The following is a 56243-nucleotide window of genomic DNA, read 5'->3' as shown; positions in this document are numbered from 1 at the left end:
TGTCGGACAGTGGACGCGACGACCTCGCCACGCTGAAGACCATCTTCCGGGGCGCCAATGCGCCGCAGGACGGCACCATCGCGCCGATGCGCGGGATCATCGCCGACATCGGATTGAAGCGCCTGCGGCTGCTGCAGGCGGACGCGCTCTGCGATCTCGACAGCGAGGGCCGCTTCGGCGAACGGACGCTCGATGCCAGCGGACAGTTCGGAGCGGTCGTGGCAGGCGGCTGCGGCCCGCTCGATACGCAGATCGATTGGGCGCTCAGCAACGGCCTCTCGCTCCACATCGCCGCCGCGAGCTTCATGCCGGTCAGCTTCGTGCCAGGCGGGCCGGCGGAGACCTGGTCGGCGGCGGAGCTCGATCGCTATCGCTCCTATGTCGATCAGCTCGTGCGCCATGTCGTCCAGCGCGCCTTCGATCCGGCGACGGCCAATGGCGGCGCACAGGCCATCGTGTTCGAATGCAGCAACGAGCTCGACATCGCCGATCCCGAGCCGGTCAATTTCCACGCCGTGACCCCGCCCGATCCCGCGCGCTTCGCGCTGCTGCCGCTCGGCCCCTGGGCGCGCTTCCTGTGGTGGATGGACCCGGCGACCTACAAGCTGCAGGAATGGCCTGTTGTCGACGACCAGGCCTATCCCTACAGCACCGATCCGCGGCGGCTGGCGCGCGGCCTGCTTCCGATCCAGAAGATCTTCGCCGACCGCATCGAAGCGATCCGAGGCGAGGCCAGCTTCGGCAGCGACTATCCCGGGCGCATCCTCGACATGGCCGGGCCCGCTTTCTCCAGTGTCTCATTCGACCGCTATCCCCCGAGCGGACTTCCGACACTGGAGGAACGCTTTCTCGAACAGACCCTGGACCCCGCCGCAAGTCTCGACCCCGCCACCGGACGTCCCCGCTTCCAGGCCGCGCTGGACCGGTTTTCGTTCCACTTCTATGGCGACTTCCAGCATGGCTGGAATCCGCAGGCGCCCTCCTCCACCACCCTCGCTTATCTCGTCCAGACGATCCGCGCCAAGCTCGCGCAGCTCAATCGCCCGGACATGCCGCTGTTCGTCTCCGAATGGGGCCCGTCGGTGGACACCAACAGTGATGTCAACTACTCGCACAAGGGCGCCGCATGGACCGCCGCCTTCCTGAAGGAAGCCGTTCGGCTCGGCATCTCCGACGGCTCCTACCTGATGCTCCACGATGGCATCGGCTACGATCCGGGCATGATCGGCATGCCGAGCCTGATGCACAAGATCATCAGCGATGGTGTCGCCACCTACCAGCCAAAGCCGGTCGCCAACGTGATGCGGATGTTCGCCATGATGAGCGGCCAGCGGCGGACCGCGGCACTCTCGACGCCGTCCGCCCTGGATGCCTTCGCGGCAAGCGACGGATCGTCCGCCGGAATCGTCGTGTTCAACTACAACAGCGCCTATTCAGACGATCCGCAGTCGTTCTCGGTTGCGTTCGAGAACCTGCCATTCGACGGCCCCGCGACCGTGCGGCGTTTTGTCGTCGACGCCAATACGAGCAATCTCGCGGCCTATCTTCTGCAGCCGACCCGGCCTGATCCGACGCTTCAAACCGTCGAGGAATTTCAGGCGGACGTTCGCGATGGGCAGATGGTCCTGCCAGCGCGCAGCCTGGGGCTCGGCGTAACCTTCTGGCAGGTGATTGCAATCAAATAGCCCGGTTCCATGTCCGCTGTTCGGCTGCCATGCTCCGTCCGGACACCGAGGCGGGGCTGGCTGGCGCCACGCGCTGGTGCGACAGCGTGAGCATGCGGGACACGCTATCGGCTCATCTCCACGTTAAGTGCCTGCGTCATCCCGCGGTAGCCTACGCCCGAGTTGTGAGATCGACCGACCTCTTCGTCGGAAGAAGAGGCGCAGGGAAGACCGGGTATCGGCTGATACACGCGGTCCGCGTGCGTGACAGTCGGCGTTCCCGCGGTGACGGCCGCAGGCGTGATCTTCATCGACGCTTCGATAGGCGCCAAGATGTAGGCCTACGCGTTCTTAGAGACGAGACGGCAACCGTTAGAACTAACTCGCGCGCCTCGCGTGGACTCCGGCGGCGAGCAGCAGCGCCACTGCCATTGGATCGAGGACAGCAACAACCGCCAGCGTGAGCAGCCGGACCGCTCGCTCAAAATCCGTGGCGGGTATGCCAATCAGCTCGGCGAGATATCGTATCGGTCCGACTTCGGCCTCGGCACGCCTGCGTTGCGCATCAATCTTGGCTTTCTCGACCTGTAGATTGGCGAGAGCCTGGGACTCACGTTGGCGTTCCGCCGCGATGTCGGCACGTTCGCGACGCCTCTGGTCAGCAATTGTCATCGCTCCGACCGGCCGGCCAAGGCGCGTCGCCTCGTCGATGGCCGCGTCGATCTGGGCAATGCGCCGGTCGATGTCGGTGACCACTCGGCTCTGCATCCCGAGGCGGGCCTCAAGGTCTGCGGTTCTCTCGGCAAGGGCAAGATCTATGGATGCCATATGGTCGAGGTGAGCGCGGGTGAGGAAGCCGAATACGCCAACGGCGTTCAGGCTCATTAACACGCCAATCATCAGGACGAGGACGAACCTTAGGAGGGACGGCGCAGACGTCCAATGCTCAGTCAGCCATGCCGCCGCCACGAGCTTTCCGGCCTCCAGCACGCTGCCCATGATGATGACAGGCCAGAAGGCGCCGGCAAAGATCGCGGTCAGGCCGTCGATGGAAAAGGCAGCCGATACACAAGCCAGCGCTAAAGCCACAATCAAGGCGGCGAGCTTGACGCGTGTCGGGGAGCGGTGGGCTTCCTCCGATCCGGAGGTGCCGGCGAGGCCGGAGGCGTTTGAAACGCCGACGGTACCATCTGTATCGGTCGGTGTTACAGTCCCCGTTACAATGATCGCTTCAGCGCTACGACTGATCAGGCCCGCGCGCTCCCAAGCTTTCAGGCGACGACTAGCCCGCATCCTATTCCACCCCCATTGGCGCGCGAGTTCAGCGGCGCTGACCGTCACGTGTCGCTCGGGCTGGGAGCGCAGCCAGGCCAGCGCCTCCATGTCATCGAATGGATGGGGCGGATCCGACTCTGTCATGATCAGGTGCTGCTCCTTGCGTCTCGGCCGCGCGCGATCGGACGCGCCCGAAATGCCGGCGGCTCCAAAACGACGACGCGGACCTCAGAGGCCGGAACGGGGAGTTGTCTGCCCGGACCGGAATCGGTCATCCCTACTGCTCACCCAGTGGAGAGCAGACGAACAGGCCCTGCGGACACTGGTGCCGCATGGCGAGCGGTTGTCTGCCGCCGCTTGGCGAAAGCGGACCAAGTCTCGCGAGCCCTGCCCTCGTGCAGGTGTCCAGCAAAGGTGGCATGTCCGAAGCCAGAGCGGAACAGCCGAATCACGCTAGGTCGCACGCCACGCCCCTCCTTTGACGGCCCCTATCCGCACTGTTGCTGCCGAGTTGCCGCTGATCGACACTCGATCTGCGCCATCCATATCGGCGATTTGCGCGCGGCTTTCACACCAATCTTGTTCGACGTTCCGGTCATGATGCAGGCGGCCAGTCCGACTTTTGGTCTCAGATCTGTGGATAAACAGCATGGCCGGTGCAGCTAGATGACTCTGGCTTCTCTCGATAAATCGCTGAGCTCGAGCGCCCGGAAGCCAATGGCCCGACCGGAACCGCAGAAAAGACGCTCCTTGAGACTCACAACTCGTGTAGCTACCGCGCGGTGTCTGAGCGCAGTTCAGCCCAGGATCGGAGAGGAGCGAACGTAGGGTGAGCTCGACGGCAAGATAAAAGCGCCTCTCCGCGGCGTAGAATCGACGGTCGTAAGTGCTTGTCTTGACTACTAGCACTCTGGCACTCACGAACTTCATTGTTGCTGTTTGAATACAATTGGTGAGGAGGATCAATCCCCCGAATGGCACTATTCGCACCATAGCGTACGTCTGCGTGGGATCGGCGGAATCGGACCTTCGACGGAAGAACGTGCTTTCCTCGATGATCCAGGAATGCAAAGAATTGGCCTCGGTGATCAACACACGTGATGGTCGCGATGACGAGCGACGGTTGCTCTAGCAGGACGCGGTTTCTCCATCCGGGAATAGCCGGCACCTCATTCGGAACATGAGCAACTTTGTCGAAGCGGATCGTAGGATCGGCATGATGGTGGTTCGCGTTTGCCGTGGCATGTTCGCTCATGAACTACAGCAACCCTCCCTCTCAACAACCACGCTCCTCTAGCGAAGCTAATTCAGCTGCAGTCGGCGAGAGCGCGTCCGAAGGTATGATCGATCAGCGTGCGGTCAAACTAATCCGCCGGCGAGCGGCGCTCAGCATGGGCCGCCGACAGTGCACGGGCGTGTTCTCGTGGGCTTCCATGGAAGCCGGTCCTGAAAGACCCTCAGCAACCTCGTCCATGCGGCCGGCCTGCTCTCCGGCGGCTGAGAGAGGCCGTGACGCTTCCAATCCTGCAACGCTCATGCGCCGCGCTGTTGGTCTTCCCGCATCTCGGTCCTGGTCAATGGCGCAGACAAGGGCCGACGATTTGGGAGCGCCCTCTTGACCATCGTGCGTCGCGAGCACAGGACGCATTTCACGATCGTGCCGAATGCCGTGTTCACCGATGAACGGCTTTCGGTCGAGGCCAAGGGCGTGCTCGGTTTCCTGCTGTCACGCCCACACAAGTGGCGCGTCCGTCTCGACCATGTCGGGCGGACGCTTCTGGTCGGCCGGAAGAAACTGCAACGCATTTTCCGTCGATCTCGGCTGGCTACGTCACCCGAGAGCAGCAGCGGCTCGCCGACGGCAAGCGGTTCGGTGAGATCGACTATGTCGTCCGCGACGTGCCGGTCCCTCCCAACGTTGCTGGTCGGCCGCGGGCGCAAAAGGGACCTGCGGCTCCGCGGGTCCAAAAGGGACCTGCGTATAAAGAACCACCGCGGGGCCCTAAGGGACCTGCCTATAAAGAAGCAGATAAAAACAGAGCGCGGTCCTCGGCGAACCATCTGCCTCAGGCGTCCCGCAGACATTTGCAGGCCAAGCCGATCGGATTAGCCCATGACGACGATGATGCCGCGCGGCTCGATCTGCGGATTGTCGAGCTGTTGCGGGACCCGGGCGAAGGTTGGGCATTCCTGATCGCCCTTTCGGCGGAGGATCGTGGTGCTCTGCGCGACCGTCAGCGACGGGGTGAACTCGACCGGACTGCGGTGGACGAGTTGCGCAAGAGGTACTGTCCCTTACTGGACGACGGCCCTGTCAAACCGACGGCAAAGGGCTATTAGCGCCGGTTCGGGCACCGTCGGAACCGCACCTGCCGCAAATGCGCCTGATTGCGTCAATCGTCGAACTCGGCACCGACCGTCCGTTTCACACGCATTTCCCGCCAAACGTTCGCCGCCGGGAAGCCGAGCACTTTTCGAACGGTGCATTTTGGCGTTTCTTGCTCGCGATCGCTGCCATGGCGTTCGCGGCGGCGGCCCGAATTGCTCCAATGGAGCTCACAGATCGGATGGAGATGCTCGATGCCCCGCCGCCCGGCCAGAGTCACGCAGGCAGACATTTCACGCGCGATCCGCGCGGCAAAGGAAACGGAAGCCGCTGAGGTCATCGTCGACACGGACGGCGTGATCAGGATCGCACTCACGTCGAGCGGTCATTCGCCTTCCCGATCGAAGATTGATCTCGGCGAAATCTGGACGCCGTCCGATGCGCTTGCGCGCCGTCTCAATGGCACCGAAAGCGGGTGAAACGCACCTTTCACCGTTGATGCCGAATCCGAGGATTCGTAGACTCCAGGCATTGGTTCAGGGAGCCAACCAATGCCTGAGACGGAACGTACCGACCCCCGCGCGCGTGGGGATCGTCGCATGTACCTCTATTTCAACTATTCCGAATCCGGATCGTTGCGCTGGTACGTCAAGGTCAGCCGGAAGGGACACCGGATCGGGATCGCCGAAGACTACGGTACGAGAGCGTTCGATGCCGCCTATGAGGCGGCGGTCGCCGCACTCGGAGGAGTGTTGCGGATGCGGCGCGTCAAAGGAACCAGCAGGGCCGGTCAGCCGGAGCGCCGCTATCTCTGCGTCGATGTCAGCCAGCGCGGTCAATTGCGCTACTACGTGCAGCTCCGCAACAAACTGCCAAAGATCCGGATCAAGGCCGCGTATGGTTCTTCAGAATTTGATGCTGAGGTCGATGCCGCCATCGCCTCCCAGATCGCGCTCTACAGACAGGAGAGCGACTACGTCAACGCCCAGAAGCAGCGCAACACGCCCTGCCCTGCGCGCCCCACTTCGCCGCCTAAGCCCGGGACACTGCGCTGGTACTGGTACGGATACAGGCAAAGCGATCATTGGCTCGGCGATCTCAGTGTCGGCCATGCCGGTCTTGCCGAGACAACTCGCCTCCAGCGGACTGGTTTGATTGAAAGCCTGCTGATCGAGAATGGCGAGAAGCCATTTGCGGTGCTCACGCGCAACGTCATCAAGGCGGAGATGAAGGCGCGGACCCCCTCTCAGGCCGGCAATCTGTTGTCGGCCCTGCGCGGCCTGATGCGCTGGATGATTGACGAGGGCCACCTGGACGAGGACGACGATCCGACGATCGGTCTGCGCTCCGGGAAGGCGCGTGCTTCGCGAGAGAGCGGTGGCTTCCTGCCCTGGACCGAGGAGGACATGGCCAAATACCTGGCCAAATGGCCGCTCGGCAGCGAGGCGCGGCTGATGTTCGACATCCTGCATTACACGTTCCTGCGGCTCGGGGATGCGCATCGCTTTGGGCCGCCGCACCTGCGCCAGATCGTGCGCAAGATGGCCGTCCAGATCACCACCGAAAAAAGCCGGGGCAATACGATGGTGACCGTACCGGTGCATCCGGAGTTCGCGGAGAGCCTGCGGGCCGCAAGAGCCGCAGGAATCATCGGCGCCGACGTGTTCACCGGAAAGCGCCTGAAGGGGCGCGTGCTGCCGATGAACAAGAAGGCGTGGGCGATGAAGTTCAAGAAGTACGCCGTCCTTGCCGGCGTCAACGAGGCGAAGAAAAGCTGCCATGGGGTGCGCAAGGCGCGCGCCGAAGTGGCGGCCTATGCCGAGTGTACTGAGAGCCAGATGATGGCGATGTTCGGCTGGACCGACCCGAAGATGCCGGCGCACTACATCGCCCAGGCCAACCGCGAGAAGCTCGGCATCAGCGGAATGGACAAGGTGGTCGCGTTCGACCAGGGCCAGTCGCTGGATGATTTTTTGAGGCCTGTCGCGGAAAACAGGACGGGAACGGCGGGCGGGAACGAAGTGGTAACATTCCCGGGTAACATCCGGAAAAAACCGTAACGATTTCAAGGGAAAACGTGGGTTTGTGGTGCGCTCGGAGGGACTCGAACCCCCACGGTGTTACCCACTGCCACCTCAAGGCAGCGCGTCTACCAATTCCGCCACGAGCGCGAAGGAGAAGCCGGAGCCTGGAAACAGGCGGCACCGGATCAGTGGCGCCCGTGTATCAAATCGATCTCGGGGGGACAACCCCCGCCCTGCCCTAAAATACCGGATTGTGGATGGTTTTTGCGTCGCCCCGCGACCCTATCGCGTCGTCGGGGTCGGCGAGCGCGGCAGCATCTGCTTGACCTCGACCGCGATGCGGTTGCGGTCGACCAGCACGACGCCGTTGGCGATCGGCAAATTGTTGGCCAGCACCTTGACGTCGTCGGCCTCGGTCGCGTCCAGCTCGATGATGGCGCCGCGCGACAGGCGCAGAACCTGGTGGATGGGCATTGAACAGGTGCCGAGCACGACCATCAGGTCGACTGTCACTTTATCGAGGGTTGACACTGCGAGAGCACCCAAGTCACTGGAATCCGTTGCCCCAGAGATCACCATGTTACGGTTAGCCAATGGTTAACAGCCGCGAAACCCTCGACCTGACCAGCTTTGCCGGGCCGCCCGGCAACGCGGTCGCGTGGCGCATCTCCGATTCGCTGGTCGACTATGCCGAGGCGACCGCGGTCATGGAGGCGCGGGCTGCGGCGATCGCGGCGCATGAGGCGGCGGAGCTGGTGTGGCTGCTCGAACACCCGCCGGTCTACACCTCCGGCACGTCCGGAAAGGCCGAGGACCTGCGCGATCCCCGGTTTCCGCTGCTGTCGACCGGACGCGGCGGCCAGGTCACCTATCACGGCCCCGGCCAGCGCGTGGCCTATGTCATGCTCGACCTGAAGCGACGCCGGCCGGACGTGCGGGCCTATGTCGCGGCCCTCGAAGAGATGATCATCCGCACCCTCGACGCCTTCAACGTGCGCGGCGAGCGGCGCGAGGATCGCGTCGGCGTCTGGGTCAGGCGCCCCGACAAGGGCGCGGGCCACGAGGACAAGATCGCCGCGATCGGCGTGCGGCTGAAGCGCTGGGTCAGCTTTCACGGCATCGCCATCAATGTCGAGCCGGACCTGTCGCATTTCCAGGCGATCGTGCCCTGCGGCGTCACCGATCCGCGTTACGGGGTGACGAGCCTGGTCGATCTCGGCCTGCCGGTCACGATGGCCGACGTCGACGTCGCACTCCGGCAGGCCTTCGAGAGCGTGTTCGGCGCCGTCGCTGCCGACCTCGCCGCGACCGCCTGAACTTCAGGTGCCGCGCTGCGGCGGCACATCGAGCTTGGCCGCGACGTAGCGGCGCTCCTGGCTCAGGCCGCCGAAGCCATAGGCGTCGGCCTTGACATCGTCGACATGCAGGTAGGTCTCGTGATGCAACGGACCGATGAGCTCGGACATGCGGTCGAACACGGCGGCGAGATAGGCGGCCTTCTCATCCTTGGTGTTGGTGCCCTCGCTGACATGGACGTCGATCCAGTAGCTGGCGAGCCCCTGCTCCGCCAGCGACGCACCGCCCGCGAACCAGTCCGCGGCGTCCGCTTCGGACACGATGACTGCGGTGACCTTGGGGTCCTTGCGCAGGATGCGCGCCGTCAACTCGGTGACGGCATCGGCAATGTGCTTCTTGAGCGCCGGCTGGCGGCGCGAGCTGGCGTAGATGATGTTGATCAACGGCATGGTCGGCTCCCTTTTCGAGCGCATCGCTGCGCCTCATCAGCAAAGCTAGCCGCGGCCTCTCCATTTTGGTATCTTATCGTACCGGATATCAATGATAACAGTCTGATATGACAGCAACGCTCGACATCGCCACCGTCCGCGCCTTCCTGCTGGTGTCGGAGCTTAAGAGCTTCACCCGCGCGGCCGAGGCTCTCGGCACCACCCAGGCCGCCGTCAGCCTGAAGCTGCAGCGGCTGGAGGCATTGCTCGGCAAGCGGCTCGTCGAGCGTTCGCCGCGCACCGTCCGGATCACGGCCGACGGCGCCGCCTTCGCCGAGCATGCCGTGGCGCTCATCGCTGCGCACGACCTTGCGCTCAGGGGAAAGCCGGTCGAGCGGGCGCTTCTGTCGCTCGGAATCAGCGATCACGTCGCCGGTCCCGAACTGGTGCCGATGCTCGAACAGCTCCACAGGGCCACGACGGATCTGGCGCTGTCGGTGAGCATCGCCTTCTCGCGCGACCTGCTCGACCGCTACGACGCCGGGCAGCTCGACGCAGTGATCGTGCGGCGCGAGGCGAGCCGCCGCGGCGGCGAGACGCTGATCACCGACGAATTCGGCTGGTTCGCGGCGCCCCGCTTCCGTCTGCCGCCCGACGGCGCGCTGCCGCTCGCGACCCTGGCGCCGCCCTGCGGCGTGCGCAGCATCGCCGTCCGCGCGCTCGACCGCGCCAAGCTCGCCTTTCGCGAGACATTCGTCGGCGGCGGCGTCACGGCGGTCACGGCCGCGGCGCGCGCCGGCCTTGCGATTGCGCCGCTGGCCCGCCGCATCGCGCCGAGCGGACTGATCGACGTCGGACCGGACCTCGGACTGCCGCAGCTCGGCCGCTCCAAGGTCGTGCTCCATGCCAAGGTCGGCGACACTGCCAAGCGAGCCGCGTTGCGCACACTGGCCGCGGCCTTTCGGAGCGCTGCAATGTCGAATGAATTGACGTGACCGGGACGTGATGTAACATGCGTTAACAATCGGAGCTCAGGAGAAGCGGCTTGAACCGTCTCTTGACTGCAGCAGACCTCGTCAGCGCCCCGGCCCATCCGAGCCCGGCACCTCACGGTCTCGAACCCCTCCATCGTCACGCGCTGATCCGGACCTCGAATGCGGAGGTGTTGCGCGACCTCGCGGACCGGCAGCTCGGCGCCGAGCGGGTGGATTTACGGCACGCCGAGCGTTTCGAGACGATCGTCAATCTCATCGAGCTCGAAACCATCGGCCTCGGCTTCGGTACGTCGACCTGCGATATCGTCTCCGACCATCGGGCAGCCGACTTCATCAGGGTGCAGATCGCACTGAAGGGGCGCGCCATCAGTTGCGCCCGCGGCGAAGCAACCGACGTGAACGAGAATCAGTTTGCCGTGGCGCCCGCCGGCGTGCCCTGGCAGATGGCTTGTCAAAGCGGCCATCGCCGCCTGACATTGCGCCTCGATCCGCAGGTGCTGCGGCAACGGCTGACCGCGCTGGCCGGCGCGCAGCCGCGGGCCGATTACGCGATTGATCCGGCCATTCCCGCCGCGGATCCGCAGGCCCGTAGCCTGATGCGCCTGCTGGATTTCCTCACCACCCAGCTCAACGAGCCTGGCGCGGTGTTCCCGGCCGCCGTCTACCGCGAGCTGGAGGACGCCGTGCACGTGGCGTTTCTCTGCGCCAGCCGGCATCGCTTCCGCGACCTGCTGCTGGACCCCAGCCCGATGCCGGATTTCGGCCTCGTCAAGCGGCTGGAGGATTACATCGAAGCCAATTGGCGCGAACCGATCACGATCGAGCGGCTCGCGCGCGAAGCCGGCGTCAGCGCGCGCTCGATCTTCCGCCTGTTCGAGCGCGTGCGCGGCTATTCGCCGATGGCGTTCGCCAAATCCGTCCGGCTGCGCCGGGCGCACGAGATGCTGCGCTCGGGCGATCCGGCGGTGACCGTTGCCACCGCGGCCGCCGCCTGCAACTTCGCCAATGCCGGACATTTCGCCCGCTACTACCGCGCCACGTTCGGCGAGCTGCCGTCGGTGACCATGGCGCGGGCGGAGCGCAAATGACGGTTCGCGCATGGCGGCTCACAGGATCGATTCCAGCGCGCTGCGCAGGCTCTGGTGCCGGAACACGAAGCCGCTCGACAGCGCCTTGTTCGGCACCACGCGCTGCCCGCCGAGCAGCAGCTCCTCGGCAAAGTCGCCGCCGATCCGGCGCAGCAGCCCGGCCGGCACGCGCAGCAAGGCCGGCCGCCGCAGGCAGCGCGCGAGCTCGGCGGTGAAGGTGAGATTGCGCACCGGCAGCGGCGCCGTCGCGTTGACCGGGCCGACGATGCCGTCGGTCGCGATCACATGGGCGATGAGCCGGACCAGATCGTCGCGCTCGATCCACGACATCCATTGCTGGCCGGAGCCGAGCGGACCGCCGAGCCCGAACTCGAACGGCGTCAGCATGCGCGCCAGGACGCCGCCGTCGCGGCCGACGACGAGGCCGATCCGCAGCAGCGCCACGCGGACGCCCTGCACCTCGGCGGCGCGGGCCGCCTGCTCCCAGGCCTCGCAGAGATCATGGCTGAAGCAGGCATGCGACTTCGCCGACTCGGTCAGCGGCTGGTCCTGCCACAGGCCATACCAGCCGATCGCGGAGCCGTTGACCAGCACCTTCGGCTTGCGCTCGAGCCGCGCGATCAGCGCGACGACCGCTTCGGTCGTGGCAAGGCGCGACTGCAGGATCGCCGCGCGCTTGGCCGTGGTCCACGGCGCGTTGCCGATCGGCTCGCCGGCGAGATTGACGATGGCATCGATCCTGGTGTCGGAGGCGATCTGATCGAGATGGGTGATCAAGGTCAGCGGCGGTGGCAAGGCGGCCGCCCGGCCGGGATCACGCACCAGTGCGATGACGTGATGGCCGGGCGTGCTGAGGCTCGCCACCAGGCGCGCCCCGATGAAGCCGGTTGCCCCCGTCACGAGGATGGTCTGCGCCGGCGGCAGCACCGCAACCAGCCCTTCCGCGTCGGGCCGCGACATCCGGGACAGCCGCGCCACGGCGGCGAAGTCGCGCACGCCGCACAGGCCGGCGCCCACCGCGGCAGCGGCCGCGATCCAGCTCAGCCAGCCCGCATAGGCCGGCACGATCGCAGGCGGGCGCATCGCCCAGTCGATCAGCACGGGCACCAGCAGCATCAGGATGGCGCCGTAGTTGATCGCGAGCAGCGTGTGGTTGATGCGCTCGCTGGGCGGCAGCTTGCGGGTCAGGTCCTCCTCGACGAAATCGGTCAACGTGATCGCGATCTCCGCGACCAGCACTACAAGCACGAGCAGCGCGAACAGGCCATGCGGCTCGCACCAGCCGAGAACGGCGAACAGCAAGGCATAGAGCAGATTGCGGGCGCCGTGCAGCTTGAGTTCGCCCTGCTGCGACGGCCGCCAGGCCAGCCGCTCGGTGAACTCGTGATGATAGAAGGTGTCGAACACGCCCATTGCGACCTGCAGGGCGATCAAGGACCAGAGCAGCGGCGTCATGGTGAGGACTCCCGGAACGTGGCGCTCTGGCGGATGATCCGGCCGAAGCGCGGATGGACGATCTCGAGCGTGAAGCGGAAGGCGCCGCCGCCGAGATCGGAATGAGTGACGGTGAGATCGCCGGGCGTCAGCCAATGCGGCAGGCGCCAGCGCCGGCCGGCGAATGCAAGCGTGTAGCCGGCACTGTGAAACGCGAGCGCCCCATCGCTCACGCAGACGCGCAGGCTCATGCTCAGGGCCCAGCCGAGATATTCCTCGAGCCCGGTCGGCCCGGCGAAGCGCTTGGCCGAGTGGATGACTTGAGGAAAACCATGCGGACGGCCGCAGATGCGCGTCCAGATCTGGCCGCCGCTCGCCGCGTCCTCCGTGACCGCAACGATCATCGGCACGCCGGTCGCGGTCGAGGTCGGCAGCGGCCCGCCGATCAGCCGCGCGGCCTGCGCGAACCAGAAGCCGGCACGGCTCATCTCGGCCTGATCGACCTCTCCGACATAGACCACCGTCGCGCCCTCGGCGAGCCGCTTGGAGAAGCGGCGCCAGATCGACACCGGCAACCGGCCCCAGTCCTCCGGCGACAGCAGCGCGCGAAAGCGGTGATCATCATGGAGCCTGGCGTTGGAGGGCGCTGAAAGTCCGAGATGCCGGTGGCTCACCATGACGCCCTCCAATGAACTAATCGCTGCCCGACCTGGATCGTCCCGACGGCAGCAGGTTTGCGATCTTCTCGCCGAGCTTGATCAGCGCGACCAGACGCGGCCGCGGCACCCTCAGCATCTGCGCGTACCAGCGGTCGACCAGTTCGGTGAAAGCCAGCATGTCCTTCAGCCGTTTGCTCGCGACCGCGCTGATGGCGGGGTCCGCGGTCGCCTCTGCCACGCAGGCGCGCAGCGCAGCGATCGCGGGATCGATCTCGCGCTCCTTGCGCCCGGCGGCGATGCGCTGCGCAACCTCCCAGATGTCGGTCTCGGCCTCGAAATGATCGCGGCGGTCGCCCAAGATCGGCACGCGCCGGATCAGGTCCCAGGCAAGCAGCTCCTTCAGCGAATTGGAGACGTTGGAGCGCGCCATGCCGAGCGTGTCGGCAATGTCCTCCGCCGTCATCGGCTTCTCCGCGAGGTACAAGAGGCCATGGATCTGGCTCACCGAGCGGTTCACGCCCCATTGGTCGCCCATGTCGCCCCAGTTGAGGATGAAGCGCTCGACGGCGGCGGGCAGCTTCTTCTTGCCTGTAATTTCTGTCATAACAGAAATATCTGACTGATGGAGCTAGATGTCAAGAGCGTCCGTTCCGCTGAACCGGAGGGCCGCTTGGCAAGACGGACATGAAGGCGCAGACGTCCGCCGCTGACGATCGCGCCTGATCGTTCCCTGCCCGGTCTGGAACAGGAGTAAGCCATGACGGCATCCGACAAGGCCTTCACCGGCTCAATCCCGCAAATGTACGACGAACTACTGGTTCCCCTGATCTTCACGCCCTATGCGCAGGATCTTGCGCGACGCATCAAGACACTCCGGCCGCGCGACGTGTTGGAAACAGCAGCGGGAACCGGCGTTGTCACCAGGGCGCTGGATGCCGAGCTGCCGCCGGAGGTGCGGATCACGGCGACCGACCTCAACGAACCGATGCTGGCACAGGCCAAGACGCATCTCACTGACGCCCGCCGCGTCGCATTCCAGCAGGCCGATGCGCTGGCCCTGCCCTTTGCCGACGCGAGCTTCGATGTCGTCGCCTGCCAGTTCGGCGTGATGTTCTTACCGGATCGCGTGAAGGGCTATGCCGAGGCGCGCCGCGTGCTACGCCCCGGCGGACGCTTCGTGTTCAACGTCTGGGACCGGATCGAGGACAATGAGTTCGCCCATGTCGTGCACGAGACGCTGCAACGGGTCTTCCCGGACAACCCGCCGCAATTCTTCACCCGCACGCCACACGGCTATTTCGATCCTCTGAAGATCAGAGCCGACCTGAGTGACGCAGGGTTTTCCGACATCGTCATCGAGCCGCTGCCTCACCGCAGCCGCGCCCCGTCTGCGCGAGAGCCTGCCGTCGCCTACTGCCAGGGCACGCCGATGCGCGGTGAGATCGAGGCGCGGGGCGCGCCCGACCTAACCACCGTGACTGAGGCGGCTGCGAACGCGCTTCGGCAACGGTTCGGCAGTGGACCCGTCGTGGGGCAGATCCAGGCGCTGGTGATTTCGGCGCGGTAAGCGCCGCAACTACACCGTGGGCAGCACGGAGAACTCTTCGCCAGACCTGCGCAGCGCGAGTTGATCGGGGGTGGCCGGCGTGTCCGTCACATCGTCGACGCGCGCAGCCGGCGGACCGTTCCGGCAGGCGGCGACCATGGCCGCGACGTCATCGGCCGGCCCCGCGAACACCGCCTCGACACTGCGATCGGCGCGATTGCGCACCCAGCCTTCGAGGCCGTTCAGGATCGCTTGGTCCTCGACCCAGGCGCGGTATCCGACGCCCTGGACACGGCCGCGGACAGTGACGTGAACGAGGACGCGATCGCTCATGATCCGGGCCCGAGAAAATCGCGCAGCCGCGTCTTGACGTCGGCCTCGCGCATGACACGCGACGTCAGTTCGGCCGACGGCAGGCCCTTCAGCTGCTTCGGCGACGCGCCATCGCGTAGCGCCTTGAGCGTCTCGTACACAGCCTGCGTGGCCGCAGCAATCGGCGCATGGCCCTGCAGCGCGACGCGAACGCGGCGCGAGGCGAGATAGCTGAGGTCGGACATCTCCTCGGGCGCGCCGCCGAGCACGATCGGCAGCGTCGTGTTAGTGGCAATCGCATCGAGCTGATCGCGCGTGGTGATGCCGGTGAAGAAAAGCCCGTCGACGCCGCAAGCCTCATAGGCCCTGGCGCGTGCAATCGCATCGTCGAGCGAAGTCATGGAGACGGCCCCGGTGCGGCCGAGAATGACCAGCGAAGGATCGCCGCGGCCGTCGAGCGCGGCCTTCACCTTGCCGATGCCTTCGTCCAGCGCGATCAGCTGCGGCTTGGCAGCGCCGAAGGCCTGCGGCAGCAACGTATCCTCGATGGTGAGACCGGCGGCGCCCGCGGCCTCCAGTTCCTGCACGGTGCGGCGGACGTTCATCGCATTGCCGTAGCCATGATCGGCATCGACCAGCACCGGCAGCGCCGCCGCGCGCGACATCCGCCGCATCTGCTCGGCGAGTTCGGTGAGGGTGATCAGCGCGATGTCGGGATCGCCGAGGATGGCGAGAGACGCGGCCGAGCCGCCGAACATGCCCAATGGGAAGCCGAGGTCTTCGGCGATCCGGATCGAGATCGCGTCATAGACGGAGCCGGGATGGATGCAACGGTCGCCAGTGAGGATCGCGCGAAGCGCGTCTCGACGTGCACGGAAGGTCATGCTGGTCTCCCACGTCGTTCCCTAGGCGATGCGGAGCATCGAAGCCGGAACCTCGAGATTCCAGGTTCGGTCGCTATCGCGACCGCCCCGGAATGACGAGTGTTCTACTTACGCGAACTCCAGGATCAGCGCGTCGACCGCGAGCGTCGCTCCCGCCGAGGCATGAACCTTCTTCACTGTGCCGTCCTGCTCGGCACGCAGCACGTTCTGCATCTTCATGGCCTCGATCACGGCGAGCGTCTCGCCGGCCTTGACCTCCTGGCCTTCGGTCACGGCGATCGACACCACGAGACCGGGCATCGGGCAGAGCAGTTTCTTGCCGCTGTCGCCCGCGGTGACCACCGGCATCAGCCGTGCCGCTGCCGCTTCAGCTTCCGTGTAGACGTAGACAGGCGCTTCGACGCCCTGATGTGCCAGCCGCACGCCGTTCGGGATCGGGCGCGTCTGCACCGCAATCTCTGCGCCATCGATGGTGCCGTGCCAGACCGCATCGCCCGGCTTCCATTCGGAGACCAGCGCGTGCGAAGGGCCGACCTTGCCGTCAGCACCGACAAAGCGGACCGTGATCGCGCCATTGTCCCTGGCGATGTCGAGCAGGATCTCGTCACGGCCAAGCCACACCGCGCGGCGGCCCTGCCGGGTCACCGGACGGCCGATCATCTGCTGCGAGATCTGCCGCTTGCGCTCGCCGAGCACGTGATCGATCGCAGCACCGACGGCGGCGAGCCGGCGCGCAATCTCGCCTTCCGGCGCACGCGCCGCAAAGCCCTTGGGAAATTCTTCCGCGATGAAGCCGGTCGACAGCCGGCCCTCGCGCCAGCGCGGATGGTTCATCAGCGCCGACAGGAATGGGATATTGTGACGGATGCCGTCGACATAGAAGGCGTCGAGCGCGGTCGACTGCGCCTCGATGGCGGCCGCGCGCGACGGCGCGTGGGTGACCAGCTTGGCGATCATCGGATCGTAATAGATCGAGATTTCGCCGCCCTCCTGCACACCGGTGTCGTTGCGCACGGTGATGCCATCAGCCTTGCTCTCAGCCGGCGGGCGATACTTCGTGAGGCGCCCGATCGAGGGCAGGAAGTTGCGGAACGGATCCTCGGCATAGACGCGCGACTCGACGGCCCAGCCAGTGAGCGTCACGTCCTTCTGCGCCAGCGCGAGCTTTTCACCGGCGCCGACGCGGATCATCTGCTCGACCAGATCGATGCCGGTGACGAGTTCGGTCACGGGATGCTCGACCTGCAGGCGGGTGTTCATCTCCAGGAAATAGAAGCTCTTGTCCTGACCGGCGACGAACTCCACGGTGCCGGCGGAATCGTAGTTCACGGCCTTGGCGAGCGCGACCGCCTGCTCGCCCATCTTGCGCCGCGTCTCCTCGTCGAGCAGCGGCGACGGCGCCTCCTCGATGACCTTCTGGTTGCGGCGCTGGATCGAGCATTCGCGCTCGCCGAGATAGATCACGTTGCCATGCTTGTCGCCGAGCACCTGGATCTCGATGTGGCGGGGATCGACGATGAACTTCTCGACGAAGACGCGGTCGTCGCCGAACGAGGCCTTGGCCTCGGCCTTCGCGAGATTGAAGCCCTCGGCCACTTCGGCGGTCGAATGTGCGATGCGCATGCCCTTGCCGCCGCCGCCGGCGGAGGCCTTGATCATCACGGGGTAGCCGATCTCGTCGGCGATGCGCACCGCGTGCTTGTCGTCCTCGATGACGCCGAGGAAGCCCGGCACGGTCGAGACCTTGGCCTTGGCGGCGGCCTTTTTCGATTCGATCTTGTCGCCCATCGCAGCGATGGCGCCGGGATTGGGGCCGATGAAGACGATGCCGGCTTCCTGAAGCGCACGCGGAAACGCCTCGCGCTCGGAGAGGAAGCCGTAGCCGGGATGCACCGCCTGCGCGCCCGTCTTCTTGCAGGCCTCGACGATGCGGTCGATCAGGAGATAACTCTCGGCGGCGGCGGGCGGCCCGATCAGCACGGCATCGTCGGCCATCTCGACATGCAGCGCATCGCGATCGGCTTCCGAATAGACCGCAACGGTCCTGATTCCCATGCGGCGGGCGGTCTTGATGACCCGGCAGGCGATCTCGCCGCGGTTCGCGATCAGAATGGTTTTGAACATGTTCTTGCTTGATACCTTTGGGCGGGCTCCCCACTCGCGGCGAAGCAACGGACCGCGGGCTTGACCGGTTCGTCTATAGCAAAATCGCCCGCGCGCAACCCGCCTTGCGTCTGATCAAGTCGTCCTCCGAGGCATGCCAGTCGCGCTGTGCCGTCACCCGGAATAGCTGAGGAAACGTCCCCGCGCGTAGGCGTGCGAAACCGCCTTCATCAGCTCGGCGACCTCGGTCTCCAGATAATCATTCGCAACGATCAGCGCGCGAATGGTGCCCCTGAGATCACCACCGCAGGCTGCAATCGCCTGGTCCACGGCGGCCTCGAGCTGATCGTCCTCAGAGCTGGAGCGGGCTTTGGTCGACATCGAAGGATCGCCATCGTAGACATCTGCAGCCGCTTTTGTTCACTTTATGTTCTTGAGAGTCAAGGCCGGGATCACACCGCCCCGACCTCCTCCTTCTGCACGGCCTGCGGCTTGTCCGGCGTCCGGCGCGCTGCGACGGTCTGCTGTGCGCTCTGCCGCACCAGACCATGGATGAAGCCAAGCTTTTCGATCACCGGCGGCGTCAGGATGAACGGATAGAGATCGCGCGCGCCCATGGCCCGGGCCACGCTGTTCATGGCGAAGGTGAACGGCAGCCAGGCATTGACGATGACGTCGAAATCATCGGCGACATAGGGATCGAAGGTGACGCGGGCCGTCAGCCCGCCGATCTGGTCGGCCGGCGGATCGATCTCGATGCCGAACTCGGAGGCCATCTCCAGCGTATCGACGATGTGCAGATAGTGTGCCCAGGTCTCGGCAAAGTCCTCCCAGGGATGGGTCGTCGCGTAGGCCGACACGAAATTGTCCTGCCAATTGGCCGGTGCCCCCTGCTCGTAATGACGCTTCAGCGCCTCGCCATAGTCCTGGCTGTCGTCGCCGAAAACGGCGCGGCATTGCTCGAGCCGGCCGGCATCGCGCACCAGCACGTCCCAGAAGTAATGCCCGACCTCGTGGCGGAAATGACCGAGCAGCGTCCGGTACGGCTCGTCCATCTCCAGACGGCGGCGCTCGCGCTCAATGTCGTCAGCCTCGGCCAGAGCGATCGTGATCAGCCCGTTGTCGTGGCCGGTCATGACCTTCTGCTGCCCGGCCGGATCATCGGCGAGGAAGTTGAAGATGAGGCCGTGTTGCGGGTCCTCGAGCCGCGTCTTCAAGGGCAGCTTCCAACGAATCAGGGAATAGAACAGCCGGTGCTTGGCAACCTCCAACTCGCGCCAGCTGACCAGCTGCGCAGGGTCGGACAAATTGGGAATGGTGCCATTATGCCGGCAGGCGCGGCAGAAGCCCGTGGTCTCGCCGGCTTCGAGCAGCCAATTGCAGACATCGTGCTCGGCATTGGCGCAGAAGAACCGTCCCTCCCCGCCGTCGGCCAAGGTTCGAAAGCCCTCGCCCGCAGGCTCGATCGCGGTGAGCGTCTGCCGCTCCGGCATGAAGGCGAGCTGGTGACCGCAGCGCCCGCAGCTGCGATTCTCGAAATACAGGATATTCTTGCACGCCTGACAGACGAAGAGCTTCACGGTATGGACCTACGCGTTGCGGTGTCTAGCGCCTGACGACGCATGACAGTAACAGTCCGTTCCGGGGCTGCGGAACTTTTTATCTGCCCCTACGTTTTCGTCACGCGGACGTTCGTCCGCCTCAATTGCTGGCCAGTTTGTTGTCATTGAACCCGATGTCGCCACGCTTCCGAACACCTGCGGTGGGATTTTCCGGCGACCGCTTGCCCTTTGAGTGCAGGTCAGCATGAACAGCGCGGATGCGCCCAGAGACGACGTTGTCCCGGATGCGACCGGCGCGGCCGAGCTGCGCCAGCACATCGAGGAGATCGCGCGCGACCGCGACCAGGCCTACCGGGCCCTGCAGGAGCGCGAGGGCGAGCTGGCGCGCATCCAGCGCATCGCGCGGGTCGGCGGCGTCGAGGTCGATCTCCGCGAGGGTTTTCGCAACCGCCGCTCCCCCGAATATCTCATCATTCACGGCCTGCCGCCCGAAGCCGCCAACGAGACCCACGAGGATTGGGTGAGGCGTGTCCACCCCGAGGACCGCGCCAAGGCCGAGCAGGACTTCATCGCGGCGGTGAAGAGCAAGCAGGAAGACTATACCACCGAATACCGCATCATTCGCCCGAGCGATGGCGAGACCCGCTGGATCCGCGTCATCGCCCGCATCGAGCGCGACTGGAACGGCCGCGCCATCCGGCTGGTCGGCGCGCATATCGACGTCACCGATCAGATGGATGCGCAAGCCAAGCTGCGCGAGAGCGAACAGCGCTTCCGCCTGATCGCCGACAGCGCGCCGGTGCCGATCTGGGTGACCAAGCTCGACCGCACCCGCTCCTTCGTCAATCGCGCCTATGTCGATTTCCTCGGGCTGCCCCATGACGAGGCGCTCGCCTTCGACTGGCGCAACGCGCTGCATCCGGACGACCTGCCGCGCATTCTCGGCCAGCAGCAATCGGGCGAGTGTTCGCTGAAGCCGTTCTTTCTCGAGGCGCGCTATCGCCGCGCCGACGGCGAATGGCGCTGGCTGCGCTCGGAATCGCAGCCGCGCTGGGATGCGAACGGCCAGCACATCGGCTTCATCGGCGTCGCCCACGACGTCACCGCCGCCAAGCAGGGCGAGATCGAGCTGCGCCGGATGAACGAGACGCTGGAGGAGCGGATCCGGGAGCGCACCGCGCAGCTCGCCACCAACGAGGCGCGGATGCGCGCCATCTTCGACACCAGCAACCAGTATCAGGCCATTCTCGACATCGAAGGCCGCATCACCCATGCCAACCGCATTGCCGTCATGGGCATGCGCGCCGGCGGCGTGGATGTCATCGGCCAGCCGCTCTGGGACGCGCCCTGGTTCACCTACACGACCGGCGTCAGCGAGATGCTGCGCACGGCGTTTGCGCGCGTGCTCGCCGGCGACAGCTTCCGCACCGAGGTCCGGCTCGAATTCGCCAACGGCGACCGGCATTTCGAGCTGTCGATGCGGCCACTATTCGACCAGCATGAGACGATCATGGGTGCGGTGGCCGAGGCCGTCGACATCACCGAGCGCATCCAGGGCGAGGAGCTGTTGCGGCAGTCGCAGAAGATGGAGGCGGTCGGCCAGCTTACCGGCGGCGTGGCGCACGACTTCAACAACCTGCTCACCATCATACGGTCGGCCACCGACTTCCTGCGCCGCCGTGATCTCGCCGAGGAACGACGGCGGCGCTACGTCGATGCGATCTCCGAGACCGTCGAGCGCGCCTCCAAGCTGACCGGGCAATTGCTCGCCTTCGCGCGGCGGCAACCGCTGACGCCGCAGGTGTTCAATGTCGGCGAGCAGGTCGAAAGCGTGGTGCAGCTGATCCGCCCGCTGGTCGGCAGCCGCATTCATATCGCGCTGGCCGCCGAGGAAGCCAGCCTGTTCACCTTGGCCGACATCGCGCAATTCCAGACCGCCCTGATCAATCTCGCGGTGAATGCACGCGATGCCATGAACGGCGAAGGACGGCTGACGATCGGCGTGCAGCGGACGGACCAGATCCCGTCCTTGCGCGGCCAGAGCGCGCGACCCGGCGCCTTCATCGCGATTTCGGTCACCGACACCGGCGCCGGCATCGCGCCGCAGAACATCAATGCGATCTTCGAGCCGTTCTTCACGACCAAGGAAGTCGGCAAGGGCACCGGCCTCGGCCTCAGCCAGGCCTTCGGCTTCGCCAAGCAGTCCGAGGGCGACATCGCCGTCGACAGCCGGCTCGGCCAGGGCGCGACCTTCACGATCTACCTGCCGCAGGCGGCGGCGCCGCAATCCGGTACTGATGCCGGCGCCGCGCGCGTCGAGCCCGCCACGATCGGCCGCGGCTACCGCGTGCTGGTGGTCGAGGACAATGACGAGGTCGGGCAATTCTCGACCGAACTGCTGGAAGATCTCGGCTACGTCACGCGTCGCGTGTCGAACGGCCAGGATGCGCTGGCGATCCTCGCCGACAACGAATTCGCGGTCGATCTGGTGTTCTCAGACGTCATCATGCCCGGCATCAACGGCTTGGAGCTCGCCGGCATCATCCGCGATCGCTATCCCGGGTTACCGGTCGTGCTCACCTCGGGCTACAGCCATGTGCTGGCGGAGAACGCCCATCACGGCTTCGAGCTGATCAAGAAGCCCTATTCGGTCGAGTCGCTGTCGCGCATCCTGCGCAAGGCGATGGCCGAGAAGGCGCCGCTGCCGCGCTAAGGCGGTCGCACGGGAACCAACATTGCCAATCGAGCGTTCTGTTCGGCGGTGACGTGCCGCGATCCGTATTCTGCGGATGGTTACGCACGCTCGGCATCCCTTGTCATTGCGGACCATTTGATGCGCTCCCTACGCTCGCGGCTGTCGGCGCTCTGGCTCATGCTGGCGGTTTCCGGCGCGGCGACGGCCTATCTCCTGGTCGAATCGTTTCAGCAATCGTCGCAGGCGCGCGTGGCACGCGCGCAGGATCTGGTGGTGCGCGGCTGCCGTGATATCGCCGACCGCTATCAGTTCTTCGTCTCGGGCTGGGGCGGCGCGCCAATCGATGATCGCATCAAGCAGGACCTCATCCCCGTGGTGCAGTCCGCGCTGGCGGCATCGCCCGGCGTCGAGGGCGGCATCTGGCAGGCCGAGCATGGCTCGCTGGCCTATGCTTATCCGACCTATGAGGGCACGGGCCCGAAAACCGATCTCCCCGCGGCCGAGTCCAGCGTCATCCAGCAGGTCAACGGCAACGCCCAGCGCAGCGGCCGTCCCGCGACGACGGAAAATGCCGGACGCTCGCAGACCCTGATCGTCCACGCCTGCCCGCTGCGCGGTCCGCTGCAAAACGTCACGGCGTGGACGATGACGCGCGCCGCCACAACGGAGGGCCCAGCCTACGCGCATTTGCTGACGGGTCTCTCCGTGCTCGCGCTCACTCTGCTCGGCTCGGCCATCTGGCTCGCCTTCATCCTGGCCTCGTGGTCGCGGCGCATCGCGATCATCGAGTCCGCGCTCGGCGCGGCGCCCAACACCGCCGACCTGCCGCAACTGCCGCACACAGGAGCCCGCGAGCTCGATCGCCTGGTCGACGCCGTCAACGATGCCGGCCATCGGCTCGCGGCGGAGCGCGAGCGCGCGACCGCTGCGGAGCGGCTCGCCGCCGTCGGCCGACTGTCGGCAAACCTCGCCCATGAGATCCGCAACCCGATCGCGGCGATGCGGCTGAAGGCCGAGAATGCGCTCGCCTCGCCTGACCCCGCGCGCAAGAGCCGCGCGCTCGAGGCGATCCTGCAGCAGGTCGCGCGGCTCGACGCGCTGCTGCGCGATCTGCTCGCGATGACGCAAACGAGTCGTCCGGCCCCACGCAGCGTCGATCTCGTAGCTTTCCTGCAGGCGACGATCGAGACCCATCGCGAGCTGGCCACGCGCAGCGGCCTGCGGCTGCGCGCGCTCGCGCCCTCCTCCGCTGAGGCCGCCTGCTTCGATCCCGCCCAGATGCAGCGCGCGCTCGACAATCTCATCCTCAACGCGATCCAGAACACGCCCGAGGGCGGCGAGATCGTCGTTGCGGCCGAAATCCATGATCGCCGCCTCCTCTTCCGCGTCACCGACAGCGGCCCCGGCATCGATGCCGGCATCCGGGACCGCCTGTTCGAACCCTTCGTCAGCAACCGCGCCGATGGCACCGGCCTTGGCCTCGCCATCGTACGCGAGATCGCCCGCGCTCATCACGGCGAGGCGAGACTTGCTCCTGTCACGACCGGCACCAGCTTCGAGATTTCCCTGCCATGGCAACCATCCTGATCGTCGACGATGACGCCGGCCTGCGCGATGGTCTCGCGGAAACGGTGACCGATCTCGGTCACCGCGCGCAGACCGCAGCTTCGGGTCGCGAGGCGATCGGCATGGTCTGCGCCGAAACCGATGCCGTGCTGCTCGATCTGCGCATGCCCGGGATCGACGGGATCGAAACCCTGCGCCGCATCCGCGCCGATGGCGACGCGCCGCCGGTGATCGTGCTGACCGCCTATGCGAGCCCGGAGAACACCATCGAAGCGATGCGGCTCGGCGCGTTCGATCACCTCGTCAAGCCGATCGGTCGCGAGGCGCTACGCGAGCTGATCGACCGCCTGCCGCCGCGAACCCATCCGCAGCATGACAAACCGGGCACCGACGACAGCGGCCTGATCGGCACCAGCGAGGCGATGCGCCGGGTGCAGAAGACGATCGGCCTTGCCGCCGATGCCGAGGCGACAGTGCTGATCCGCGGCGAGACCGGCACCGGCAAGGAGCTGGTTGCGCGCGCGCTGCATGTCCACAGCCGGCGCAGTGCGAGCCCCTTCATCGCCGTGAACTGCGCGGCGATCCCGCAAGACCTGCTCGAAAGCGAATTGTTCGGCCATGTGAAGGGCTCGTTCACCGGCGCCACCTCCGATCGCTCCGGCGCCTTCCGCGACGCCGGCGCCGGCACGCTGTTTCTCGACGAGATCGGCGACATGCCGCTGGCGATGCAGGCCAAGATCCTGCGCGCGCTGCAGGAGCGCATCATCACGCCGGTCGGCGGCAAGCCGGTCAAAGTGGCCGCGCGCGTCATCGCCGCCACGCATCGCGACCTCGCCCGGCAGGTGACGAGCGGCGCCTTCCGCGAGGATCTCTACTACCGGCTGAACGTGATCCCGATCGAGCTGCCGCCGCTGCGCGAGCGCAGCGAAGACATCCTGCCGCTCGCCCACCACTTTCTGGCGCTGGCCACGACGGACCGCCTACGTCCGCAACTGAGCGACGCCGCCATCGACAAGCTCGTCCACGCGTCCTGGCCCGGCAATGTGCGCGAGCTGCGCAATACGATCGAACGCGCCTGCGTGCTGACGCGCGGCAGCTTGATCGACGCCGGCGACATCGACATCACCAAGAACCCGATCGATGCGGACGGAGATCCTGCCACGGATCTGCCCACGGCCGTGGCGCGCCTCGAGGAGCGCCTGATCCGCCGCGCGCTCGCAGCCTGCGGCGGCAATCGCACCGAGGCGGCGCGGCAGCTCAACATCAACCGGCAGCTGCTCTACACCAAGATGCAGCGCTACGGCCTCGGCGACGAGGTGTCAGGAAATCTGACGCGCAGCGTCGGGAAAGACGACGGCTAGCGCCCGTCGCAATCATGCAACCCCTTGATTTGTCGTGGTCTCGCAACTGGCACGGCCGTTGCGAAACAATTCGCGTCACCACCCTCGACAAGGAGTTCCAGGATGACGCGAAAGATGACGCCGATCGTGACCCTGCTCGCGCTCGCCGCAGGCCTCGGCACCGCCTCGGCACAAGCCCCGCTCTCCCCGCCTGATGCGACATGGGATGCGTCGCAGCTTCCGGAGACGCGCGGCATCGTCAAGCAGTACACGCTGACGCCGCGCGGCGACGTCGACGGGCTGATCCTCAACGATGGCACCGAGGTGAAGCTGCCGCCGCATCTGACGGCGCAGGTCGTGTTCACCATCAAGCCAGGCGACGGCGTGTCCGTGCGGGGCTTGCGCGCCCGTGCGCTGCCGCTGGTCGATGCCAGCCAGGTCACCAACATCGCGACCGGCAAGAGCGTGGTCGACAATGGCCCGCCGGATGGACCGGGACGGCGCGGCAGCGATCAGACCATCAGCGGACGCATCGCCACGCTGCTGCATGGCAAGCGCGGCGAGGTCAACGGCGCGGTGCTCGACGACGGCACCGAGCTGCGGCTGCCGCCGCCGGAAGCCGAGCGTCTCGCCGACACCTTGCGTGTGGGACAGACGATCTCCGTCCGCGGCGATCTCTTGGAGACCGCGCTCGGCAGGCTGGTCGACGTAAGGGCGATCGGCGCTTCGCCTAATCAGCTGACGGAGATCGAAGGCCCGCCGCCGCCGCGTGGCCCGAGGGGCGGTCCCGATCGGCTCGGCCCCCCGCCGCCGCCTCCGCCGCGCGGCTGAGCCCCTCCAAACCAACGAAACAGACCTGAGGAGACAATCATGCATTGGATCGACCCCGACAGCCTGCCGGCCGTGACCGGAATTCTCGAGCGCTTCGTGCTCAATCCTCATGGCGAGGTCGACGGCTTCGTCATGCGCGCGGGCGACAATGACGTGCTCGTTCACACGCCCCCGCACATGGAGGCAGAGCTGACGCGTCAGATCAAGGCTGGTGAGAAGGTCGGCGTGCACGCGGTCAAGCCGCGCGGCGCTGACTTGCTCGCCGCCATCGCAGTGACCGGCGCAAACGGACGGCAGATCGTCGATCACGGACCCGACGAGGAGCGTGAGCATCCCACGCACGAGCATCAGAAGATGGACGCGGCAGGCACGGTGCGGCTGTCGCTGTTCGGGCCGAAGGGCGAGTTGCGTGGTGCGCTCCTGACGGACGGCACGGTCGTGAGGATCGGGCCGAAGGAAGCCACTGGCATCGCCGGCCTGCTTGCGCCGAACGCCACCTTGGCGGTCCGCGGCGACGGCATCGACACGCGCTTCGGCCGGGTGATTCACGCGCGCGAGGCCGGTGCGAGCCCGAAGACGCTCAAGCCGCTCAAGCACGTCAAGCCGGAGACGAAGCATGCTGATGGTCACAAGCACGGACCGAAGCACAAGCACGGACCTAAGCATGGACCTAAGCACGATCACGCCCACGCGTGATCGCCTGCGCGCCGAACGTCACGAGAGAGCCGAGGCCAACAGCATGTCACAGGATGAAACCACCACGCGCCGGGCGGGCCGCGCGCTCGACGCCGCGAATTTCTTCCTGGCCGACGTGCGCGACGGCCTCGGTCCCTATCTCGCGATCTATCTGCTGACCGAGCAGAAATGGGACGAAGCCTCGATCGGTGTCGTGATGTCGCTGGCCACGATCGCGGGCATCGTCGCCCAGACGCCGGCCGGCGCGCTGGTCGATGCGACCAGGGCCAAGCGCATGATCATGATCGTGGCCGCGATCATCGTCACCGCAGGCTCCCTGGCACTGCCGCTGATGTCGAGCTTCTGGCCGGTCGCGATCTCGCAAAGCATCGCCAACGCGGCCGGCGTGATCTTCGCGCCGGCGATCGCGGCGGTGTCGCTCGGCATCTTCGGTGCCCGCGCCTTCACGGCGCGGATCGGGCGCAACGAGACCTTCAACCATGCCGGCAACGCGGTGGGCGCCGTGATCGCCGGCGCTGCCGCCTACGCCCTCGGACCGTCCGCCGTGTTCTATCTGATGGCCGTGACCTCCGCCGGCAGCCTCATCAGCGTGCTCGCGATTCCCGAGCGCGCCATCGATCACGACGCGGCGCGCGGCCTGTCGCATCAGACAGACGGCGCGGCCCCCACTCAAGGCGAGCAACCCTCAGGGCTGGGCATTCTCCTCAGCTGCCGCCCCCTCCTCATCTTCGCGGTCTGCGTCGCGCTGTTTCACCTGGCCAATGCGGCGATGCTGCCGCTGGTCGGCCAGAAGCTCGCCTTGCAGGACAAGAATCTCGGCACCAGCCTGATGTCGGCCTGCATCGCCGCGGCGCAGCTCGTGATGGTGCCGATGGCGCTCCTGGTCGGCGCCCGCGCCGACCGCTGGGGCCACAAGCGGTTCTTCCTGGCGGCGCTGCTGATCCTGCCGCTGCGGGCGGTGCTCTATACCTTGTCGGACGACAAGGCGTGGCTGGTCGGCGTGCAACTGCTCGACGGTGTCGGCGCCGGCATCTTCGGCGCCATCATGCCGGTGATCGTGGCGGACCTCATGCGCGGCACCGGCCGGTTCAACGTCGCGCAGGGCGCGGTCATCACCGCGCAAAGCATCGGGGCTGCGCTCTCCACCGCCATGGCAGGTCTCGTCGTGGTCCACGGCGGCTACAGCGCCGCGTTCCTGGTGCTCGGCGCGACGGCGGCCATCGCCGTGATCGTGTGCTGGCTGCTGCTGCCGGAAACCGGAGGCGCGGAAGCCGCACATTCCAGCCAGGCCGCGGCGCCCGCTATCCCCGCCGAATGATTTGCTCTAACCATCCCCGATCATGTTCGCACATACGACCTGGCTCGCCTACGCCATCATCATCACCGCCACTGCCGGCGTCATCATCCGCCCCTTCCGGCTGCCCGAAGCGATCTGGGCGGTCACGGGCGCGCTCCTCCTGGTGGCGCTCGGCCTGCTGCCATGGACGGACGCGCTCGCCGGCATCCGCAAGGGCGTCGACGTCTATCTGTTCCTGATCGGCATGATGCTGATCGCCGAGCTCGCCCGCCGCGAGGGCCTGTTCGACTATCTCGCAGCCTACGCCGTCGAGCATGCCCGCGGCTCGCCGCAGCTGCTGTTCCTGCTGGTCTACGCGGTCGGCACGCTCGTCACCGTCCTGCTGTCCAACGACGCCACCGCGATCGTGCTGACGCCGGCGGTCTATGCCGCGACGCGGGCGGCCGGCGCCTCGCCGCTCCCCTATCTCTACGTCTGCGCCTTCATCGCCAATGCCGCGAGCTTCGTGCTGCCGATCTCCAACCCGGCCAATCTCGTGGTGTTCGGCGAGCACATGCCGCATCTGACGGACTGGCTGCGCCAGTTCACGGTGCCATCGATCGCGGCCATTGCCCTCACCTATGTCGCGCTCTGCTTGACCCAGCGCCGCGCCCTGCGCGAGGAGACGCTGCGGACCGATGTCGAGAAGCCGCATCTGAGCCGAGAAGGCCGGCTTGCCGCGATGGGCATCGTCGCCATCGCCGCCGTGTTGCTGACCGCTTCCGCGCTCGATGTCCAGTTGGGCTTGCCGACCTTCGTCTGCGGCGTGGTCACGGCGGCCGCGATTCTGCTCGTCAGCCGGCAATCACCCTGGCCGATCGTCAAAGGCGTGTCCTGGGGCGTGCTGCCGCTGGTCGGCGGCCTGTTCGTGATGGTCGAGGGATTGAGCCGCGCCGGCGCGATCGGCCAGCTCAGCGCCTGGCTGCATCAAGGCGTCGCCGCCTCGCCGGCCGGCACGGCCTCGGCCGCGGGGCTGATCACAGCCGTGGCCGACAACGTCGCAAACAATCTGCCGGTCGGCCTGGTCGCCGGCTCGGTCGCGGCCAGCGATCACCTGCCTCAGGAGGTGATCCGGGCGATCCTGATCGGCGTCGATCTCGGCCCCAACATCTCCGTCACCGGCTCGCTGGCGACCATCCTCTGGCTCACCGCGCTGCGGCGCGAAAAGATCGAGGTGACGGCCTGGCAGTTTCTGAAGATCGGACTCGTGACGACGCCGCCAGCGCTGCTGGCAGCGCTGGCGGCGGCATTGTGGTAGCGATTCGCGGGATCAGGCGGCGGCTTCGTAGTTGACCGCGGTCTCCGCGATCTTGCTCAGGCTCTCGTCCGTCTTGCGCTCTTCGTTCAAGGTCTGGTCGAGCAGCTTGGCCGCCTTCGGCAGATTGAGCTTGAGGGCCCACGCCTTCAGGGTCCCATAGCGGGACATCTCATAGTGCTCGACCGCCTGCGCTGCAGCAAGCAGGCCAGCGTCGAGTGCCTGCGTGCCCTTGTACTCGTCCATGATCTCCTTGCCCTCGTCGATGATGCCCTCGATCGCATCGCACTTCTTGCCGCGGGCCGGCTTGCCGATCAGCTCGAAGATCTGCTCGAGACGCTCGATCTGACCTTCGGTCTCGTCCTGGTGCTTGAGGAAGGCGGCCTGCAGCTTGTCTGACTGCGCAGCCTTGGCCATCTTTGGCAGGGTCTTCAAGATCTGCTTCTCGGCGTAGTAGATGTCCTTCAGCGTATCGAGAAAAAGTTCGTTGAGGTCTTTGTCTGCAGCCATGGTGTGCTCCCTGTGTTGTGACCCGACAACCGGAAAGCCACACCCTGGTTCCTGCAATGGACTACCGCCGGACGAAAATCCTGCCCGGAGCGGCGCCGGCGCCTGACGAGCCCCTTGTAACAAAACCGTCACGCGGCAAAACTAAACCGCTTCCTGCGGCGACACGCCGCGATTCCTTTGATCGATTTGAGGAGTTCTTGATGCGCCGCCCGCTCCTAGCGCTGTGCGCCGGACTGACCCTGCTGTCCTCCGGCGCCGCATCCGCGCAGAACGCCACGCCCCATAACCTCATCCTGTTCATTCCCGACGGCCTGCGCGCGGCGAAGGTGACGCCGGAGGCGACCCCGGCCATGGCCGCCGTCCGCGACAAGGGCGTCAATTTCAAGAATTCGCATTCGCTGTTTCCGACCTTCACCATGGCCAACGGCTCGGCGATGGCGACCGGCCATTATCTCGGCGACACCGGCACGTTCTCGAACACCATCTTCACCGGCTACACTTCGGCGCCCGCCGGCGACACCGTGGTGCCCTTCATCGAGAACGACGCGGTGCTCGGCGACATCGACGAGCATTTCAACGGCGACTATCTCAACGAGGACACGGTCCTGAAGCTCGCCCGCAAGGCCGGCTACTCCACGGCCGCGATCGGCAAGCTCGGTCCGACCTACCTGTTCGACCACACCGCCTGCCCCTGCAAGCCCGGCGCGACCTCCTCGATCGTGATCGACGATTCCACCGGCAACAAGAACGGCGTGCCCGTGACCGACGAGGTCAAGGACGCCCTGACCAAGGCCGGCCTCGCGCTGGCGACGCCGCCGCGCGGCGACAACGGCAAGGCGGGCGACGCCAAGACGCCAGGCACGACCTCGGCCAACGTCGCCCAGCAGGCCTACATGGTCGACGTCGCCACCAAGGTGGTGCTGCCGATGTTCAAGGCGCGCAACAAGCCGTTCGTTCTGGTGTTCTGGTCGCGCGATCCCGACGGCAGCCAGCACAATCACGGCGACAGCCTCAACACCATCACCCCGGGCATCAACGGTCCGACCTCGATGGCCGGCATCAAGAACGCCGACGACAATCTCGCCGCGCTGCGCAAGGCGCTCGACGATCTCGGCCTGTCCGCCTCGACCAACATCATGGTCCAGGCCGACCACGGCTTCTCGACCATCTCCAAGGAGAGCAAGACCTCGCCCTCGGCCAAGGTCAGCTATGACGACACCCCGAAGGATTTTCTGCCGATGGGCTTCCTGGCGCTCGACCTCGCCAAGGCGCTCGACCTGCCGCTGTTCGATCCCAACGACAAGAACGCGGCCGTGCCCGCCGGCAAGCATCCGAAGGCCGGCAACGGCGTGCTCGGCAAGGACCCGACCAAGCCCGATCTCGTCGTCGCCACCAATGGCGGCTCCGACCTGATCTATCTGCCGAACAACGACAGGAAGCTGGCCCGCCGCACCGTCAAGGCGCTGCTGGAGCAGGACTACGTCTCCGGCATCTTCGTCGACGACAAGCTCGGCGAGATCCCCGGCACCCTGCCGCTGTCGGTTGTCAATCTCGACGGCAAGGCCGTGACGCCGCATCCGGCGATCGTTGTCAACTTCCGCTCCTATGTCACGCCTGGCTGCGACGTGCCGAGCAACTGCTCGGTCGAGGTGGCCGACACCGTGCTCCGCCAGGGCCAGGGCATGCACGGCTCGTTCAGCCGCGGCGACACCTACAACTTCATGGCGGCGATCGGTCCCGACTTCAAAGCGGGCTTCGTCGATCCCCTGCCCGTCAGCAACGCCGACGTCGGCATCACCGCGGCCAAGCTGCTCGACCTCAAGGTCGCGCCGAAGGGCAAGCTGATCGGCCGCGTCATGACCGAGGCGATGCCGAACGGCGCGACGCCGAAGGCTACCTCCGACGTCATCAAGTCAGACCCGGCCGCGGGCGGCCTGCGCACAGTGCTGAAGCTGCAGCGTGTCGGCAGCCAGCGCTATTTCGACGCCGCGGGTTTCCCCGGACGCACAGTGGGCCTGGATGACGAGGCGCCGAAGAAGACAGCGGCGAAGTAATCAGTCCATCGCGTGTCATCCGATCACGAGAGTGCCCCGCGAAAGCGGGGCATTTTTGTTTGGAACGCAGGCGTGCCCTAGCACGGGTCCGTCGCCGCATGAGCGACTTATCCGCCGCAAGCGCAACTCTCTCCGTCATTCCGGGGCATTCGCGCGCAAAATGGCGCAGCCATTTTGAAGCAGCGCGAATGAGCCCGGAATCCATAGCCACGAGCGGCTATGAGTTGGAGAGAGATGCCACAGCCACCTCGCGCCACACGCCCGCTTGTGGCTATGGATTCCGGGCTCACGCCCTGCGGGCGTGCCCCGGAATGACGGGTGGAGAGATCGCATGACCAGGCAAGCAAAGCGACTCGCGGGGAGACTGCTTCTGCAGACCGCTTCGTCCTCAGACGCGGTCATCGCTGTCAGGCACGAAATTCCCTCACCGCGCCACATCGAGCGTCACCCGGACCTCGATGGTCTTACGGTTGCGGAGCACGCGCAGCACCACGCGATCGCCAGGGGTCTTGGTTTCCAGCGCACGCGTCATGTCGTCAGGCGAGTCCACCGCCTGGCCGTCGATCGCCAGAACCACGTCGCCGAGCGCGAAGCCGCCGTCGCGCGTGAGCCGCGCCGGAATCAGCCCGGCCTTCTCCGCCGCCGAATCCTGCTCGACATCGAGCACGAACACGCCGGAGACGCCGAGCCGCGCGGCCAACGCCTCATTGGCCTTGGCATCCGTCCTGATCCCGAGACTCGGGCTGACATAGCGGCCGCTTGCGATGAGCCGCGGCACGATGCGGTTGACCTTGTCGACAGGCACGGCGAAGCCGATGCCGGCGGAGGCGCCCGACGGGCTGTAGATCGCGGTGTTGACGCCGATCAGGCGCCCCGCGCTGTCGAGCAGCGGTCCGCCGGAGTTGCCGGGATTGATCGCGGCATCGGTCTGGATCAGGCCGTTCAAGGTCCGCTCCTGCGTGACCTGCAGGTTGCGGTTCAACGCCGAGACGATGCCCGTGGTCAGCGTGCTGCTGAGGCCAAACGGATTGCCGATCGCGAACACCTTTTGCCCGACCTTGAGGTCGGCGCTGGTGCCGACCGGCAGCGGCTTCGGCCGGTCGACGCCGACGCCGATCACCAGCACCGCAAGGTCGTTCTCCGGACTGGCGCCGACCAGCGCCGCGCGGAACGAGCGGCCGTCGGTGAGGCTGACCAGCGCCTCGGTGGCGCCTTCGATCACATGATAGTTGGTGACGACGTGACCGAGCTCGTCCCACACGAAGCCGGAGCCCGTGCCGGAGCGCTCCTGCTGCGCATTGCCGGTCCACGGGTTGACGGACTGTTGAACGGTCGTGATGAACACCACCGAGCCGCTGCGGCTCTCGAACAGCGCGATCGTGCTCTTCTCGTCGGCGGCGAGATCGCCGCGTGGCGTGATGTCGCGCGGCTTGGCGCGCAGGCCGAGCAGTTCGGCCTGGATCAGCGGGAAGCTCTGCCAGGCCATCATGAGCAGCAGCGCCGTCGCCGCCACCGCCAGCAGGCGCGCGGGAAAGCTCCATCGGCTCATCTCATCGTCTCCGTGCTCGATCCCATCACCACCGATCTATTGACCGGCAGCACCGCATCATCAAGAGGCCGGGGCATCGGGACGCAACGCGATGGATCGACAAAAGAAAAGAGCGCGATGGGATCATCGCGCTCTTCGAAATCTCTCGACCGGACTGCGGCGCTGCGCGCCTTACATCCCGATATCGATCATCGACGGCAGCTGCGCCAGCGGCAGCACCGAGACGCCGACCAGGGTCGCGACCATCGCGCGCAGCGCGCGATTGCCGTGGTGCTTGCCGCGCATGCGCTTGGCGACCCACTCCAGCGCATCGGTACGAACGCCGCGCGCGTTCATCGGCGCCCAGCTCTCGATCGGCGTCTCCGGCGACAGCGCCACGCTGCGCGGCGGCACCGGCAGGCCGGAGGCGGACGCGGTGTGATGCGCGATCGCCTTGGCCAGCAGATCCTCGAACCGGCCGTCATCCTTGCGCTCGGTCGCGGCGGCGTCGATCTCGAACAGCGCCTCGGCCTCGGCCCGGCTGACCGGCGTGTCATTGATCGCGGTTGCGGTGAGGATGCGCGCGCACCAGGCGGCGTCCTCGGCGTCGAGCATGCGGGAGAAGTGCACGCGTCCTGCGGTGGTCGGACCCTCGCCGGTGATCACGCCGTCGCGCACGATGCCGAGCGCGGAAGCAGCGGTCTCACACGAGGAGGGTTCGAGACCATCGATGGTTTTTGGTGCAGAGCTAGCCATGTTCTCTTCTCAGTTGCTGTGTTGACCCACCTTGTCGGTCCGCGTCTGAACGAGTGGTTAATGGTTCGAAACGGCGCTGTGGGTTTTTGTATCGGTTGCCCTTTTGCCGCAGTGACCTCGATCACGGTTCAAAGCGGCTCAAGCGAGGGGCGGCGTGTTGCGACCGAGACGTGGCGAAATCTGGGCAGGCGGTAGTCTCACGGATGTTTCGCCGCAGGCTGTGAACTCAAAAGAAGTTGTTGCGCGCGCGGGCTGCAGGAGAAGGATGTTCTCTTTTTTCTGGAACGGTTCCCATGGGAGGCGGTATTTCCTATAGTCGAGAGAACGTTTTATCCCGCCCCTTCCAGTCACATGAGGACTCCCATGGCTCTGCAAATCGGCTCCACCGCGCCCGACTTCGAGGCTCAGACCACCGAAGGCAAGATCAAATTCCACGACTGGATCGGCGACAGCTGGGCGCTGCTGTTCTCGCATCCGAAGGATTTCACCCCGGTCTGCACCACCGAGCTCGGCGCGCTCGCCCGGTTGAAGCCGGAGTTCGACAAGCGCGGCGTCAAGCTGATCGGCCTGTCCGTCGACCCCGTAGACAAGCATTCGCAGTGGGCCGAGGACATTCGCGAGACGCAAGGCGCGGCGCCGAACTATCCCCTGATCGGCGACATCGACTACAACGTCTCCAAGCTCTACGACATGCTGCCCGCGGCGGTCTCGGGCGATCCGGCCAAGCGCACCGCCGCCGACAACCTGACCGTCCGTAACGTCTTCATCATCGGCCCGGACAAGAAGATCAAGCTGATCCTGGTCTACCCGATGACCACGGGCCGCAACTTCCAGGAAATTCTCCGCGTCATCGACTCGCTGCAGCTCACCGCCAAGCACCGCGTCGCCACCCCCGCCGACTGGAAGCAGGGCGAGGACGTCATCATCGCGGGCTCCGTGTCCGACGACGAGGCCAAGACGATCTATCCGGACGGCTGGAAGGCGCCGAAGCCGTATCTGCGCGTCGTGCCGCAGCCGAAGTGACGGCGGCGAACCACGTTCGCCTCCGTCATCCCGGGCCGCCTCGCAGAGGCGGACCCGGGATCTCGAGATTCCGGGTTCGCGCTGTGCGCGCCCCGGAATGACTGCCAACTACCCCCGCGGCGTGACCCACTCCGCGATCAGCAGCCCGGCCGTCGCCGACACCGCCGTCACGAACACGCCCCAGCTGATGTCCACCGCGACCACCGTCCAGGTCCACTGCTTGAGCATCGCGAGCGAGGTCAGCTCGAAGGTGGCGTAGCAGAACAGCCCGAACAGCGCGCCGTAGAGCAAGGTCGAGCGCCAGGTGGCGTCGGCCGTGCCGTTCACGAAGATCAGCACGCCGGCGATATAGATCAGATAGAACAGCACGGCCGGCACGGGGCGGACCTCGCCGAGCATCTCGCCGACCTGTGACTGGAAGAAGCCCTTGGCGACGATGGCCAGGAACGGAATGTCGAAGCCGAGCAGCACGGCCAGAGTTGCAAAATACAGGACGGCGTAGCGGCTCAAGGACGGCTCCTCCCTCACGGTTCAGCGGTCGACGCGAGCGCCTCGACCGGCCAGATCAGCCGCGACGCTTGGTCTTCGGCTTCTTGCCACCTGGCGGCTTCGCGCGCGGATGGCTCGAAGGAAACGCCTGACCGCCATGACCGGACTTGTCGCGCGGCTTCTTTTTCTTCGCGAACGCCGGTTCGCGGAACGACTTCGACGGAGCCTCGCGATGCGGCTTGCCGCGCGGCCTCTCCTCCGCGCGTTCGCGCGGCTCGTCACGGTGGAGCGGGTGATAGGCGCCCTCCTCCGCCTTGCGCCGCGGCGGCTTTTGCGGCCGCGCCTTCTCGGCCGCAGGCTGCGCTGCAGGCGCGGTGGCGAGCGGCTCGATGCGGATCGTGTCCTCCTTGTCGGGACGGCGGATGTTGGCAGCGAAGCTGTCGGCGACGCGGGCGGCGATCTCGAATTCGGTGGTCGTGTCGGAAATCTTGATCGCGCCGATGTCCTGCTTGTCGATGCCGCCGCGGCGGCAGATCATCGGCAGCAGCCAGCGCGCCTCGGCGTTCTTGCGGCGCCCGATCGCCGCGCGGAACCAGACGCTCGGCTCGCCCATGCCGTGGCGCGACGGCTTGCCGCCCTTGGTCCGCGGCGCCGGCGCGCGCTCCTCGCCCCGCGACGGCCGCTCGCGCGCCGCACGCTCGGGCCGCGCGCGGCCGCGATCCTCGACGGCATCGAGAATGTCCTCCGGCGACGGCAGCCGGGCGCGATAGAGCCGCGCAAGCGCTGCGGCGATGTCCTCGGCTGGCCGCTGCGTGAGCAGGAGCTGCGCGAGCGCCAGATCATCCGCCGTCGTCTCATCGGTGAAGATCGAATCCTGCAGCATGCGCTGCTGATCGAGCTTGCGGATCTCGTCCGCCTGCGGCGCCGTGCCCCAGACGGCCTCGACGCCCGCGAGGCTCAACAGCATCTCCGCGCGGCGCCGCCGCGCCGGCGGCACCAGGAGCACGCTGACGCCCTTGCGCCCGGCCCGCCCGGTGCGCCCCGAGCGATGCTGCATCACCTCGGGATCGTTCGGCAGCTCGGCATGGATGACGAGATCGAGATTGGCGAGATCGATGCCGCGCGCCGCGACGTCGGTCGCGACGCAGACCCGCGAGCGGCCGTCGCGCAGCGACTGCAGCGCCATGGTCCGCTCGTTCTGGGTCAACTCGCCCGACAGCGCGACCACCGAGAAGCCGCGCTCCAGCAGCGCCGCCTGCAGATGCCGGACGGCCTCGCGGGTGTTGCAGAACACGATCGCACTCGGCGATTCATAGAAGCGCAGCAGATTGACCACCGCGTGCTCGGCATCTCCAGGCGCGATGCGGATGGCGCGATACTCGATGTCGGCGTGGCCGCCCTCGTCGCCCTCGACCTCGATCCGGAACGCGTCGTTCTGATACTCCTTGGCCAGCGCCACGATGCCGCGCGGGAACGTCGCCGAGAACAGCAGCGTCCGACGGGTCTCGGGCGTGGTCTCGAGGATGAATTCCAGGTCCTCGCGAAAGCCGAGGTTGAGCATCTCGTCGGCCTCGTCGAGCACCAGGGCCTTCAATTCCGAAATGTCGAGACGGTTGCGCCGCAGATGATCGCACAGCCGCCCGGGCGTGCCGACGACGATATGCGCCCCCGCCTCCAGTTCGCGCTGCTCGCGGCGCGGATCCATGCCGCCGACACAGGAGATCACCCGCGCGCCGGCATGCTGATACAGCCAGGCCAACTCGCGCTGCACCTGCAGCGCCAATTCACGCGTCGGCGCCACGATCAGCGCCAGCGGCGCCGCGGCCGGGCCGAAGCGCTCGGCCTCGCCCAGCAGGTCGGCCGCCATCGCCAGCCCATAGGCCACGGTCTTGCCCGAGCCGGTCTGCGCCGACACCAGCAAGTCGCGGCCCTCGGCGTCCTCGTCGAGCACGGCGAGCTGAACGGGCGTGGGATTCACGTAATTGCGCTCGGCCAGGGCGCGGGCCAGCGGCGGATTGGTCGCGGGGAATGACAAGGAAAGACCTTTCTTCGATTCCGGCTGCTTTACGCCAAGCCGCGCCGGAACACGAGGCCATAAAACCCCGACTCTGCCCGGCCCAGCGCGCTGGCCCCGGCCGTGCTAGCCTTACCGGAGTCCAAGGGGAGACGAGGCCATGTATGTCGCAGGATTTGTGATCCCGGTGCCCGCCGAGAAACTCGAGGCCTACCGCCGATGGGCGGACCGAGGCGCCCTGCTGTTCAAAGAATATGGCTGCGTTGAAATCGTCGAATCCTGGGAAGACAACGTTCCCGACGGCCAGCTCACGGATTTTCGCCGGGCCGTCGCCGCCAAGCCCGGCGAGAAGATCGTCTTCTCCTGGCAGGTCTGGCCCGACAGGGCGACATGCGATGCGGCCGAGGCGCGGCTGCGCGACGACGACCGCTTCGAAATCCCAGCAGACATCCCTTTCGATCCCAAGCGCCTGATCCTCGGCTGCTTCAACCCGATTGTCGTCATGGGACGGGCAACGGCGAAGGCTCAAGAGACATGACGCGGCGCTTCGCTTGATTTCCAAAAAATCGAATTTTGCTCTTTCGCTTTTACGGAAATCATGTATGATCCGCGTGTCCCGCCCCATGCAGAGGGACGTACGCGTCGTCACGAACGTCGGGGCGGGATGCGGTGCCGCAGGTCATGTCGGACGCGCTTTCAGCGCAGACGACCGTCATGATTGCGGACGTGAAGTCGCAGCGTCCTGATACCCCGATGCTGGTATCCCCTGCGCAATGCGCAAGCATTGTCGCGGCATGGTGGCCAACAAGCCCGGCGCGCCAGGGAGACTGCGTATAAGCGTGAAGACACCGCGCAGGGAATGCCGGATGTTCGGCTGAACCTGTGGTACCTGCCGCCTGCATTTTTTTCGCAGGCGGGCCATGGGTGAGGCCTTCACCCGGCATTCCCTGCGCCCTCTCGTTTGTGTGAGGGTGAACTGACTGCAGAACTCGGGCTGATCATGCCGCGGGAATGCGAATGCGCGTCTGCCAAGCTCGTTCAACACATACGCTGTCATTCCGGGGCGGCGCGAAGCGACGAGCCCGGAATCCATAACCACGATCGGAAGTATGGATTCCGGGCTCGCCCTCCGGGCGCCCCGGAATGACGGTGTGAAAACATCGTACATCTCACATGGCTGGCTTCGCGCAACAGCATGAGGATGGAGCAGGCAACGGCCGTATGTCGATCAGCAAGGTTGAACCCGCACGACATCGCGACCTCAAATCCGCATCGCACAAAACGCAGAGCAGCAACACGCATCTCCGCTGGCGCAATGGCATGGGACTTGCTCAAATCGCACCTCAATTCGTCGCTTGCGGAGATGACCGAATGCTTGAAGGAGCCGAAGTCCGGCTGGCCGTCGATATCGGGGGCACATTCACCGATATCGTTCTCGACATCGGCGATCACCGCCGCACACGCAAGGTGCTGACGACGCCGACGCAGCCAGAGCAGGCCGTGCTGGACGGGACGCGCCTGATTCTCGCCGATGCGAAGGCCCGCATCTCCGACATCGACGTCTTCATCCACGGCACCACGCTCGCGACCAACGCCATCATCGAGCGACGCGGCGCGAAGACGGCGCTGATCGCCACCTCAGGCTTCCGCGATGTTCTGGATATTGGAACTGAGAGCCGCTACGACCAGTACGATCTCTCCATCGACAAGCCGAAGCCGCTGGTGCCGCGCAGCTTGCGCTTCACCGTCCCTGAGCGCGTCGATGCTCATGGCGACGTCAGGCTGCCGCTCGATGAAGCGGCGGTGCGCGCGCTCGTTCCACAATTGCGCGCGCTGGAGGTCAGCAGCATCGCCATCGCCTTCCTGCACGCCTACGCCAATCCCGCGCATGAGCGTCGTGCCGGCGAGATCCTGGCCGAGGAGCTGCCCGGCGTCTCGATCACGCTGTCCTCCGCTGTCTGTCCCGAAATCCGGGAATATGAGCGGACGTCGACGGCCGTCGCCAACGCCTATGTGCAGCCGCTGATGGACTCCTATCTCGCGCGGATGGATCAGGCGCTGCGTATCGAGCAGTTCCGCGGCGCGATCTATCTCGTGACCTCAGGCGGCGGCGTCACCTCGATCGACACGGCGCGGCGTTTCCCGGTGCGCCTCGTCGAATCCGGCCCAGCCGGCGGCGCGATCTTCGCCGGTCAGATCGCCGCACGGCTCGGCGAGCGCAAGGTGCTGTCGTTCGACATGGGCGGCACCACCGCCAAGATCTGTCTCATCGAGGACTTCGAGCCGGAGAGCTCGCGCGTATTCGAGGTCGATCGCGCCGCGCGCTTCCTGAAGGGCTCCGGCCTGCCGGTGCGCATCCCCGTCATCGAGATGGTCGAGATCGGCGCCGGCGGCGGCTCGATCGCGCGCATCGATGCGATGAAGCGCGTCACCGTCGGTCCCGAGAGCGCCTCGTCCGAGCCGGGCCCGGCGTGCTACGGCCGCGGCGGTCAGCGTCCGGCGGTCACCGATTCCGACGTCGCGCTCGGCATGATCGATCCCGACGCCTTTGCGGGCGGCACCATCAAGCTCGATCCGGAATTGTCGAAACAGGCCCTGCTCCGCGACGTCGGCGCGCCGCTCGGCCTGGATGCCGAGACCGCAGCCTATGCGGTGCACGAGGTCGTCTGCGAGAACATGGCGAGCGCCGCGCGCGTTCACGCCGTCGAACGCGGCGCGATCATCGGCCAGCACACGCTGATCGCATTCGGCGGCGCCGCGCCGCTGCACGCCGCCCGCGTCGCCGAGAAGATCGGCGTCGCCAGGGTCATCGTGCCATCGAATGCCGGCGTCGGCTCGGCCGTCGGCTTCCTTGCCGCGCCGATCGCCTATGAGCTGGTACGCAGCCGCCACGCGCGGCTGGATGACTTCGACACCGCGCTCGTCTCCAGCCTGCTGCAGAAGATGGCCGATGAGGCCCGTGCCCTCGTCGAGCCCGGCGCGGCCGGCGCACCGGTCCGCGAGCGCCGTGCGGCGTTCATGCGCTATGTCGGCCAGGGTCACGAGATCAGCGTCGAGCTGCCGAACCGCGCACTGACCGCGGAGGACCTCCCTGCCCTGCGCAAGACCTTCGAGGCCGGCTATGCTGCGTTGTTCGAGCGCGCCATTCCAGGTGCCGCGATCGAGGTGCTGAGCTGGTCGGTGCTGGCCACGACGGACGCCCGCCAGCCGGCCACCGTCGCCGAGATCACGCGCAAGCCCGCCGGCGCGGCTTCGGGCCACCGCAAATTCTTCGACGGCCGCGCCGGCCGCTTCGTCGACATCCCACTGTACCGCCGCGAGCAGATGGCGCCGGGCGCTGTCATCGCAGGTCCCGCCGTGATCGCCGAGGACGAGACCTCGACCTTCATCTCCAACAGTTTCGACGCACATATCGACGGTGCCGGCAGCATCGTCATGGAACGGAAGGCGGCGTGACCATGAGCTCATCGCAAACCAGCCTGATCGACCTGCAGATCATGTGGCACCGGCTGATCGCCGTGGTCGAGGAGCAGGCCCAGGTGCTGCTGCGCACCGCCTTCAGCCCGATCGTGCGCGAATGCGGCGACCTCTCAGCGGGCGTGTTCGATCTGAAGGGTCGCATGCTCGCGCAGGCCGTCACCGGCACGCCAGGCCACGTCAACTCGATGGCGGAGTCGGTGAAGCACTTCATCGCGCATTTTCCGATCGAGACGATGAAGCCCGGTGATGCCTACATCACCAACGATCCCTGGATGGGCACCGGCCATCTCAACGACTTCGTCGTCACCACGCCCTGCTTCAAGGACGGCCAGCCGGTCGCTTTGTTCTCCTGCACCAGCCATCTGATGGACATCGGCGGCATCGGCTTCGGCCCCGACGGCACCGACGTGTTCATGGAGGGACTGTACATCCCGATGCTGAAGCTGATCGACCAGGGCGTCGTCAACGAGACCCTGATGGCGATGATCCGCGCCAACACGCGGCTGCCAGTCGACACCGAGGGCGACACCTACTCGCTCGCCGCCTGTAACGATGTCGGCTGCCAGCGCCTGGTCGAGATGATGCGCGAGTTCGGCATCTCAACGCTCGACGAGCTCGGCAACTACGTCTGCGACCGCTCGCGCGAGGCTGTGCTGGCCGAGATCGCCAAGCTGCCGAAGGGTACCTGGCGCAACGAGATGGTGGTCGACGGCTACGATGCGCCGGTGACGATCAAGGCCGCGCTGAAGATCAGCGATGACGGCATTCACGTCGATTTCGACGGCACGTCGACAGCGTCGAAGTTCGGCATCAACGTGCCGCTGTCCTACACCACCGCCTACACCGTGTTCGGCCTTGGCTGCGTGGTGGCGTCAGCGATCCCCAACAATGCCGGATCGCTGTCGCCGTTGACCGTTTCGGCCCCCTCGGGCGCGATCCTCAACGCGCCAAAGCCCGCGCCGGTCGCCTCGCGCCACGTCATCGGCCAGATGCTGCCCGACGTCGTGTTCGGCTGCTTGCGCCAGATCATTCCGGAACGGGTGCCCGCCGAAGGCACCTCCTGCCTGTGGAATCTCAACGTGCGCGGCCAGACCCGCTCAGGCGCCGGCGGCAATTACGGATTCTCGATGGCCGTGACGTCGAACGGCGGCACCGGCGCGCGCTTCGACAAGGACGGGCTGTCGGCGACGGCCTATCCGAGCGGCGTGCGCGGCACCCCGGTCGAGATCGCTGAGACGCAGACGCCGCTGATCTTCTGGCGCAAGGAGCTGCGGCCGGATTCCGGCGGCGCCGGCCGCACTCGCGGCGGCCTTGGCCAGATCATCGAGGTCGGCAGCGGCGTCGATGCGCCGTTCGACATCCTCGCCGCCTTCGACCGCATCGACCACCCGCCCCGCGGCCGCGACGGCGGCCACAATGGCGAAGCCGGCTATGTCGGGCTCGCGTCGGGCAAGAAGCTGCGCGGCAAGGGCTTCCAGACCGTGCCGCCGGACGACCGGCTGGTGGTGCTGACACCGGGTGGGGCGGGCATCGGCGATCCCCACGAGCGCGCGGCGTCGCTGGTGCAGAGCGATGTCGAGAGCGGGCTGGTGTCGAGGGACAATGCGGCGAAGGTCTATGGGCAGGTGGGGTGAGATGGGCATCCCGTCCTCTACCCCCGCAGCCGAATTGACCCGAGAGCGCGCGGCGATCTCCACCTCTCCCCGCGTGCGGGGAGAGGTCGGATTGCATCGTCGATGCAATCCGGGTGAGGGGGACTCTCCACGCACCGCGCTCGTGGAAAGAGCCCCTCACCCCACCCCTCTCCCCGTAAGAACGGGGAGAGGGAGCACAGCGTGCTCGCGGTACTAGCTCGAATTCAACTAACAACAAGATCTAACTGACAACAAAGCAACACATCGACATCTCCATCCTTGCATCACATTTAACCGGAGACACCCATGATCACGCGACGGACGTTCACGGCAGGCGCAGCCACCCTGCTCGCCGGCACCCAACTATCGACGCGCGCCCGCGCGGCCACGACCAACTGGGACATGTCGACGGTCTGGCCCGACGGCAATTTCCACACCCAGAACGCGATGGCCTTCGCCGAGGAGGTGAAGAAGCAGACCAATGGCGCTGTCAACATCACGGTGAAGGCCGGCGGTCAGCTCGGCTTCAAGGGCCCCGAGCATCTGCGCGCGGTGCGCGACGGCCTCGTGCCGCTCGCGGACGTGCTCAATATCCAGCAGGTCGGCGACGAGCCGTTCATGGGCGTCGAGAGCATCCCGTTCCTGGCCGGCTCGATGGACGAGCTCAAGGTCCTGCACAAATACGTCCGGCCGGAATACGAGAAGATCGCCGCGCGCAACAACCAGAAGATCCTCTATATCGTGCCGTGGCCGACGCAGTATTTGCACCTGAAGGTCAAGTCCGCCGACGTCGCCGGCTTGAAGAACATCAAGATCCGCGTGCCTGACAAGAACGCGGTCGACATGCTCAATGCCATCGGCATGGCCGCGGTGATGATCCCCTGGGGCGAGACCATTCCGGCATTGGCCTCTGGCGCCGTCGCCGGCGTCTCGACCTCGTCGGTGTCGGGCGTCGACGGCAAGTTCTGGGAGTTCCTCAAATACGTCTACCCGACCAACCATGTGTGGTCGTCGCAGATGCTCAATGTGAACCTGGACTCCTGGAAGGCGCTGACGCCTGAACAGCAGAAGATCGTCGCTGACGTCGCCGCGAAGATGGAGCCGGCCTTCTGGGCCAACTCGCTCAAGGCCGACGTCGACAGCCTCAACCGCCTGAAGGAAGGCGGCATGGAGGTGGTGCCGGTCTCGGACGCGATGATGACGGAGATCCGGGCCAAGACCGCGCCGCAGATGGAAGCCTTCCTGAAGCGCGTGCCGGCCGCGGAAGCCCCGGTGAAGTCCTATCTCGCCGAGATGAAGCGTGGCTGAGGTCGCGCAAGCCACCTCGCCGGCCGATCGGGCGAGCCTCAATGCAGCGGCGCCCGCGCCGCTGCGCATCCTGCTCGATGTCATCGACCGGCTCGGCCGGCTCGACGGCTGGATCGGCGGCGGCTGTCTCTTGACCTTGACGGCGCTGATGCTGGCGGAGGTCACGACGCGGGCGCTGTCGAACGTGCTGCCGTTCTTCCCGCCGACGATCTCGATCGCGTGGGAATACTCGTCCTACCTGATGGCGGCCTCCTTCACCTTCGGCGCCGCGATGACGTTGCGGACCGGTGGCCACATCCGCGTGGTGCTGCTCTTGAAGAACGTGCCGGCACCGCTGCAACGCGCGCTGGAAGTGCTGGCCGCCGCCGCCGGCTTCGCCTTCATGGCTTACCTGACCTCGGCCATGACGAAGTTCGCCTACGGCTCCTTCATCCGCGGCCAAGTCTCGACCTCCAGCGACACCCCGCTGTGGTTTCCGCAAGCCGTCGTCACCTTCGGCATGCTGCTGCTCACCCTGCAATTCCTCGCCCGCGCCATCCAGGCCGCGCTGGGACTGCCGCTTGAAGACCACCGCATGAAGGCCTCGCCGGTCGAATGAGGGGACGTAGACGACTCGAGACGCGCATGTGCCTGCTTCGGGCAGCAGCCAGCAACGATAGCGGCCATAGGCGCGCCGAAAGGCGAGCCTGCGGACGTGATGCTCATCGGGACGACTGCTCTCCCCCCGCGTCGTTCCGGGGCGCGCGGAGCTTGAGGCCGACGAATGTCGGCCTCAAGTCGGAGCGCGAGCCCGGAACCCATAGCCACAGGATGCCTTGTGGGGCACGCGTGTGGTTGGCATTTCGCTCCACCACATTGGCCTGTGAGTATGGATTCCGGGCTCATTCGCGCTGCTTCAAAATGGCTTCGCCATTTTGCGCGCGAATGCCCCGGAATGACCGAGCAGGCGGAAGCAGACTCCCGAGCATCGGCTACGCACTCCGCGTATCGCGAAGACGCTTTGCAACGGCAAACGACATATCCAGCGCATCATTCCGCCTCCCTCTCCCGCCCGCTCTCCTCACCGCGGACTCCCCCTCCCCATGACCATCGAAGTCATCGCCCTCTTCGCCATCCTGTTCGCGCTGCTGGCCGGCGGCCTGTGGATCGGGCTCACGCTCGCCTTCACCGCGACCCTGCTGCTGGCGATGTTCCGCTCGATCCCGCTGGACAAGCTGCTGCCGCAATATGCCTGGAACATCCTGACCACCCAGGAACTGCTGGCGCTGCCGCTGTTCATCCTGATGGGCGAGCTGCTGTTCCGCACCCGCCTGTCGCGCTCGCTGTTCCAGGGCCTCGCGCCCTGGGCCGGCCTGCTGCCGGGCCGCCTGCTGCACGTCAACGTCATCGGCTGCACCATCTTCGCCGCGATCTCCGGCTCGTCGGCCGCGACCACGCAGGTCATCGGCCGGATGTCGCTCAACGAGCTCTTGCGCCGCGGCTATTCGCGCGACATCGCGATCGGCTCACTCGCCGGCGCCGGCACGCTCGGCTTCCTGATCCCGCCGTCGAACATCATGATCATCTACGGCGTGCTCGGCGACGTTTCTATTCTGAAGCTCTTTACGGCCGGCGTGCTGCCGGGCCTGCTGCTCGCCGGCACCTTCATGGGCTGGGTGATGCTGCACACCACGCTGAAGCCCGCGATGGTGCCGAAGGCCGAGGCACAGCTGTCGCAGGTGCCGTGGGCGGAGCGCTTCGCCGCGCTCAAGGACCTCGCCCCCGCCCTGTTCCTGATCGCCTGCGTGCTCGGCTCGATGTATGGCGGCCTTGCGACGCCGTCGGAGGCCGCCGCGGTCGGCGTGCTCGGCGCGGCGCTGGTGGCATACTTCCAGGGCGCGATGTCGCAACAGGTCGTGCGTGACGTCATGATCGGCTCGGTCATCACCTGCTCGATGATCGCGCTGATCGTGCTCGGCGCCTCGATCCTCGGCAATGCCGCGGCCTTCCTCGGCATCCCCCAGGCGGTGGCCGCCTTCGTCAAGGGCCTCGGCCTGTCGCCGTTCATGCTCATCGTCGTGCTGATCGTGTTCTACCTGATCCTGGGCTGCTTCCTCGACGGCTTCTCGATGATCGTGATGACCCTGCCGATCGTGCTGCCGATCGTGAAGGGCGCCGGCTTCGACGAGGTGTGGTTCGGGATCTTCCTGGTGCTCGCGGTCGAGATGGCGCAGATCACGCCGCCGGTCGGCTTCAACCTGTTCGTGATCCAGGGCCTGACGGAGGACGGTCTCGGCTATATCGCCCGCGTGACCGCCCCCTATCTCATCATCATGGTCGCCTTCGTGCTGCTGCTCACGCTGTTCCCGGGCATCGTAACGATCCTGCCAAAGCTGCTCTACGGGTGATCCATGTGACTTCGACGAGATCTTTCCAAGCCGTCATTCCGGGGCATTCGCGCGCAAAATGGCGAAGCCATTTTGAAGCCGCGCGAATGAGCCCGGAATCCATAGCCACGAAAGGTCATGGCGGAGCGAGATTCCCGTGGCGTCGTTCTTCGGCGCGATTGCCAGTCGTGTCTATGGATTCCGGGCTCGCGCGTCGCGCGCCCCGGAATGACGACAGAGCTGGCGTCGGCGCGAGGCGAGCCGCGATGTCACGCCGCGCGCATCCCGTCGAGGAACTTCTGCACCTCGGCCTTCAGCCGCAGGCTTTCGCCGGACAGCGCCTGGGCGGAGGCGAACATCCGGTTGGAGCTTTCGCCGGTCTCGCCGGCCCCGCGCGCCGCGCTGCGGATGTTGCTGACGACCTCGGCGGTGCCGCTCGCCGCGGAGCGGACGCTCTGGGTGATGTTCTGGGTGGCGGCGCGCTGCTGCTCGACAGCGGCCGAGATCGATGCCGCGATCTCGTTGATGCGCTCGATGGTCGAACTGATCGCCTTGATGGCGTCGACCGATTCCTGCGTCACGGTCTGCATATTGGCGATCTGGCTGGAGATCTCCTCGGTCGCCTTGGCGGTCTGGCCGGCGAGCGTCTTGACCTCCTGGGCCACGACCGCGAAGCCGCGACCGGCATCGCCGGCGCGGGCGGCCTCGATGGTGGCGTTCAGCGCCAGCAGATTGGTCTGCTCGGCGATCGAGGTGATCAGCTTGACGACGTCGCCGATGCGGTTGCCGGCGTCGGACAGCTCCTTGATGCGCTGGTCGGTCGCGGTCGCCTGGTTGACCGCCTCGGCGGCGATGGCGTTGGATTCCTGGACGCGGCGGATGATCTCGGCGATCGAGCCGGACAGCTCGTCGGACGCGGCCGCAGCGGTGCGGACATGCTCCGAGGCGTTTTCGGAGGCGCCGGCCGACTGCCCCGACAGGTCTGCGGTGGTGCGCGCCGTCTGGGTGAGCTGGCGAGCCTCGCGCTCGAACTCGCTCGACGAGGTCAGCACGTTCTCGATGATGCCGCCGATGCTGGCCTGGAAGGAGTCGACGAAGCGCTGCAATTCGGCCTTGCGCTGCTCGACCGCGGCCGTCGCGGCCGCCACCTGCTCCTCGCGCATGCGGCGGCGCTCGCTGGCCGCACTGCGGAACACGACGAGGCTGCGGGCAATCTCGCCGATTTCGTCGCCGCGCTCGTCGGAGTTGATCTCGACAGTCTCGCGTCCCTCGGCGATCGCCGTCAGCGCCTCGGTGACGGCGCTCAACGGCTTGGTGATGCGGCTCACGGCCAGCATCGTCAGTCCGAGCACCAGCAGCGCCGCGACCGCGGCCGCTACGATCATGGTCTGCATCGCCTGCGACAGCATCGCGTCGAGCTCGGCCATGGGCACGCCGACATAGAGGATGCCGATCACCTTGCCGGCCGGGCTGGTCACCGGGAAATAGGCGGTCATGAACGGCTTGCCGAACAGCGTGGCCGGCCCCTTATAAGCCTCGCCCCTGCGCAGCAGCGCCTGCGCCGGATGGTCGGCCGCGAGCTGCGTGCCAACCGCGCGGTCGCCGTTCTCCTTCTTCACATTGGTCGAGCGGCGCACGAACTGGCCGCCGTCATCGACAACAAACAAGGTGGCGCTGCCGCCGACATAGGAGACGGCGCGGTCGACGATGGCGTGATCCTTGATCTCCGGAATGGCCGGGATCTCGATGCGCGAAACGACGCCGTTCTGCACGTTGACTTTGGCGTCCTTGAAGGTCTCGCCGAACGCCAGCGCAAACGTCCGCAGATTACCTTCGATGTCGCGCTTGGCGCGATCGGCGAATTCGTTCGTGAGCGACCAGTAGGCGGCGCCGACCACGAGGGCCGTGTTCAACGCGATGACGACAACGGCGCCAATCAGCGCCTTGGTGCCGAGCTTCAATTTGACGGGCACGTCAGAAACCTTCCCAGGGAACTGCAACTGAATCTCAAACTGCCCGTACTTCGTTTCCAACCCATTATTTTCCGGCAGGAAGAATACGGACTGTCCTGCACAAAGCGGCAAAAAGATACCTGAGAATGAGTTCCAGCCCTATCATCGTATGGTTTCGCGAGAGCCTGCGGCTATCTGACCACCCCGCGTTGTATACCGCAGCCCAGGCCGGCGGCCCGGTTGTTTGTAGTTACATCTACGATCAGGAGAGTCCCGAGCTCCGTCCTCTCGGAGGAGCGACGCGATGGTGGCTGGCGCAATCGCTGCGTGCACTCCGCGCGGAGTTGCAGTCGCTCGGCAGCGACCTGGTGATTCGCCGGGGGCCGGCGGCAAAGGTGCTCGGCGACCTCGCGGCGGAGACCAAGGCCGCCGCGGTGTACTGGAACGACGTCGCGCAGAGCGGTCACCGCGCCGTCGCCGACGGTGTCGAGGCGGCGCTTGGCAGGATCGATGTGAAGACCCGCGTCTTCGCGGATGACCTGCTGGTCGACCCGGCCGAGATGCGCGGCAAGGACGGACGCGGGCCGCGCGTGTTCACCCCGTTCTGGAAGCGCGTGCTGGCGCTGGGCGCACCGCCGAAGCCGCTGCCGACGCCGGTCCGGCTGACGCCGCTGGCCGGCCTTGCGAGCCTCGCCGTCGACGAATTGGGATTGGAGCCGACGAAGCCGGACTGGGCCGGCGGACTGCGCGACGCCTGGCGGCCGGGTGCGCGCGCGGCGCAGCAGCGCCTCACTCAGTTTCTCGAAACGGCGGTCGGCAGCTATGCCGCCGACCGCGACCGCCCCGACATCGAAGCCACCTCGCGGCTGTCACCGCATTTACGTTTCGGCGAAATCAGCCCGCGCCAGGTCTTTCACGCCGCGCGCTTCGCCGCCGAGGAGCGTCCCGCATTGGCGAAGGGGATCGACAAGTTCCTGAGCGAGGTCGGCTGGCGCGAGTTCAGCCGGCATTTGCTGTTCAACAATCCCGACCTCGCCACCCGCAACCTGCAACCGTCGTTCGACGCCTTTCCGTGGATTCAGAATGACGCCGCGCTTGCGGCATGGCAGCGCGGCCAGACCGGCTATCCGATCGTCGACGCCGGCCTGCGCGAGCTGTGGCACACCGGCAGCATGCACAACCGCGTCCGCATGGTGGTGGCCTCGCTGCTGGTGAAGCACCTGCTGATCGATTGGCGGCTGGGCGAACAGTGGTTCTGGGATACGCTGGTTGATGCCGACCCGGGCAGCAACCCGGCGAGCTGGCAATGGGTCGCGGGCTCCGGCGCGGATGCGGCCCCCTATTTCCGGGTCTTCAATCCCGTGCTGCAGGGCGAGAAGTTCGATCCGCAAGGCGCCTATGTGAAGCGCTGGGTTCCCGAACTGGCGCGCCTGCCGGCCCCTTTGGTCCATCAACCTTGGGCAGCAAAGCCGCTCGAGCTCGCCGAGGCGAGCGTGGCACTCGGACGCTCCTACCCGGCGCCGGCCGTCGACCACAAGCTGGGGCGCGAGCGCGCGCTGGCGGCCTACGCGCGCTTGCGCACAAGTGATTAGTTGCGCTCGCTTTGACAGCACGGAGAATCCAGCTATCGTCCTCGGGTTTCCAACAAATCGGGGGACCGATATGGACGACACCACACTCACCGACCCGACCGTCGCCGCGCCGGGCACGCCGCCCGAGGCTGCGACGGATCCTGTGACCGCCGCGGCTCCCAAGGCCAAGCGGGCCGCAAAGAAGAAGACCCCCGCCAAGAAGGCCGCCCCCAAGCGGGCCGCCGCCAAGGCCAAGAAGGTCGCCACCAAGAAGTCGGCCAAGAAGACCGTGAAGAAAGCCGCCAAGAAGGCTGCGAAGAAGACGGCGAAGAAGGCCACCAAGAAAGCGGCCAAGAAGACGAAGAAGGCCAAGCGCTGATCGGCTTGGTTGGGGACTGAAGCGGGTAACGCCCGGTGCTGACAGTCCAGGCGAAACAATCCAGTGCCCGGTAGTGGGGACGATCTGGCGCTGGATTGTTTCGTTCGTGTCGACGGCGTCGCTGTTTGCCCGGGTTCCGCTCACCAGGCGTCCGGGCATGGATCGACGATCTTCCAGAGCTCGATGCCGTTCTTGATCCGCTTCATCTCGGTGGTCAGCCCACCATTGCGGCGGATCCAGTCCTTCACGGAATCCGGATAATAGGACATCAGCTCGGATGTCCCCTCCACGCTGGTGACCTTGATGCCGAACGTGAAGGCCTTGTCGTAGTAGGCCTGGTGAAAACCGAGGCTCGCTTTCGGCGTGACGCAGATCTTGTTCATCGGCACGATGCCGAACACCAGCGTGCAGGCGGAATTGCAGATGCCGTCGATGATGACACGCTGGCGGGTGTCGCGGATGTGCTTATACTTCGCCTTGTATTCCTCGATGTAGCCGCCATGATCGCGCGTGATATGCAGATCCGCGCGCGCCGGAGCGGCGGCGACCAGCGAAAGCACCACGCATGGAATCAGGCGGTTCATTAAGCGGACGAAAAACCTGGTCGTATCTCGGCAAGGTCGCGACAAGGCCGGCCGCCACTGCACGACGATTTTGCCGGACTTTGTCACGGATTCGTTAAGCATGCGGAAAAGGCCAAAATTTTGACCGATATCCGCCTTTGCGGCACCCTTTCCGCCCGTTCGGGGTTAGATTGTCGGTCAGTTGGCTGGCCTTAGCGCTGTTTCCGGAGAAAAGACATGAGCAAGCTCGCTTTCCTCGCCGCCGCCCTGGTCACGGCCGGGGTGGCCCTATGTCCCGCGCCCTCGGAGGCGCGCCACCACCATAGGCACCATCGCCACCACCATGGCCTGCCTTACGCGATCAGCTTCCTCCATAACTACGGTCCCGGCGCCCTACCAGGCACCTTCGCGTTCTATGATGGCCCGTCGACCAACCATTGCTACCAGAGTTCGGCGGCCTATATCGGCCAGGACCGACGCCGGCATCCCTGCTTCTAATCTTTCGCCGCGGGATGTCGCACCTCTGCGACCGCCCACCTCATGCGTGACGGAGGCTGGCCTTGCCCAGCCAAGTCTGGTATCCGGTTCACGTGGGGTTTGATCCGCACTGCGCGCTCGTAGCTCAGCTGGATAGAGCATCGGATTTCGATTCCGAGGGTCGGGAGTTCGAATCTCTCCGAGCGCGCCAGTATGCTCTCCGTCCAGAGTTGGAAAAACGTTCGTCAGCACTTTATCATGCCGCTACGGGGAGCTGGGGTCACATCGCCGGATTTGACCTCTTGCCTAACACACCCTCAGGAGATCCGGTTGCCTGCGCGGGCTGCTGTTTCTAAAACGCCCGCGTGACCCAGCCCTCAGGACAATCTCCGACCGTGAATGACCAACGCTTCATCGGTTCGCTGACCGGCCTGCGCTTCGTCGCGGCCGCGACGGTGGCCGTCGGACATGGCGCCCCCTCGTTGGCGTCAGGCCCGCTGCCGGACCTGATCGCCCAGGTCAGCAGCATCGGCATGACAATGTTCTTCGTGCTCAGCGGATTCGTGCTGTGGCTGAACTATGCCGAACGCCTGCGGTCGCAACCGCTTGGCCCCGCCCTGCGCGAATTCGCGATCGCACGATTTGCGCGTCTCTATCCCATGTACGCGGCGGTGGTGCTTGTGATCATCACGTATCTGATGATTGCCCGAGGTCTGTCGGCTCCTTCGCTGGGGTTCATTCTGACGATGACCCAGGCCTGGTTTCCGGTTCAGAACGGCACGATGCTGGTTGCGGTTGTTCCGTCATTGCAGCACCTCTGGTCGATCAGCGTCGAACTGTTCTTCTACCTGCTGTTTCCGTTCGTCTGTCTGCTGCTCGGGAGCGTCGTCAGATTGTCGACCATGATCGGGCTCGCGCTCGTGAACGTCGCTCTGTTTGCATTGACGATCGTTGCCTTCTTCAGCGTTGGCGATGCCGCATTGAAGGCCATTGCGCCGAGTCTCACGCAGCACGGGATGCAGTGGCTCACCTATTACTCGCCCTACCTCCATATCGCCCAGTTCATCGCCGGCTGCTTTGCCGCGATGATCTATCAGAACCGCGCCAATACGAGTGTGATCGATGGAGAACGGCGCGGCGTCGGCATCCTTTTCTGGATTTCACTGGTCAGCCTCGTCTGCGCACCGGTACTGCTGTTCCTGCAACCGCGGCTGCCGGGCTTGTCGTTCTCCATCGAACTCGCCGTCCGATTGATCGAGATCATCGGCTTCACGATCGTGTTCATTGCGGCTAGCCGCTACGGCTATGCGCGTTGGCTGTCGTCACGACCGATGATCGTCGGCGGCGAATGCAGCTATTCGATCTATCTGCTGCACCCTTTCCTCATTCGGCTCGCGATGATCGGCAAGTCCGACGCGCCTCGAGCCGTCGAGCTTGTGCTTCGGTTGGGCCTGTTCGTCATGATCGCGACGGCAATTGCCTGGATTGCCTACATGCTGATCGAGGCTCCCGCACGGACATGGTTAAGGAAGTCTTTCGGCACCAGCGCCCCGCGGGACGTGATCCGCGCAAAGCCGGTCTGAACGAAGTCGACTTCAGCCGGTTCAAGCCCACCGGTCATTTTCTACCGCGGGTTTACTCGGATCATTTGGTGCGAATTTAAGATGATTGCAGCCAGTCTGTCGCGCATCGAATACGGCAAGGATGCAACGATGATTATCCAGATCAAGGCGAAGTGCGAAACCAACGGCTCGGTGCTGGCGGCTGCGAGCTATGACGACGCAGATCAGCAGGACCGGGCGACTGCAATCATCACGCTGCTGCAGCAGGTGTTGGCTCATTCGGACGTTTCGGACGAAGAGCGACTGTTCACGCTAGACATCGAGTCCGTGCCCGCGCCAACTGTCCCCTCCTCACAGTCCTGAACTCGACGCCGCACGCGTCGGCGGTTCACTTCATCAAGCAGGCCCTGGCTTGCCTGCTCCATCGAAATCCCGCGCCGCACGGCGGTCGCGGACGGGCGCCCGCGGGACACTCGTTCCACACCGGTGCGCCGACTTCCCAGCCGTTGACCACGCAACCGCCGTTAGGCGCAACGTAACATCCTGGACCGCACGTCTCGTTGGCGGCCGAGATCCCGGTGCCAACCGCAAGCGCGCCAAGCAGTGTAACCCAAAACAACAGCCGCATCGGCCCGATCCCCTTCACTCCGTATCCCGCCAACGTTCCGCAAGCTCCAACCGGGAACGACTTCTCCGGTTCCAGGGCGGCGTCAGTACGACCATGTTTGGACGGATTTTGGCCAACAGCCTCGAGAAGGCGTTGCAGGAGAGCGCCATAAAAAGATCCCGTCGCTGCCACACGACAGCGACGGGATCCAGATGCCGAGTGTGTCGGCGGCGTCGGTTCGAAGGCCGGCTCCTCGGCTCAAGCCAGCAGTTGTTTTTCGATCTCGTAGACCGGCAGCTTGACCAGGTCCTTGTGGACCTCGCCGTGCAGGACCTTGCGGACAGCGTCCGAATAGTCGGCGCGGATCATGCCGAGCGCACGGGGCGAGGCCACCATGGTCACAGCCTTGGTTTCGCCCGCCAGAACGGCATGATGCAAGCGGTCGGCCAGTTGCTTCAGGAACGCGCGCTCAGCCTGGTCATGCCAGTCGGTCTGTTCAACCGAACTGCGGGCGTGGCCGAACGACTGCTGCACCGAGCCGGGCGCATCCGTACCCTGAGCGCCGGTCCGCTCGTTCTCGTGCTCGCGGACCTCTTTGGTATGCAGATTCGGAAACATGCTGTCGCCGATGTTCTCGAGGATCAGCGCCTTGCGGCCGTCGCACACGACGACCCAATCACCCGTTCCGACCTTCATCTTGTCCATGAGCTTACTCCATCCTCGCAATATCAACGAAGAACCAAGCGGCTGGCTGGGAGACTGACGTCGTCCAGCTAGATGCCTTCTTCGAAGTCTTCCAGGGAGAGGCCGAACTCCGAGAGCGCCTCTTCCAGATAGTCGCCAAGCATCGGCGTTTCGATCAGATAGTTTGCCGTGCGATTGTTGTGAGCCTGAGCCGCCTGAGCGCGGAGCTCATCCCAATTCTCCAGCGAGCCGTCGCCCCGGCCCAGCCAGGTCAGCGCCACGAGATCGATCTGTTCGTCGACGTTGAGCCCACGAATGAAGCTGACCAGCTCGGAGCGATCGGTGCTCGTCCCCCGTCCGCCCGTGCCGGTGGACGAATCATCATCAGTCAGACCGGCCAGCAGTTCGGGCTCCGACGCTTCCATTTCGTACTGATGCGTCTTGGTGACGACAAAGGCGACCTTTTCCGGCGAGATCGACAACGTGGGCGTGGTAGTCATACAGCGTCTCCGTGGGTCCCCGGGCAACGCTCCCTGGTCCCATCCAAGTGACGCTAGGCGCTCCGGGCAGAGCGCACTTTGCGCAAGATCAAGGCAGTCTGGCGGCGTGGTACGCGGCTTGCCGCCGTCGGCTGATCGGAAGCGCAGAGTTACCAGGTCGAGTCGAACAGGCCGGAGTGCGGCTGCTGCGCCACGAGGATCATCGGTCGGCCCGGCGCCTTCGCGACCTTGCGCTTCTTCGAGTCCGTCGTCTTGACCGCCTCGGAGAGCTTCGCGGCGTGGAGCTTTTCGGCCGACTTGGGCGCGACCGCCTGTGGGCGCACCTCGGCAGGTGTCATCTGGGCATAGGCGTCCCGTGCACTGCTCTTGGCCGGCTCTACAGCAGCCGCCGGCTGCGCGTGCTGCTCCACCTTGGCCAGTTTCTCGGAAGCGCTTGCGGGAACCACGGCCGCCGTATCCATCACGATCCGCTCCGGCCACTTGCGCGTGGACTGGATGCGGACAGGGGGAAGTTCCGACGCAGATGTTAACGTGGTCGGCAGCGGCACGCTCGGCAATACCGAATCGGCGAGGACCAACAACGCGAGCAAAGCTCCGCCGACAAAAAGGAAGTAACGCAGAATGGGCATAAGTTTACCGCTCCGTCGGCACCTGCGCCGACATCCACCTAACGGAGGATCATGACAGTATGTTCCCGCGCCGAACGCTCAGGTTCAAAGGTCACGGAGAACTAGCGCGACATAATTAGATTTTCGTCGCTGCAACCAGCGCGCATTTGGCCGTACTGACATTAACGTTGACAAATCCGACAGGGACGGCGGCAAAGGTCTTGCGGCTTCTGGAGCCGACTTCGCCCGGGACCACTCGGCGGCGCTCGGTCACATGGCTGCCGTCACGGCGGCTGAAGGCGCAGTTGATCTCGACGTCCCGCACGGCGAAGCCGTTGCTGTTTCGGAGCGTGAACGTCACCAGCGCCTTCGATCCCATACCGCCGCGCTGCCAGGACTGGGAACTGATCCGCAGGCCGGACAAAATTGCCGGGTCACCAGCAGCCGGTACCGACCGCTGCGGCGGAAGACTCGCATTGGCATTCATGAAACTGGAGGCCGGGCTGGCCACCGCACCGACGGTCGCTTGGGCGCCGTATGCCGCTGCTCCTGGCGCCACCGACACGAAGCCCCGCGACGGCTCCGTTCGATCCTCTTCTCCCGCGGATGGCTCGGCCGACGCATCAGACGTCAACGGCATCAGGCTGGCGTCGGCCTCGGCCAGTTCGCCCTCGTCGACGGACAGAACCACCCAGCCGACCATCCCGAACGTCAATGCCGCGAGCGTCGCCAATCCGAACAGCGCGGCACCGAGAGGCAGATAAGCCGATCCGCGCCGCTTCGCGGCTGGCGAAGCTGCAGGACCAAGCTTGCGCTCCTGCGAATGAAAGAGACCCGCGCTCATGTCTGCACCATCGGCTGCC

Annotated in this window: 50 protein-coding genes and 2 tRNA genes (1 of these 52 running past the window's edge); 28 read left to right on the top strand and 24 right to left on the bottom strand. The window is 65.8% G+C overall.

All coding sequences use genetic code 11. The annotated features are described in order from the left end of the window. Nucleotides 1-1685: the 3' portion of a hypothetical protein gene (locus tag ACQR0Z_RS21220; RefSeq protein WP_434919889.1), read on the top strand. The gene continues 136 nt to the left of window position 1, outside the view; the window shows 1685 of its 1821 coding nt (coding positions 137-1821); the start codon falls outside the window, past its left edge; its stop codon occupies nt 1683-1685. A 357-nt stretch (nt 1686-2042) separates the two neighbouring features. Here the strand turns inward: ACQR0Z_RS21220 and ACQR0Z_RS21215 are convergent, their stop codons facing one another. Next, entirely contained in the window at nt 2043-3083 is a 1041-nt protein-coding gene (locus ACQR0Z_RS21215) for a hypothetical protein (protein WP_434919888.1), read from the bottom strand. A gap of 1941 nt (nt 3084-5024) precedes the next feature. On the opposite strand from ACQR0Z_RS21215, the gene ACQR0Z_RS21210 reads away from it, so the two are divergent. Then, complete coding sequence (locus tag ACQR0Z_RS21210) at nt 5025-5279, top strand: hypothetical protein (RefSeq protein ID WP_434919887.1); 255 nt, start codon at nt 5025-5027, stop codon at nt 5277-5279. 53 nt (nt 5280-5332) lie between these two features. On the opposite strand, the gene ACQR0Z_RS21205 is transcribed toward ACQR0Z_RS21210, so the two are convergent. Further along, nucleotides 5333-5641, bottom strand: coding sequence for a hypothetical protein (locus tag ACQR0Z_RS21205; RefSeq protein WP_434919886.1), 309 nt, complete (start codon nt 5639-5641; stop codon nt 5333-5335). A 223-nt stretch (nt 5642-5864) separates the two neighbouring features. On the opposite strand from ACQR0Z_RS21205, the gene ACQR0Z_RS21200 reads away from it, so the two are divergent. Beyond that, a complete protein-coding gene (locus tag ACQR0Z_RS21200; protein ID WP_434919885.1) occupies nt 5865-7325 on the top strand; it encodes a tyrosine-type recombinase/integrase in 1461 nt (486 codons plus the stop codon). A gap of 26 nt (nt 7326-7351) precedes the next feature. On the opposite strand, the gene ACQR0Z_RS21195 is transcribed toward ACQR0Z_RS21200, so the two are convergent. Both ACQR0Z_RS21195 and ACQR0Z_RS21190 read right to left on the bottom strand, forming a co-directional pair. Next, a tRNA-Leu gene (locus ACQR0Z_RS21195) sits at nt 7352-7436 on the bottom strand. Nucleotides 7437-7571: 135 nt separating this feature from the next. Further along, nucleotides 7572-7868 (bottom strand): FliM/FliN family flagellar motor switch protein, encoded by a 297-nt coding sequence (locus tag ACQR0Z_RS21190; protein ID WP_434862238.1) that lies wholly within the window; start codon nt 7866-7868, stop codon nt 7572-7574. 14 nt (nt 7869-7882) lie between these two features. Between ACQR0Z_RS21190 and lipB the strand changes: the two genes are divergently transcribed. Beyond that, on the top strand, nt 7883-8605 hold the full coding sequence (gene lipB / locus ACQR0Z_RS21185; RefSeq protein ID WP_434919884.1) for a lipoyl(octanoyl) transferase LipB: 723 nt from the start codon (nt 7883-7885) through the stop codon (nt 8603-8605). A 3-nt stretch (nt 8606-8608) separates the two neighbouring features. On the opposite strand, the gene ACQR0Z_RS21180 is transcribed toward lipB, so the two are convergent. Beyond that, nucleotides 8609-9034: a tautomerase family protein gene (locus tag ACQR0Z_RS21180; protein WP_434919883.1), complete on the bottom strand. Its 426-nt coding sequence runs from the start codon at nt 9032-9034 to the stop codon at nt 8609-8611. Nucleotides 9035-9141: 107 nt separating this feature from the next. On the opposite strand from ACQR0Z_RS21180, the gene ACQR0Z_RS21175 reads away from it, so the two are divergent. Together ACQR0Z_RS21175 and ACQR0Z_RS21170 are read left to right on the top strand one after the other, a co-directional pair. Then, nucleotides 9142-10008 (top strand): LysR family transcriptional regulator, encoded by an 867-nt coding sequence (locus ACQR0Z_RS21175; RefSeq protein ID WP_434919882.1) that lies wholly within the window; start codon nt 9142-9144, stop codon nt 10006-10008. A 50-nt stretch (nt 10009-10058) separates the two neighbouring features. Continuing rightward, a complete protein-coding gene (locus ACQR0Z_RS21170; RefSeq protein WP_434862242.1) occupies nt 10059-11096 on the top strand; it encodes a helix-turn-helix domain-containing protein in 1038 nt (345 codons plus the stop codon). An 18-nt stretch (nt 11097-11114) separates the two neighbouring features. On the opposite strand, the gene ACQR0Z_RS21165 is transcribed toward ACQR0Z_RS21170, so the two are convergent. From ACQR0Z_RS21165 to ACQR0Z_RS21155, 3 genes are read right to left on the bottom strand one after another with little or no spacing between them, the layout of a single operon-like run. After that, a complete protein-coding gene (locus ACQR0Z_RS21165) occupies nt 11115-12551 on the bottom strand; it encodes a TIGR01777 family oxidoreductase (RefSeq protein WP_434919881.1) in 1437 nt (478 codons plus the stop codon). Continuing rightward, nucleotides 12548-13207 carry a DUF4166 domain-containing protein gene (locus ACQR0Z_RS21160; RefSeq protein ID WP_434862244.1) on the bottom strand — a complete coding sequence of 220 codons (660 nt, stop codon included), beginning with the start codon at nt 13205-13207 and terminating at the stop codon, nt 12548-12550. Before ACQR0Z_RS21160 ends, ACQR0Z_RS21165 begins: the two co-directional genes overlap by 4 nt. Nucleotides 13208-13223: 16 nt before the next feature. Then, the gene (locus ACQR0Z_RS21155) at nt 13224-13793 is read right to left on the bottom strand and encodes a GbsR/MarR family transcriptional regulator (RefSeq protein ID WP_434862245.1); all 570 of its coding nucleotides are present in this window, start codon (nt 13791-13793) and stop codon (nt 13224-13226) included. A 153-nt stretch (nt 13794-13946) separates the two neighbouring features. On the opposite strand from ACQR0Z_RS21155, the gene ACQR0Z_RS21150 reads away from it, so the two are divergent. Next, the gene (locus ACQR0Z_RS21150) at nt 13947-14756 is read left to right on the top strand and encodes a class I SAM-dependent methyltransferase (RefSeq protein WP_434919880.1); all 810 of its coding nucleotides are present in this window, start codon (nt 13947-13949) and stop codon (nt 14754-14756) included. Nucleotides 14757-14765: 9 nt separating this feature from the next. Here the strand turns inward: ACQR0Z_RS21150 and ACQR0Z_RS21145 are convergent, their stop codons facing one another. The 5 genes from ACQR0Z_RS21145 to ACQR0Z_RS21125 form a co-directional block, all read right to left on the bottom strand. Further along, nucleotides 14766-15068 carry an acylphosphatase gene (locus ACQR0Z_RS21145; RefSeq protein WP_434862247.1) on the bottom strand — a complete coding sequence of 101 codons (303 nt, stop codon included), beginning with the start codon at nt 15066-15068 and terminating at the stop codon, nt 14766-14768. After that, nucleotides 15065-15931, bottom strand: a complete 867-nt coding sequence (locus tag ACQR0Z_RS21140) for an isocitrate lyase/PEP mutase family protein (protein WP_434862248.1) — start codon at nt 15929-15931, stop codon at nt 15065-15067. The genes ACQR0Z_RS21145 and ACQR0Z_RS21140 overlap by 4 nt, the downstream gene beginning before the upstream one ends. Before the next feature lie 108 nt (nt 15932-16039). Continuing rightward, nucleotides 16040-18055, bottom strand: coding sequence for an acetyl-CoA carboxylase biotin carboxylase subunit (locus ACQR0Z_RS21135; RefSeq protein WP_434919879.1), 2016 nt, complete (start codon nt 18053-18055; stop codon nt 16040-16042). A gap of 153 nt (nt 18056-18208) precedes the next feature. Continuing rightward, a complete protein-coding gene (locus tag ACQR0Z_RS21130) occupies nt 18209-18415 on the bottom strand; it encodes a hypothetical protein (protein WP_434919878.1) in 207 nt (68 codons plus the stop codon). Nucleotides 18416-18486: 71 nt separating this feature from the next. Then, nucleotides 18487-19614, bottom strand: a complete 1128-nt coding sequence (locus tag ACQR0Z_RS21125) for a zinc-binding metallopeptidase family protein (protein WP_434919877.1) — start codon at nt 19612-19614, stop codon at nt 18487-18489. 226 nt (nt 19615-19840) lie between these two features. Here ACQR0Z_RS21125 and ACQR0Z_RS21120 point away from each other — a divergent pair, with 226 nt between their 5' ends. From ACQR0Z_RS21120 to ACQR0Z_RS21090, 7 genes are all read left to right on the top strand, one after another. Continuing rightward, a complete protein-coding gene (locus ACQR0Z_RS21120; RefSeq protein ID WP_434919876.1) occupies nt 19841-22309 on the top strand; it encodes a PAS domain-containing protein in 2469 nt (822 codons plus the stop codon). Between the two features lie 120 nt (nt 22310-22429). Then, nucleotides 22430-23878, top strand: a complete 1449-nt coding sequence (locus ACQR0Z_RS21115) for a sensor histidine kinase (RefSeq protein ID WP_434919875.1) — start codon at nt 22430-22432, stop codon at nt 23876-23878. Beyond that, complete coding sequence (locus ACQR0Z_RS21110) at nt 23863-25218, top strand: sigma-54-dependent transcriptional regulator (protein WP_434919874.1); 1356 nt, start codon at nt 23863-23865, stop codon at nt 25216-25218. The genes ACQR0Z_RS21115 and ACQR0Z_RS21110 overlap by 16 nt, the downstream gene beginning before the upstream one ends. A 114-nt stretch (nt 25219-25332) precedes the next feature. Beyond that, nucleotides 25333-26028 (top strand): OB-fold nucleic acid binding domain-containing protein, encoded by a 696-nt coding sequence (locus ACQR0Z_RS21105; RefSeq protein WP_434862267.1) that lies wholly within the window; start codon nt 25333-25335, stop codon nt 26026-26028. Nucleotides 26029-26067: 39 nt separating this feature from the next. Beyond that, nucleotides 26068-26724 (top strand): hypothetical protein, encoded by a 657-nt coding sequence (locus tag ACQR0Z_RS21100; protein WP_434919873.1) that lies wholly within the window; start codon nt 26068-26070, stop codon nt 26722-26724. A 43-nt stretch (nt 26725-26767) separates the two neighbouring features. Beyond that, nucleotides 26768-28042 (top strand): MFS transporter, encoded by a 1275-nt coding sequence (locus ACQR0Z_RS21095; protein WP_434919872.1) that lies wholly within the window; start codon nt 26768-26770, stop codon nt 28040-28042. Between the two features lie 22 nt (nt 28043-28064). Then, nucleotides 28065-29318, top strand: coding sequence for an arsenic transporter (locus tag ACQR0Z_RS21090; RefSeq protein ID WP_434919871.1), 1254 nt, complete (start codon nt 28065-28067; stop codon nt 29316-29318). Between the two features lie 12 nt (nt 29319-29330). Here the strand turns inward: ACQR0Z_RS21090 and ACQR0Z_RS21085 are convergent, their stop codons facing one another. After that, the gene (locus ACQR0Z_RS21085; RefSeq protein WP_257165135.1) at nt 29331-29825 is read right to left on the bottom strand and encodes a ferritin-like domain-containing protein; all 495 of its coding nucleotides are present in this window, start codon (nt 29823-29825) and stop codon (nt 29331-29333) included. Between the two features lie 200 nt (nt 29826-30025). Between ACQR0Z_RS21085 and ACQR0Z_RS21080 the strand changes: the two genes are divergently transcribed. Continuing rightward, a complete protein-coding gene (locus ACQR0Z_RS21080; protein WP_434919870.1) occupies nt 30026-31879 on the top strand; it encodes an alkaline phosphatase family protein in 1854 nt (617 codons plus the stop codon). Nucleotides 31880-32303: 424 nt separating this feature from the next. Here the strand turns inward: ACQR0Z_RS21080 and ACQR0Z_RS21075 are convergent, their stop codons facing one another. Next, on the bottom strand, nt 32304-33428 hold the full coding sequence (locus tag ACQR0Z_RS21075) for a S1C family serine protease (RefSeq protein ID WP_434878162.1): 1125 nt from the start codon (nt 33426-33428) through the stop codon (nt 32304-32306). A gap of 171 nt (nt 33429-33599) precedes the next feature. Then, nucleotides 33600-34163 carry a hypothetical protein gene (locus ACQR0Z_RS21070; protein ID WP_434862262.1) on the bottom strand — a complete coding sequence of 188 codons (564 nt, stop codon included), beginning with the start codon at nt 34161-34163 and terminating at the stop codon, nt 33600-33602. A 363-nt stretch (nt 34164-34526) separates the two neighbouring features. On the opposite strand from ACQR0Z_RS21070, the gene ACQR0Z_RS21065 reads away from it, so the two are divergent. Continuing rightward, nucleotides 34527-35186, top strand: a complete 660-nt coding sequence (locus ACQR0Z_RS21065; protein ID WP_434862263.1) for a peroxiredoxin — start codon at nt 34527-34529, stop codon at nt 35184-35186. 108 nt (nt 35187-35294) lie between these two features. Here ACQR0Z_RS21065 and ACQR0Z_RS21060 read toward each other — a convergent pair whose 3' ends face one another. Further along, nucleotides 35295-35696 carry a DUF2177 family protein gene (locus ACQR0Z_RS21060; RefSeq protein WP_434919869.1) on the bottom strand — a complete coding sequence of 134 codons (402 nt, stop codon included), beginning with the start codon at nt 35694-35696 and terminating at the stop codon, nt 35295-35297. A 55-nt stretch (nt 35697-35751) separates the two neighbouring features. Next, a complete protein-coding gene (locus tag ACQR0Z_RS21055) occupies nt 35752-37710 on the bottom strand; it encodes a DEAD/DEAH box helicase (protein ID WP_434919868.1) in 1959 nt (652 codons plus the stop codon). Between the two features lie 139 nt (nt 37711-37849). Between ACQR0Z_RS21055 and ACQR0Z_RS21050 the strand changes: the two genes are divergently transcribed. From ACQR0Z_RS21050 to ACQR0Z_RS21025, 6 genes are all read left to right on the top strand, one after another. After that, nucleotides 37850-38227, top strand: a complete 378-nt coding sequence (locus ACQR0Z_RS21050) for a DUF1428 domain-containing protein (protein WP_434862265.1) — start codon at nt 37850-37852, stop codon at nt 38225-38227. An 833-nt stretch (nt 38228-39060) separates the two neighbouring features. Further along, entirely contained in the window at nt 39061-41145 is a 2085-nt protein-coding gene (locus ACQR0Z_RS21045; RefSeq protein ID WP_434919867.1) for a hydantoinase/oxoprolinase family protein, read from the top strand. 2 nt (nt 41146-41147) lie between these two features. Continuing rightward, nucleotides 41148-42803 (top strand): hydantoinase B/oxoprolinase family protein, encoded by a 1656-nt coding sequence (locus tag ACQR0Z_RS21040; RefSeq protein ID WP_434919866.1) that lies wholly within the window; start codon nt 41148-41150, stop codon nt 42801-42803. A gap of 306 nt (nt 42804-43109) precedes the next feature. After that, nucleotides 43110-44111, top strand: coding sequence for a TRAP transporter substrate-binding protein (locus tag ACQR0Z_RS21035; RefSeq protein WP_434919865.1), 1002 nt, complete (start codon nt 43110-43112; stop codon nt 44109-44111). Then, entirely contained in the window at nt 44104-44709 is a 606-nt protein-coding gene (locus ACQR0Z_RS21030) for a TRAP transporter small permease subunit (RefSeq protein ID WP_434919864.1), read from the top strand. The genes ACQR0Z_RS21035 and ACQR0Z_RS21030 overlap by 8 nt, the downstream gene beginning before the upstream one ends. Before the next feature lie 484 nt (nt 44710-45193). Continuing rightward, nucleotides 45194-46498 (top strand): TRAP transporter large permease, encoded by a 1305-nt coding sequence (locus ACQR0Z_RS21025; RefSeq protein ID WP_434919863.1) that lies wholly within the window; start codon nt 45194-45196, stop codon nt 46496-46498. A gap of 248 nt (nt 46499-46746) precedes the next feature. Here ACQR0Z_RS21025 and ACQR0Z_RS21020 read toward each other — a convergent pair whose 3' ends face one another. Next, nucleotides 46747-48450: a Cache 3/Cache 2 fusion domain-containing protein gene (locus tag ACQR0Z_RS21020; RefSeq protein ID WP_434858764.1), complete on the bottom strand. Its 1704-nt coding sequence runs from the start codon at nt 48448-48450 to the stop codon at nt 46747-46749. A 125-nt stretch (nt 48451-48575) separates the two neighbouring features. Between ACQR0Z_RS21020 and ACQR0Z_RS21015 the strand changes: the two genes are divergently transcribed. Continuing rightward, on the top strand, nt 48576-50021 hold the full coding sequence (locus tag ACQR0Z_RS21015) for a cryptochrome/photolyase family protein (RefSeq protein WP_434919862.1): 1446 nt from the start codon (nt 48576-48578) through the stop codon (nt 50019-50021). A gap of 70 nt (nt 50022-50091) precedes the next feature. Beyond that, a complete protein-coding gene (locus ACQR0Z_RS21010; protein ID WP_434858762.1) occupies nt 50092-50379 on the top strand; it encodes a histone in 288 nt (95 codons plus the stop codon). Nucleotides 50380-50519: 140 nt separating this feature from the next. Here ACQR0Z_RS21010 and ACQR0Z_RS21005 read toward each other — a convergent pair whose 3' ends face one another. Then, nucleotides 50520-50963 carry a hypothetical protein gene (locus ACQR0Z_RS21005; protein ID WP_434919861.1) on the bottom strand — a complete coding sequence of 148 codons (444 nt, stop codon included), beginning with the start codon at nt 50961-50963 and terminating at the stop codon, nt 50520-50522. 216 nt (nt 50964-51179) lie between these two features. On the opposite strand from ACQR0Z_RS21005, the gene ACQR0Z_RS21000 reads away from it, so the two are divergent. From ACQR0Z_RS21000 to ACQR0Z_RS20985, 4 genes are all read left to right on the top strand, one after another. After that, entirely contained in the window at nt 51180-51440 is a 261-nt protein-coding gene (locus ACQR0Z_RS21000; protein ID WP_434919860.1) for a hypothetical protein, read from the top strand. A 113-nt stretch (nt 51441-51553) separates the two neighbouring features. Next, a tRNA-Arg gene (locus ACQR0Z_RS20995) sits at nt 51554-51630 on the top strand. A gap of 154 nt (nt 51631-51784) precedes the next feature. Then, on the top strand, nt 51785-53002 hold the full coding sequence (locus ACQR0Z_RS20990) for an acyltransferase family protein (RefSeq protein WP_434919859.1): 1218 nt from the start codon (nt 51785-51787) through the stop codon (nt 53000-53002). Nucleotides 53003-53083: 81 nt separating this feature from the next. Then, nucleotides 53084-53344 carry a hypothetical protein gene (locus ACQR0Z_RS20985; RefSeq protein WP_434858758.1) on the top strand — a complete coding sequence of 87 codons (261 nt, stop codon included), beginning with the start codon at nt 53084-53086 and terminating at the stop codon, nt 53342-53344. A 502-nt stretch (nt 53345-53846) separates the two neighbouring features. On the opposite strand, the gene ACQR0Z_RS20980 is transcribed toward ACQR0Z_RS20985, so the two are convergent. From ACQR0Z_RS20980 to ACQR0Z_RS20965, 4 genes are all read right to left on the bottom strand, one after another. Further along, on the bottom strand, nt 53847-54293 hold the full coding sequence (locus tag ACQR0Z_RS20980) for a host attachment protein (protein WP_434858756.1): 447 nt from the start codon (nt 54291-54293) through the stop codon (nt 53847-53849). 68 nt (nt 54294-54361) lie between these two features. Beyond that, complete coding sequence (locus ACQR0Z_RS20975) at nt 54362-54772, bottom strand: DUF3775 domain-containing protein (RefSeq protein WP_434858755.1); 411 nt, start codon at nt 54770-54772, stop codon at nt 54362-54364. Between the two features lie 149 nt (nt 54773-54921). Next, nucleotides 54922-55401, bottom strand: coding sequence for a hypothetical protein (locus tag ACQR0Z_RS20970; protein WP_434919858.1), 480 nt, complete (start codon nt 55399-55401; stop codon nt 54922-54924). 115 nt (nt 55402-55516) lie between these two features. Then, nucleotides 55517-56224, bottom strand: a complete 708-nt coding sequence (locus ACQR0Z_RS20965) for a hypothetical protein (protein ID WP_434919857.1) — start codon at nt 56222-56224, stop codon at nt 55517-55519. Between the last annotated feature and the right edge of the window lie 19 nt (nt 56225-56243).

It is taken from the genome of Bradyrhizobium sp. HKCCYLS3077 (assembly GCF_051167555.1).
Taxonomy (GTDB): domain Bacteria; phylum Pseudomonadota; class Alphaproteobacteria; order Rhizobiales; family Xanthobacteraceae; genus Bradyrhizobium.
The sequence above is the reverse complement of the archived record's forward strand: the minus strand, read 5'-3'. Positions and strand labels throughout refer to the sequence as shown.

Coding starts and splice junctions, on each gene's coding strand:
- ACQR0Z_RS21215 (WP_434919888.1), bottom strand. CDS start 3,083: ATGACAGAGTCGGATCCGCCCCATCCATTCGATGACATGGAGGCGCTG.
- ACQR0Z_RS21200 (WP_434919885.1), top strand. CDS start 5,865: ATGTACCTCTATTTCAACTATTCCGAATCCGGATCGTTGCGCTGGTAC.
- ACQR0Z_RS21190 (WP_434862238.1), bottom strand. CDS start 7,868: ATGGTGATCTCTGGGGCAACGGATTCCAGTGACTTGGGTGCTCTCGCA.
- lipB (WP_434919884.1), top strand. CDS start 7,883: ATGGTTAACAGCCGCGAAACCCTCGACCTGACCAGCTTTGCCGGGCCG.
- ACQR0Z_RS21180 (WP_434919883.1), bottom strand. CDS start 9,034: ATGCCGTTGATCAACATCATCTACGCCAGCTCGCGCCGCCAGCCGGCG.
- ACQR0Z_RS21175 (WP_434919882.1), top strand. CDS start 9,142: ATGACAGCAACGCTCGACATCGCCACCGTCCGCGCCTTCCTGCTGGTG.
- ACQR0Z_RS21165 (WP_434919881.1), bottom strand. CDS start 12,551: ATGACGCCGCTGCTCTGGTCCTTGATCGCCCTGCAGGTCGCAATGGGC.
- ACQR0Z_RS21160 (WP_434862244.1), bottom strand. CDS start 13,207: ATGGTGAGCCACCGGCATCTCGGACTTTCAGCGCCCTCCAACGCCAGG.
- ACQR0Z_RS21155 (WP_434862245.1), bottom strand. CDS start 13,793: ATGACAGAAATTACAGGCAAGAAGAAGCTGCCCGCCGCCGTCGAGCGC.
- ACQR0Z_RS21150 (WP_434919880.1), top strand. CDS start 13,947: ATGACGGCATCCGACAAGGCCTTCACCGGCTCAATCCCGCAAATGTAC.
- ACQR0Z_RS21145 (WP_434862247.1), bottom strand. CDS start 15,068: ATGAGCGATCGCGTCCTCGTTCACGTCACTGTCCGCGGCCGTGTCCAG.
- ACQR0Z_RS21140 (WP_434862248.1), bottom strand. CDS start 15,931: ATGACCTTCCGTGCACGTCGAGACGCGCTTCGCGCGATCCTCACTGGC.
- ACQR0Z_RS21135 (WP_434919879.1), bottom strand. CDS start 18,055: ATGTTCAAAACCATTCTGATCGCGAACCGCGGCGAGATCGCCTGCCGG.
- ACQR0Z_RS21130 (WP_434919878.1), bottom strand. CDS start 18,415: ATGTCGACCAAAGCCCGCTCCAGCTCTGAGGACGATCAGCTCGAGGCC.
- ACQR0Z_RS21120 (WP_434919876.1), top strand. CDS start 19,841: ATGAACAGCGCGGATGCGCCCAGAGACGACGTTGTCCCGGATGCGACC.
- ACQR0Z_RS21115 (WP_434919875.1), top strand. CDS start 22,430: ATGCGCTCCCTACGCTCGCGGCTGTCGGCGCTCTGGCTCATGCTGGCG.
- ACQR0Z_RS21110 (WP_434919874.1), top strand. CDS start 23,863: ATGGCAACCATCCTGATCGTCGACGATGACGCCGGCCTGCGCGATGGT.
- ACQR0Z_RS21105 (WP_434862267.1), top strand. CDS start 25,333: ATGACGCCGATCGTGACCCTGCTCGCGCTCGCCGCAGGCCTCGGCACC.
- ACQR0Z_RS21100 (WP_434919873.1), top strand. CDS start 26,068: ATGCATTGGATCGACCCCGACAGCCTGCCGGCCGTGACCGGAATTCTC.
- ACQR0Z_RS21095 (WP_434919872.1), top strand. CDS start 26,768: ATGTCACAGGATGAAACCACCACGCGCCGGGCGGGCCGCGCGCTCGAC.
- ACQR0Z_RS21090 (WP_434919871.1), top strand. CDS start 28,065: ATGTTCGCACATACGACCTGGCTCGCCTACGCCATCATCATCACCGCC.
- ACQR0Z_RS21085 (WP_257165135.1), bottom strand. CDS start 29,825: ATGGCTGCAGACAAAGACCTCAACGAACTTTTTCTCGATACGCTGAAG.
- ACQR0Z_RS21080 (WP_434919870.1), top strand. CDS start 30,026: ATGCGCCGCCCGCTCCTAGCGCTGTGCGCCGGACTGACCCTGCTGTCC.
- ACQR0Z_RS21075 (WP_434878162.1), bottom strand. CDS start 33,428: ATGAGCCGATGGAGCTTTCCCGCGCGCCTGCTGGCGGTGGCGGCGACG.
- ACQR0Z_RS21070 (WP_434862262.1), bottom strand. CDS start 34,163: ATGGCTAGCTCTGCACCAAAAACCATCGATGGTCTCGAACCCTCCTCG.
- ACQR0Z_RS21065 (WP_434862263.1), top strand. CDS start 34,527: ATGGCTCTGCAAATCGGCTCCACCGCGCCCGACTTCGAGGCTCAGACC.
- ACQR0Z_RS21050 (WP_434862265.1), top strand. CDS start 37,850: ATGTATGTCGCAGGATTTGTGATCCCGGTGCCCGCCGAGAAACTCGAG.
- ACQR0Z_RS21045 (WP_434919867.1), top strand. CDS start 39,061: ATGCTTGAAGGAGCCGAAGTCCGGCTGGCCGTCGATATCGGGGGCACA.
- ACQR0Z_RS21040 (WP_434919866.1), top strand. CDS start 41,148: ATGAGCTCATCGCAAACCAGCCTGATCGACCTGCAGATCATGTGGCAC.
- ACQR0Z_RS21035 (WP_434919865.1), top strand. CDS start 43,110: ATGATCACGCGACGGACGTTCACGGCAGGCGCAGCCACCCTGCTCGCC.
- ACQR0Z_RS21025 (WP_434919863.1), top strand. CDS start 45,194: ATGACCATCGAAGTCATCGCCCTCTTCGCCATCCTGTTCGCGCTGCTG.
- ACQR0Z_RS21015 (WP_434919862.1), top strand. CDS start 48,576: ATGAGTTCCAGCCCTATCATCGTATGGTTTCGCGAGAGCCTGCGGCTA.
- ACQR0Z_RS21010 (WP_434858762.1), top strand. CDS start 50,092: ATGGACGACACCACACTCACCGACCCGACCGTCGCCGCGCCGGGCACG.
- ACQR0Z_RS21005 (WP_434919861.1), bottom strand. CDS start 50,963: ATGAACCGCCTGATTCCATGCGTGGTGCTTTCGCTGGTCGCCGCCGCT.
- ACQR0Z_RS21000 (WP_434919860.1), top strand. CDS start 51,180: ATGAGCAAGCTCGCTTTCCTCGCCGCCGCCCTGGTCACGGCCGGGGTG.
- ACQR0Z_RS20985 (WP_434858758.1), top strand. CDS start 53,084: ATGATTGCAGCCAGTCTGTCGCGCATCGAATACGGCAAGGATGCAACG.
- ACQR0Z_RS20980 (WP_434858756.1), bottom strand. CDS start 54,293: ATGGACAAGATGAAGGTCGGAACGGGTGATTGGGTCGTCGTGTGCGAC.
- ACQR0Z_RS20975 (WP_434858755.1), bottom strand. CDS start 54,772: ATGACTACCACGCCCACGTTGTCGATCTCGCCGGAAAAGGTCGCCTTT.
- ACQR0Z_RS20970 (WP_434919858.1), bottom strand. CDS start 55,401: ATGCCCATTCTGCGTTACTTCCTTTTTGTCGGCGGAGCTTTGCTCGCG.
- ACQR0Z_RS20965 (WP_434919857.1), bottom strand. CDS start 56,224: ATGAGCGCGGGTCTCTTTCATTCGCAGGAGCGCAAGCTTGGTCCTGCA.